The organism is Mesorhizobium sp. M0145 (genome assembly GCF_040322355.1).
In the GTDB taxonomy this organism is placed as follows: domain Bacteria; phylum Pseudomonadota; class Alphaproteobacteria; order Rhizobiales; family Rhizobiaceae; genus Mesorhizobium.
Genome location: NZ_JAMYTK010000013.1, coordinates 1 through 55,740, shown reverse-complemented (window position 1 = coordinate 55,740; position 55,740 = coordinate 1). Strand labels below are relative to the sequence as shown.

Sequence of the window (55,740 nt, the reverse complement as noted above, 5' to 3'; positions counted from 1 at the left end):
TTGATTGCCTGTGCAGGGGCTTTCCGGCGCGTAACCGGAGTTACTGGATACACGCTCTGACCCGTTTGTCGCAGCGTCCTGCGGTTGCCGAGTTCCCACGATATGGCTTTGTTTTGGAGCATGCCGGTCGGATCGTCGGCGTTGTGCTCACCCTTTATGCTCGCTACCAGGGGCCAGAGGGCGACGAAATCCGCTGCAATCTTTCAAGCTGGTCAGTCGATGCAGAATTCCGTCCTTATGGCGCCATGTTGGTTGTGGCGGTTCTCAAGCGGAAGGACGTGACCTACACGAACATTTCGCCGGCACAAGCGACATTGAAAGCCAACCGGGCGCTAGGCTTTCGGCTCTTCTCCAGCGGACAATTTACCTTCTTGCCGGCTTTAAGTTTGACGCAGCGGTCATGTCGCGTAGTCGAAGTGCGTCCCGATCTCCCGGAATTGGCGATGCTGCCCGAGAGTGAGAGGTACATACTCTCGGAACACGCCGCGCTGGGCTGCCTGTCGTTGATCTGCATTTGCGACGGAGCAGCGTTCCCCCTGGTATTGATGCCGCGCCGAATGTTGCACGGTGTTATCCAGTGCCATCAGGTCATCTATTGCCGCTCGCTTGCGGATTTGAGCCGCTGCGCCGGTGCGATGGGGCGCTTTCTCTTGCGAAGCGGAATCCTGGTTTGCTTTGTCGACGCCAAGGAGCCGATTCCAGGTTTGGTGGGATGGTACCGGCCCAACAAGGGGCTGAAATACTTCAAAGGTCCCAGACCACCCGCACCTGGAGATCTGACGTTCACCGAACTTGTGATATTCGGTCCCTGAATCTGCGCTCGCAGACACGCCAAGCCAGGGGCAAAGTGCGCCACGAACGGCGTTTCTGATCGATAAGCGATGATTTTCATGCCGATCAGCGAGGCGGTCCGTGCCACAATCTCGCCCGGTTCCGACCACAATCGGTTAATACGGTGATAAACAATTCCTGCGCACAAAAAGGATTGGGGTAGGGCGTCGCCGGCGTTTCTGGAGTGGGTGCTTTGGCATCGCTGACGTTCATGCTGCGGTGCCTTCGTCGATGCTATAGGGGATAATCAAAATATGCAGACCACGGCGCGCCCGCGTCTTCGTCGCGCTTCCGCTTTCGCGCTGTTTGCCTTGTCGGCAGCCTTTCTTGCAGCATGTGCCGGGCCGCAGCAAAAGGCGATGGTCAACAAGAAACCTCGCTCCAAGGAATATTTTTCCGAAGCCGAATACGGCGTGAAAGCCAGCCCGCGCGTCATGTTCAAGACGTCTCGCGGACGCGACCAGCTCGGCAAGCCCTATCAGGTGCGCGGCAAGTGGTATTATCCGAAGGAAGACAAACGTTACGCCAAGGTTGGCCTCGCATCCTGGTACGGTGAGGCCTTCCACGGCCGGTTGACCGCCAACGGCGAAGTCTACGACATGGCAGATCTGACGGCGGCGCATCCGACCATGCCGCTGCCGAGCTATGCGCGGGTCACCAACATGAAGACCGGCAGCTCGGTGATCGTGCGCGTCAACGACCGCGGACCCTATCATGATGGACGCATCATCGATGTGTCGAAGCGCGCTGCTGAAATGCTCGATTATGCCAACATCGGTACGGCCGAGGTGAAGGTCGAATATGTCGGCCGTGCGCCGCTCGAAGGCAATGACGGGCAGTATCTTGTGGCTTCGTATCGTCCAGGCAACAGGGCGCCGGATCCGTCGGACGGCCTGCCCAGCGGTGTCATGGTCGCGATGAATGGGCCGTCGCCAAGCCTGCCGGTGAGCGCTGCTGCCGTGCCGTTCCCCGGTCAGCTGACGAATTCCGGGCAGGGATCCGATGCAGGGCCTGTCATGGCAGTGCAAGCATCTGCTTTGGGAGACATTGTACTGCCCGATTTCGGCCCGATCGCGCCGGAGCGCCCGGAGATCAACCTGCCGGCGCAATCGCCGTTCACCGTGGCGTCGCTGTCTTACGCGGACGAGCGCGTGCAACGCGCCTCCAACGCGTTTGCCGAGCTGGATGGCGCCGGCATGTCGCCCGCCGAAATTCTTCAATCGTGGAAGCGGCAAGCTCCTCCAACCGGGTCGCCCACGGACTATGTCGCGGCGGGTTCGTTCGAGAATGCCGCCGAAGCGGAGCGTGTGGCGGCCCAGCTTTCCAGCTTCGGCAAGACCGAGATCCAGCGCTCGGAACTTGAAGGCAAGGACTGGTACTCGGTCAACCTCTTTGCCGACGGTCGTGGCAGCCTGGACGAGATGCTGCAGGCAGCGTGGTCGCATGGTGCGCCGGATGCGCTTGCTGTACGCAACTGAGCTCGGGGCTGCCTGGTTTTTTCGCGCGCGATTGATCCGCCAGGCAAAAGCCTGATAGCTTCTGCCAACTTGCAAAAGCGCCGGCTCACTGGTCGAACCTGATGAAATCTTTTCACCCTTTCACCGGGCTTATGGCGCTCGGCCTGCTGCTGCTCTCGCTTGCGCCGGCCTCAGCACAGCTTTTCGAGACCAAGGCCGCGCAGGCCTTCATGATCGATGCCGAAACCGGAACCGTGCTGTTTTCCAAGGACGCCGACAGGTTGATTCCGCCGGCCTCGCTGGCCAAGCTGATGACGATGGAAGTGGTTTTCGACGCCATCAAATCAGGGCGCATGACGCTCGATGATACCTTCGTGGTGAGCGAGAACGCCTGGCGCAAAGGCGGCGCTCCTTCGGGGACATCGACCATGTTCGCCAAGCTCAAGTCGACGATCCGGCTGGAAGACCTGATCCAGGGCGTGACCGTGCAGGCGGCCAATGACGGCTGTATCGTCATTGCTGAAGGGATGGCCGGGTCCGAAGCAAACTTCGCAGCGCAGATGACCGGGCGTGCCCGCCAGATCGGCTTGCAGAAATCGACTTTCGTCAATTCCACCGGTCTGCCGGCCGATGAGCAGCAAACGAGCGTTCGCGAACTTGCGCTTCTGGCGCTGCATATCTGGCGCAACTACCCGGATCTCTACCGCTATTACGGCCAGAAGGATTTTACCTGGAACAAGATTTCCCAGAGGAACCGCAATCCGCTACTGGCCATGGACATAGGCGCCGACGGGCTCGCGGTCGGTGCCAGCGAGCAATCCGGGTTCGGCATTGTCGGCTCGGTCAGCCACAACGGCACAAGGGTGATCGCGGCGATGAGCGGCCTGGCAAACGACCGTGAGCGTGCTGAGGAAGCGCGAAAGCTGCTCGACTGGGGCGTTCGCTCCTTCGAGAAGACTGAAGTATTCGCCAAGGACGAAGTGGTTGGCGAAGCCCAGGTCTTTGGCGGCGCCAAGTCCGGTGTCGCGTTAAAGGCAAAAGGACCGGTGCAGATCTTCCTGCCGATCACCAACCGCGACAAGCTCACCGCCAGGATCGTCTATGACGGACCGGTGGCAGCGCCGGTGGAGGAGGGGCAGCCGGTGGGTACGCTGCGCGTCTGGATCGGCGATACGCTGAGCCAGGAGACGCCGCTGTTTGCCGCCGAGTCGATCGGTGTCGGTTCGCTGCCGCAGCGCGCGCTCGACGCCGCCAAGGAACTGGCCGTCGGCTGGCTGCGTTAGCACCGTCGCGGTGGACCTTTTTTCCCGCCGGGACTATACGGTCCCCGAAGTATGGACAAAGGCTTTGGCGCGCGGATTTTTCATCACTTTTGAAGGCGGCGAAGGAGCAGGCAAGTCGACGCAGATCGAGCGGCTGGCAAAGAAGATGCGCGCCAAGAAATACGATGTGCTGGTGACACGTGAGCCGGGTGGCTCGCCGGGCGCGGAGGCGGTCAGGCATGTCCTGCTTTCAGGCGCAGCCGAGCCGTTCGGCCCCAAGATGGAAGCGCTGCTTTTCGCCGCTGCGCGTTCCGACCATGTCGAACAGGTCATCCGGCCGGCAGTCGAGCGCGGTTCGGTCGTGCTTTGCGATCGTTTCATGGATTCCTCGCGCGTCTACCAGGGCGTGACCGGCGGCCTCGACCCGGCATTCATGGACGCATTGGAGAAGGTCGCCATCAACGGCATGGTGCCGGACATGACACTGATCTTCGACATCGACCCCGCCGAGGGCCTGAGGCGCGCTACCGCCCGGCGGGGCAGCAGTGACGGACCGGACCGCTTCGAGAAAGAAACATTGGCCATCCACCAACGCCGGCGCGAGGCGTTTCTCGCGATCGCCTCAGCTGAACCCGAACGCTGCGTTGTCGTCGATGCCTCAGCCGACCTAGATGCGGTGGAGGATGTCGTTACCGCCGCGGTGTTCGCGGCTCTCGAGAGGATGATGCCGGCACAAAGAAGGCAGGCGGCGCCAGCATGATTTTCGAACGCATCGCGCCCGAACAGCACGATACGCTGGACGGGGTGCCCGAGCCATCCGAGACGCCGCGTCTTGTCGGTCACCTGCAGGCGGCCAACATGCTCGCCACCGCTTACCGCTCGGGAAAGCTGCCGCACGCACTGATCTTTGCCGGACCGGTTGGCATCGGCAAGGCGACGCTGGCCTTTCACCTGGCGCATCATCTGTTGAAGCACCCGGCCTTCGAGCGGGCGCCGGAAAGCCTTGCCGTTCCAGATCCGGCTTCGTCGCTGTTTCGACAGATCGCCACCGGCGCGCATCCTTCGGTGCTGCATCTTACACGCCCGGCGAACGACAAGACCAAGAGCTTCAAGACAGTGGTCACGGTCGACGAAATCCGCAAGGTCAGCCGTTTTCTGTCGCTAACCTCGCACGACGGCAGCTACCGGGTGGTTATCGTCGATCCCGCCGACGACATGAACACCAATGCTGCCAATGCCTTGCTGAAGAATCTTGAAGAGCCACCCGCGCGCACCTTGTTCATCCTCATCGTCCATGCGCCGGGCAGTCTGCTGCCGACGATCCGGTCGCGCTGCCAGATGGTGCGGTTGGCGCCGCTCGATGCCGAGAACTTGATGACGGTTCTGGAAGGCATCGAGCCGCCGCCACCGGAGGATCCTGGGGCGCGCGCGGCGCTGGCGGAGCGGGCAGGGGGCAGCGCGCGCAATGCGATCCTGTTGACGCAGTATGGAGGGCTCGAAATCGCCGCCACCCTCGACGCCCTGGTCATGTCCAAGAAGATAGATGTCGCAGGCGCCTACCGTCTTGCCGAGGCGGTCGCCGGCCGCGACCAGGCAATCCCGTTCGAGATATTCAATCGCCGCGCGCTTGATCTGCTGTCGGCCGGCGCCAGCCAGGCCGCGCTCGCCGGCGATCTCGCGCGGGCCAAAACGCTGTCGGATACTTGGCACGAGGCTTTGAACGCTATATCTGAAACCGAGACCTACAATCTCGACAAAAAGCAGCACGCCCTGACCATGATCGACCGCCTGAATTCTGCAATGCGAATGTGACGGCCGCTGGCGTGGCTTTGAAGCCCCTGAGTATTGATCCCAATCAATCGCAGGAACTTCGAAGCCACCACATTGGCGTCGGATGGCAATTGCCGTTTCGATGCGATATCTCACCGCGACATCTTTCATTCAGACATTCATGACGGCTCATCCATGGCACGCGAAAAATACTACGTCACGACGGCTATTTCCTATCCGAACGGCAAACCGCATATCGGCCATGCCTACGAGTTGATTGCCACCGACGCGCTGGCCCGCTTCCAGCGGCTCGACGGTAAGGACGTGCTCTTTCTCACCGGCACCGACGAGCACGGCATAAAGATGCTGCAGACGGCGAAGAGAGAAGGTATTTCAGCGCGCGAGCTGGCAGACCGCAACTCGGCCGATTTCGAGCGCATGGCCGTCGCGCTCGATGCCTCCAACGACGATTTCATCCGCACCACGGAAAAGCGGCACTACAAGGCCTCGCAGGCGATCTGGAAGGCGATGGCCGCCAATGGCGACGTCTATAAGGGCGGCTATGCCGGCTGGTACTCGGTGCGTGACGAAGCCTATTACGGCGAAGAAGAGACCGAGGTGCGTGCCGACAATGTCCGCTATGGGCCGCAGGGGACGCCGGTCGAATGGGTCGAGGAAGAGAGCTACTTCTTCCGGCTGTCGGCTTATCAGGACAGGCTCCTTGCACTTTACGAAAACCAGCCCGATTTCGTCGGTCCTGCCGAGAGGCGCAATGAGGTGATGAGCTTCGTCAGGTCCGGCCTGAAGGACCTATCGATCTCGCGCACCACGTTCGACTGGGGCATCCCGGTGCCGGGCGACGAGAAGCATGTGATGTATGTCTGGGTCGACGCCTTGACCAACTACATCACCGCCGCCGGCTATCCGGATCCGGCCAATGAGAGATGGTCGTTCTGGCCGGCAAACGCGCACGTCATCGGCAAGGACATCGTCCGCTTCCACGCGGTCTACTGGCCGGCTTTCCTGATGTCGGCTGGCATCGAATTGCCGAAGCGCGTGTTCGCGCATGGTTTTTTGTTCAACCGCGGCGAGAAAATGTCGAAGTCGGTCGGCAACGTCATCGACCCGTTCGCGATGATCGAGCACTACGGCCTCGACCAGGTGCGCTATTTCTTGCTGCGCGAAGTGCCGTTCGGCCAGGACGGCAGCTACAGCCATGATGCGATCGTCAACCGCACCAATGCCGACCTTGCCAATGGCCTCGGCAACCTGGCGCAGCGCTCGCTGAAGATGGTCGCCAAGAACTGCAGCGGCGCGGTGCCAAAGCGCGGCGAACTGACCGAAGCCGACAGCGCCATCCTCGACCAAGCGGTGGGGGCACTCGCCGTCGCGCGAAAGGCGATGGCGGATCAGGGCATCCATTTGGCGCTGGCGGCGATCTTCGGAGTGGTGGCCGAAGCTGACCGCTATTTCGCCTCTCAGCAACCCTGGGCGCTAAGCAAAAGCGATCCAGAGCGTATGAAGACAGTTCTGTGGACGACGATCGAAGTCGTCCGGCGCGTGACGCTGCTCTGCCAGCCCTTTGTTCCGGGGTCGGCTGCTAAGCTGCTCGACCTGCTGGCGGTGCCGGCAGACAACCGTGACTTTGCGCATGTCCACGCCGACTATGCGCTGGTGCCCGGCACGGCATTGCCCGCGCCGGAGGCGGTCTTTCCGCGTTACGAAAAGCAGGACGCGAACGCCTGATGCTGGTCGACAGTCACTGCCACCTCGACTTTCCGGATTTCGCCGAAGAGCGGACGGCCATTGTCGCCCGCGCCCTAGCGGCCGGCATCGGCCGAATGGTGACGATCTCGACGAGGGTGAAGCGATTTAACCAAGTGCTTGAGATTGCAGAGACTTTCGATGAGGTCTATTGCTCGGTCGGCACCCATCCGCATAATGCGGCCGAAGAGCTTGATGTCACTGTCGATGATCTGGTGCGGCTCTCTGCTCATCGCAAAGTGGTGGCGATTGGCGAGGCCGGACTCGACTATTTCTACGATCATGCGCCGCGCGACGCACAGGCGCAGGGCTTTCGCACCCACATCGCCGCGGCGCGCGTGACCGGTCTGCCGCTGGTCATCCATTCGCGCGACGCCGACGACGACATGGCTGATATCCTCGAAGAAGAAACGGGGAAGGGCGCCTTCCCCTTCATCCTGCACTGTTTTTCGTCGGGGCGCCGGCTGGCCGAGATCGGCGTGGCGCTCGGCGGCTACGTCTCGTTTTCCGGCATCCTGACCTTCAAGAACTCCGCCGAGCTGCGCGCCGTCGCCGCCGATGTGCCGCGCGACCGTCTGCTGCTCGAAACCGACGCGCCATACCTTGCGCCAATCCCGTTTCGCGGTAAGCGTAATGAGCCCGCCTATGTCGCGCATACAGCCAAGGTGCTGGCCGAGACGATCGGCTTCAGCGAGGCCGAGATCGCTAATATCACCACGGATAATTTCTTCCGGCTGTTTAGGAAAATGCCGCGCCCGAGCGCGCCGGGCGCCTGACGCATGAGCGACCGGTTACGTCTTACCGTCCTCGGCTGCGGCTCATCGCCGGGCACGCCACGCATCACCGGCGACTGGGGCAATTGCGATCCCGCGGACCCCCGGAACCGGCGCACGCGCACCGCAGCGCTCGTCGAGCGGATCGCGGCGAGTGGCGCCCGGACCACGGTCGTCATCGACACCGGCCCGGATTTCCGCGAGCAGATGCTGCTGGCATCGGTCAAGCGCATCGATGCGGTGGTCTATACACATCCGCATGCCGACCATATCCACGGCATCGACGATTTGCGCGGCTTCGTGCTCGAGCAGCGCCACCGGATCGACATCCATGCGGATCAGGCTACCATGCTGCGCCTACGCGAGGCGTTCCGCTACTGTTTCGAAACACCGAAAGGCAGTTCGTATCCGCCGATCGTCAACGCCCATATCATCGACCACCACAGGCCGGTGGTGATCGCAGGCGAGGGCGGCGCCCTCACCCTCGAACCGCTGCTGCAGCTCCATGGCGACATCACCTCGCTGGGTTTCCGCATCGGCGGGCTGGCCTATTGCCCTGACGTCAGCGACTTTCCGGAGGCGACCGCCAAGCGTTTGCGCGGGCTGGACATGCTGGTCATCGACGCGCTGCAATACACCGTCCATCCGAGCCATCTGTCGCTTGGCCAGGCGCTTGGCTGGATCGAAAGACTGGCGCCGAAGAACGCGGTGCTGACGCATATGCATGTGCCACTCGACTACGCTACGGTAATGGCCGAGACGCCGGCCAACGTCGAGCCTGCTTATGACGGCATGACGATCGAAATCCCTTACGAATCAGCGTGAAAGACTAAGTTTTTACGGCCTGGGTTCCCGAGTTGGATCTCGCGAGGTGCTATCTTCACGTCACATCCAATCGGCCATGCCAGTTCCATAATCTATCTTATGCGACTACGCCTATAGCATCCGTTGGCGGCGAGATCAGGCCGGTCACTCTTAGACATTCGCAACAGCGCTGTGGGGCAACGGGCATGCTAGGGTTGGGAATCATGAACACACTCCCGCTACTTGCAAGTCTTGCCCTCACCCTCGCCTGCGCGCTCACTGGCGCGCGAGCGCAGGACTTTGATCGTGCGCCAGGCGAGAACGACCTGGCTTTCGCCAAACGTGTTGTTGGGTTCGCCGACAATGCTGATCCGCACACCACAGCCGTGAGCTGGAACGGCCTCCAGACACTCTTCGTCGATTACCAGACTACTGAGGAATATCCGGAACGCCCACTCGTCGCGCTACAACGGCTAGCTGACAACAGATATCGCGCAATCCAGGTCACGATCGGTGAACAAGAGGGCGACACACCGGTCATAGCGCTCGGCCTCGCCAACGCCGACCACGACCCGGCAAAGGAACTGATCGTGATACTTTCCTGGGCTCAGATGCACTACGATGTCGAAGGGACGCTCTACGAAGTTCGCATCTTCGATGGCCCCAAGCCAGGCCAGAAGGCGCTGACTCAATTGAAAGCGAGCCGGAAGTTCGATACCACATGCGACTGCCATTGGCGCGACGGCGCAACGAAGCACTTCCGCTTCAAGACGATCGCGGCGGTCAAGGCTGAACTGAAGCGCCTGGGCTATTAGCCGCCGGCGGACGATCGCGGCGGTCAAGGCTGAACTGAAGCGCCTGGGCTATTAGCCGCCGGCGAGGGCTCGCTTCCCGGATGTTGCCCTCGCCACCTCGCCGATGCTGACCCGCAATCGTCACCAGCGCCAGCACAGGCACAGGCTGGGTCGCTCGTCAGAACTCCATATCACCGAAGTCACCGCCATTATCGGAGCTGGAATCGCCTGCCTGATCGGCTTCGTCCGGCTGCGGCGTCGGCTGTTCAGCTGCCTTCGCTTCGCTGCCGCCAAGCACGCCGGCGATCGCGTTGCCGAGCAGCACGCCGCCCGCCACGCCCATCGCGGTCTGCGCGGCGTCGGCAAGAAAACCGCCGCCTGCCCGTTGTGGCGTGTCCTGCGGCCCTTCAGTTGCAACGGAGGCGGTGCGCCCTACCCGCGGAACCGAGCCTGAGCGCCTGCCGCCGCTGCGGCCGAAGAAGCCGCTGAGCGGTCCACCGCCGGCCGGCTGCCGCGCCTGCTCCTCCAGTTCTTCTATGCGCGCCTGAGCTGCGTTCAGGGCCTGCTCCTGCACCACGATCGTCTGGGCCATGTAATATGGCGCCCCAGGCTGCTGGGTGATCTGGTCCTGGATGAAGCGCTCTGCTTCGGCATCGCGCGGTGGCGCCTGGCGCTCGGCGCTTGCCAACTTCTCGAAGAGCTGTCCGATCGCTTGCTGATCGTTTCTGTCCAGGATGTCCAACTCCGGTCTTGGTTCAACGCCGGCTATTCGCGCTCGCCGGTGAAGTTCAACAGCAGTTGGAAGATGTTGATGAAGTTCAGATAGAGCGAGAATGCCCCGAAGACAGCGAGTTTCTGCTGTGATTCCGCGCCGAAGTTTTCCGCATACTGCTCCTTGATCGTCTGGGTATCCCAGGCGGTGAGGCCGATGAAGACGGCGATGCCGATCACAGAGATCGCGAATTGGAGCGCGGTCGAGCCCAGGAAGATATTGACGATGCTGGCGATCACCACGCCGATCAGGCCCATGATCAGGAACGACGAAAACTGCGTCAGGTCGCGTTTGGTCGTGTACCCGTAAAGGCTGGTCGCGCCGAACATGGTGGCGGCGATGAAGAAGGTGCGTGCGATGCTGGTGCCGGTAAAGACCAGGAACACGGAAGCCAGCGACAGGCCCATGACCGCGCAGAATGCCCAGAACATCGCCTGGGCGCCGCCTGCCGACATCGCCTGCATCCGAAACGAGAACAAGAGCACAAAGGCCAGCGGGGCCAGCATCACCACCCATTTCAGCGGTGTGGAGAAGATCGGCACGTAAAGAGCGGGCGTGGAAGCCACCACGAACGCGATCACGCCCGTAACGACGAGGCCAAGGCCCATATAGTTATAGACGCGCAGCATGTGCCGGCGCAGGCCTTCATCGTAGACGGCTCCGGCTCGGGCTCCGGCCCCGATATATCCGAGATTGTTCATGTGGTTCTCCTTCTTGCAGGTCGATCAGTAAAGCGTTTTGGCGAGGGCTTCGGCCGTGCGATCGAGACCGCCGACATCGCTGCGTCCGACGACCGCGTAGGCGACCTCGCCGATCTGGAAATAAGCCGAGGAAACTTCGCCCGAGGGAACGACGGTCGGCTTGACGACGTCGAATGTTCCGGGCCTGATCGCGAACAACGAGACCAGCCCCATCTCTTTCGTCTCGACAGCCATCTCGACGCTCGGTCCGAATTGCGATGGATAGATCTGCACGTCACGGACCGTCCAGTCCGCTGGCAGCGATGGCATCACGATCGCCGTCGCGGCGCGGATTTCGTCGGCATTGTAGCCGGGTGCTTCGGGTTGCGACGACATCGCCTCGCGCACGAGCGTCGTGCGGTGCGCCCGGACCGCGTCCTCCACATAGGCCGGCGGATGGGTCGAAGCGACGACTTCCGTCACCGATATCGGTCCGATGAGCCCGTTCGCAAGCCAGCCGGCAGCGACGAAGACAGCGACTGCCGCAACTCGCTGCAAAGCACCAAGGACGCGGCCGCGCGCCAATCCCCGCTCCAGCCGTCGTGCAGCATCGGCCGTCGCGGGCCGCGCCATGCCTTTCGATCCGGCAAGCGCCACGCGCAATTCGTCACGCATCCGTAAGTCGGACATCACCCGCGCGGCCGCGTCCGGGCGGGCCGAAAGGAACGCCTCGACCTCGATGCGACGAGCCACGTCCAGCTGATCGTCGACATAGGCGTCGAGATCGGCGCCGGTTACGGGATCGCGCAGTTGGTTCATGATCCACCTCCGACGATCTTCAGATGGCCTTTCGCGCGTGCCGGCACCGCGTCCTCCATCTCGCGCAGGGCCGCACGCGCCCTGCCGATGCGCGACATCAGCGTGCCAAGCGGCACGCCACTCACCTCAGCGGCCTGGCTGTAGCTAAGCCCCTCGATGGCGACGAGATGCAACGCCGAACGCTGCTCCTCCGGCAATTCGAAAAACGCTTCGCGCACCTGCGCCAGACGGACCGAATGTTCCTGCGGAGCCTGGACATTCGCCTCGGCGAGATAGCCGGCCTGTTCGATGCGCATTGCTTCGGATTTGCGGGACCGCAGACCGTCGATGAATGCATTATGGACGATCGACAGCAGCCATACGCGAAGATTTCCGCCGGAGCGGAAGCTGCCGCGTCGCTCATAGGCACGCACCAGCGCATCATGCAGCAGATCCTCTGCATCGGCGCTGTCGCGCGTCAGCGAGCGTGCATAGCGGCGCAGCGAACCGAGCTGTCCCAGAATATCGAAGCGTGGCATCGGCCGTTTCATGTCCTGTTTACGGAGCAGGTCGGGATGTTAATCCCGCTCTCCCCGAAATTTTCTTACGGCTCGCCGCGTTCTCGTCCTGGGAGATATCGGGCCCGCTCTCGCCCGCCAGATAGTATTGGCCGCCCTCGAGGCAAACCGGCGCCGAGTTGGCGCATATGAAACTGCTGGCAAAGTACGGCCGGTTTGCGTATCACTCCGCCGCCAACGGAACCTTATCGATGTTCGAAAATCTCCAGCCCGCGCCTGCCGACAAGATCCTGGCCTTGATCGGTCTCTATCGCGCCGACCCGCGTCCCGACAAGGTCGATCTTGGGGTCGGCGTTTATAGGGATCGCGACGGCAAGACGCCGGTGATGCGCGCGGTGCGCGAAGCCGAAAAGCGGCTGCTGCAGGGCCAGGATACCAAGACCTATCTCGGCCTTGCCGGCGATACTGCCTTCAACGCGGCGATGGCCAGGTTGGTGTTCGGCCCAGCCGCCGACATGACGCGCATTCGTGCGGCGCAGGCGCCAGGCGGCTCCGGCGCGCTGCGGCTGGTAGCAGAGCTGCTGAAAAGGACCCGCACCGACGCGATGGTCTGGCTATCGGATCCGACATGGCCGAACCACATGCCGGTGATGCGCGCCGCTGGCCTGCAGACACGCGAATATCCCTATTTCGACGCTGCTTCTGGTGCGGTTCGCTTCGACGACATGCTGAATGCATTGAGAACCGCGAATCCTGGCGACGTCGTATTGTTGCATGGCTGTTGCCATAACCCGACAGGCGCCAATCTAGACATCTCGCAATGGGCTGCCATTGCCGATCTTGTCGTTGAGCGCGGCCTGCTGCCCTTTGTCGACATCGCCTATCAGGGCTTTGGCGAGGGACTTGATGCGGATGCCGCCGGCTTGCGCCTTCTGGCGGCAAAAGTTCCGGAAATGGTCGTTGCCTCGAGCTGCTCGAAGAACTTTGCCGTCTATCGCGACCGAGTCGGTGCAGCGCTGATCATGGCGAAAGGTGGCGCGCAGGCGGATTTGGCGATGGGCCAGATGCTGTCGGCGGCGCGCGCCATGTATTCGATGCCGCCGGACCACGGCGCGGCGGCGGTGCGCATCGTGCTTGAAGACCCCGCATTGCGTGCCGACTGGGAAGCAGAGCTTGAAGAGATGCGGCTGCGCATGCTGCGGCTGCGCGTCCAGTTCGCCGAGGCGCTGCGGCGGCAGTCCAACTCCGACCGTTTCGATTTCGTCGCCAGCCATCGCGGCATGTTTTCCCGGCTTGGCCTGTCGGAAGCGCAAGTCGAGCGGCTGCGCGCCGAGCATGCCATCTACATGGTCGGCGACAGCCGCATCAACGTTGCCGGCCTGCCCGAGGACGGCATGGATGCGCTCGCCAAGGCGATAGTCTCCGTGCTCGACTGATACTTTTTGCTAGTTAGGATCTTTTCCGGAAACCGGCTTCCACTTTCGGATCATGGTCTGGCCGCCCATCTGTGGACAAGGCGCCCTCACCGGCTGAAGCCGTTGGCCGCACAGCCATGTACAGGATAGCGTTTCCCAGATGAAACCCTCGAAAGACATTTCCCGGCTGATCGAGATCATGGCAGCGCTGCGGGCGCCGGAAACCGGTTGCCCGTGGGATATCGAGCAGGACTTTTCGACAATCGCGCCATACACGATCGAGGAAGCCTACGAAGTGGCGGACGCCATTGCGCGCGGCGACCTCGACGATCTGCGGGATGAACTCGGCGATCTCCTGCTGCAAGTGGTCTACCACGCGCAAATGGCCGAGGAGGCCGGCGAATTTTCATTCGGCGATGTGGTCCAGGCCATCACCACAAAAATGATCCGCCGCCACCCCCATGTCTTCGGCGACAACAAGGCGCGCAGCGCCGGCATGGCCAAGGGCATGTGGGAAAAGATCAAGGCAGAGGAAAAGGCGGAGAAGCGCAGTGCGCGCCTCGCCCGTGGGCTCGACCCGGAAGACCATGGCAAGGGCTTTCTCGACAGTGTGCCGGTCGCCCTGCCCGCGCTGCCCCGGGCGCTCAAGCTGCAGGAAAAGGCCGCCCGCGTCGGCTTCGACTGGAGCGAGGCGGCGCCGATCCTCGACAAAATCGAGGAGGAGATCGGCGAACTACGCGAGGCGCTGGCCAAAGGCGACACTGCGCCGATCAAGGACGAGTTCGGCGACATGCTGTTTGCGGTCGTCAATCTCGGCCGGCACCTCAAAATTGATTCCGAAGCGGCACTCAGTGGCACCAACGAAAAATTCCGATCGCGCTTCCACTATGTCGAGCGGACGCTGCAAGCGTCGGGAAACAGCCTCGAAGAGGCGACGCTGGACGAGATGGAAGCGCTCTGGCAGCAGGCAAAAAGCGCGAAGTAAACGCCTCTACCCGTTGTTTTGACGGCGCAATCGGCTTTCGATCTCCTGCCGAGCGCTGTGTGTAGCCTTGAGCGCGACGGTCACGCTGCCATCCTCATTGTCGTCGCGCGAGACGATGTCGCCGTTGCGGTAAAGCCAGTCGACGACGCCGAGTTGGTCGGGCTTAAGTGTGACGGTGAACGTCTCCAGTTCGCCCGACATCATCGTCTCGATGATCGTCTTCAGCGCATCGATGCCCTCGCCGGTTACCGCCGATATGGCGATCGGCGGTGCCTTCTTGCCGTCAGCACCATCGGCAAGCAGCCGCGCCCGGTTGCCCTCGTCGAGCCGGTCGATCTTGTTCCATACTTCGATGACGCGCTTGCTATCGCGGGCGTCGACGCCGAGATCGGCAAGGATGCGCTCGACATCTTCGGCCTGCGCGGCCGTATCGGGATCGGAGATGTCGCGCAGATGAATGACGAGGTCTGCCTCGACCACTTCCTCCAGCGTCGCCCTGAAGGCCGCGACCAGATGCGTTGGCAGGTCGGAAATGAAGCCGACCGTATCGGAAAGGATGATCGGCGTGCCGTGCGGCAGGCGCACGCGGCGCAGCGTCGGGTCGAGCGTGGCAAACAGCATGTCTTCGGCCAGCACCCCTGCTCCGGTCATCCGGTTGAACAGAGTCGACTTGCCGGCATTGGTGTAGCCGACGATCGCCACCACCGGAAATGGCACCTTCTTGCGCTTGGCGCGGTGCAGGTCGCGGGTGCGGCGCACAGTTTCGAGCTCGTGCTTCAGCTTGGTGATCTTGTCCTGCAGCACACGCCGATCCGACTCGATCTGGGTCTCGCCAGGGCCGCCGAGAAAGCCGGCGCCGCCACGCTGGCGCTCGAGGTGGGTCCAGCTCCGCACAAGGCGGCCTTTCTGGTAGTTGAGATGGGCAAGATCGACCTGCAGCGTGCCTTCCTTGGTGCGGGCGCGCTCGCCGAAAATCTCCAGGATCAGCCCGGTGCGGTCGAGCACCTTGGCGTTCAACTCTTTTTCGAGGTTGCGCTGCTGTACCGGGGTCAGCGGATGATCGACAATGACCACTTCCGCGTGGCCCTCTTTGACGATCTCAGCGAACTCCGCCACCTTGCCGCTGCCGAGCAAGGTCGCCGGGCGTGGATCGTTGACGGTCACCACCGCCGTGTGGACCAGGTCGAGGTCGATTGCGCTGGCGAGGCCGACGGCCTCGTCGCGACGAGCCTCGGCGGAACGGCTCAGGCGGGGGCGGTTGGTGTCGTCGTCGCCACGAGGCTGCCGGGTAAGCACCGGCACGATAACCACCGCCCGGGTCGGGCCGTTGGCCTCTGTCCCGGTCTGATGTGCTGGTTTTCCGCGAACGCTGCGGTCCGCGTCTTTCTCACGTGCCAATCAGGCGCCCTGGCTTTCCTCACCATCGAACATCTGAACCGGCTGGCTCGGCATGATCGTGGAAATAGCGTGCTTGTAGACAAGCTGGGAATGGCCGTCGCGACGCAGCAGAACGCAGAAATTGTCGAACGAAGTGACCACGCCGGTCAGCTTCACGCCGTTGATGAGAAAGATGGTGAGTGGATTTTTGCTCTTGCGAACTGAATTCAGGAACAGGTCCTGAAGATTTTGCGATCGTTCCGCCATTGTTCTTGTCTTTCGCCGATCCCCTTCGGTTTGCAGGCCAATGCGCCAAATTAGCCGGCACATGTCAAGCACGCAAACACCATCTTGCCGTCAGTAACGACAAGCAGAACGAGATATATTGATGTTCATTCCATCTGTGCGGTTATCAGGCTGGACTTTTTTCCGCAACGTCAAAAAAGGCCTGCCGTAATGAAACTGTTATCGAGCCCGGGTGGCCGTTGGCGACGGGAGCGCCATCGATCGCCACCACCGGCATGGCAATCGTGGTCGCGGAGCTGATGAAAACCTCGCGCGCGGCCTTGGCTTCGGCCACCGAAAAACCGCGCTCCTCGATCTTCAGGCCGAGCTTGGCGGCCACGTCGAACAGCGTCGTACGGGTGATGCCGCGCAGGATGCCGTGCTCGGCCGGCCGCGTCACCAGCACGCCATCCCCGGTGATGATCCAGGCGTTCGACGATCCACCTTCCTTGACGGTGCCGTCGACATCGACGAACCAGGCCTCCTGAGCGCCGGCTTCCTTGGCTTTCTGCTTGGCCAGCACGTTCGGCAGCAGGCCGACCGACTTGATATCGACCCGATCCCACCGGTTCTCCGGCACCGTGATAACCCGGATCCCGCTCTCGGCCCGCTTCGCGGCAGCTGCAGGATCGGCTTTTTTGGCAGTCACCACCAGCGACGGCTTCGTGTCCGCCGGCGGGAAGAAAAACTCGCGGCTGGCGACGCCGCGTGTCACCTGGACATAGACCAGGCCGTCGACGACATGGTTGCGGCGCACCACCTCGCGCATGACGAGCGGCAGCACGCCGCGCGTGATCGGCCAATCGATCGAGAGTTCGGCAAGTGAGCGGTTCAATCGGGCGAGATGGCGCGGCATGTCGACGATGAAGCCTCGTGCCACCTCGCAGACCTCGTAGACGCCGTCGGCGAATTGATAGCCACGGTCCTCGATATGCACGGAAGCTTCGGCGTGAGCGACGTAGCGCCCGTTCACATACGCAATGCGCGGCATGGCTAATCCCTGAAAGAAGTCCAGCTTTCTTATGCGATTCCAAGACCGCCGTAACCGATAATTGGGTGGGCCACGACTGGTTTGGCTGTCAGACGCCCAGCGACTTCAGCTTGCGGTGCAATGCAGAGCGTTCCATGCCGATAAACTCTGCCGTCTTCGAGATATTGCCGCCAAAACGGTTGATCTGGGCGATCAGATAGTCCTTCTCGAATTGTTCGCGCGCTTCCCGCAGCGGCAGCGCCATTATGTGCTGATCGGATTTGTTTGGAGTGCGCGGCATGACGTCGCCGATCTCGGCAGGCAGGAGATCGGCGGTGATCGGCGCATCGACATCGTCGCCGCGCGCCAGGATCATCAGCCGCTCGACATTGTTGCGCAACTGGCGAACGTTGCCCGGCCAGTTATGCGCCTGCAGCACCGCCAGCGCGTCGTCGCCGATGCGGCGCGGCTTTATGCCGGCCTGGCGAGCGATCTGCTTCATGAAATTGTCGACCAGATAAGGAATGTCCTCGCGACGCTCGGCCAGTCCCGGCACCATGACCGGAACCACGGCCAGGCGATGATAAAGGTCCTCACGGAAACGGCCGTCGGCGATCATGGCTTCCAGGTTCTGCGAGGTCGACGAGACGATGCGCACGTCGACCTTGACCCGCTTGGTGCCCCCTACCCGCTCGAACTGCTGTTCGACCAACACGCGCAGGATCTTGTTTTGCGTCTCGCGCGGCATGTCGGCCACTTCATCGATGTAGAGAATGCCGCGATGGGCTTCCTCCAGCGCGCCGACCTTGCGTTCGACGCCGTTCGATTCGGTGCCGAACAGCTCGATCTCCATACGCTCTGGGGTGATGTTGGCGGCGCTCAGCGTCACAAACGGTGCACTCTTGCGCGCCGACAGTGCGTGGATGGCGCGCGCCGCCAGTTCCTTGCCCGAGCCGGAGGGGCCGATAATCATGACGCGGCTGTTGGTCGGCGCGACGCGCTCGATGGTCTGGCGCAATTGGCTCATTGCCGATGACATGCCGATGAGGTCGAAAGTCTCGCCGCTGCGCAGCTTGAGATCCGAAACCTCGCGTCTCAATTTGGAGGTTTCGAGCGCCCGTTCGGCAATGAGGATCAGCCTGTCGGCCTTGAATGGCTTTTCGATGAAATCATAGGCGCCGCGGCGAATGGCCGAGACTGCCGTTTCGATATTGCCATGGCCCGAGATCATCACCACCGGCAGGTTCGGGTGCATCGTCTTGATCTCGTCCAGCAAGGCCAGGCCATCGAGCCGCGAGCCCTGCAGCCAGATGTCGAGGAAGACCAGCCTGGGTGCCCGGTCGGCGACCGCCGCCAGCGCGCTGTCGGCATCAAACGCCGTGCGTGTTTCGTGACCTTCGTCGCTCAGGATACCGGCGACGAGTTCGCGGATGTCTTCCTCGTCATCGACGATGAGAATATCAGACGCCATTTCCGACCTTTTCAGTTTCTTTTTCGTGTTCCGTCTTGCCCTCGCCGCGTATCGGAACGGTGGCGGCAACCGGCAGGATGATGCTGATCATTGCACCCCGCCCATCGTGGAAGTCCGCTGGTGCATCGTGCAATTCGAGTCGCCCGCCATGGTCCTCCACGATCTTCTTGACGATAGCGAGGCCAAGCCCGGTGCCTTTCTCGCGTGTCGTCATGTAAGGCTCGAGCAAGCGCTGCCGGTTTTCGCGCGGCAAGCCCCTGCCGTTGTCGATGACGTCGATTCGAATCGCGCCATTCTGACGCCCGGCTTGAATCCGGATTATGCCGTGCGGACGATCCTCTGCATCAAGTCCGTCGATGGCTTCGGCAGCATTCTTGATGACGTTGCCGAACGCCTGCGCCATCAGCCGGCTGTCGAACGTGCCTTTGAGTGGCTCATTGCCGAAGACGCGCTCGAAGGTGATGTCGGCGCGGCTCACTTCGACCAGGAACGAGGCCTCGCGCAACGAATCGCGCAGATCGATGGCCTTCATTTCCGGTTTCGGCATGCGGGCGAACGCCGAGAACTCGTCGACCATGCGGCCGATGTCCTCCACTTGCCGGATGATGGTGTCGGTGCATTGATCGAAAACCTCACGGTCCTCGGTGATGACCTTGCCATAACGGCGCTTGATGCGCTCGGCCGAAAGCTGGATCGGCGTCAACGGGTTCTTGATCTCGTGGGCGATGCGCCGCGCCACGTCGGCCCATGCAGAGGAACGCTGTGCCTGGACCAGATCGGTAATGTCGTCGACTGTCACGACGTAGGATTTATCCTCCGAACCGTCGTCGCCGGCTTCAATCGTGATCTGCACGTTGAAGGTCCGTTCGGTGCCGGCACGATAGAAGGTGACCTGTTCGCGATAGACCGGCTTGCCCGATTTGCGGCCGATCTCGAAGACGCGGCCGACATGCGGCAGCACGGCGGAAAGGTTCTGCCCAAGCGCTGCCGTGGCGGATATGGCCAGCATCGTTTCGGCCGAACGGTTGACGATGGTGACGATGCCATATGGATCGACGCCGATGACCCCGGCGGTGACGCCGGCAAGCACCGCCTCCGAAAAGCGCCGCCGCTCGTCGATCAAATCCTTGGCCGACAGGATCTCGTTGCGCTGCGATTTCAGCTCCATCAGCATCTTGTTGAAGGTGTCGCCGAGCGAGGCGACGTCACCGTCGGAGGGGCGGACAGGCACGGCTACGTCGAGATTGCCGGTAGCGACCTCATCGGCCGCGCCGATGAGCTGACGAATCGGCCGCACCAGGCGGTCGGCCACCGCAATGCCGGTCCAGATGGCGGACAGGATGATGATCAGCGTCAGCGACAGATAGGGAAGCGCGAAAGCCACTTGCGAGGTGCGGCGATTGTCTTCGAGACCGCGATATTCGGCGGTGTTGGATTTGACGATCTGCCGCGCCTTGATCACCTCGGGATCGACGAGGCGGATGGTGTAGAGATAGAGGCCGTCGATCTCGCGCAGCTTGACGATGGCACCCATGATGTTGCGGGTGCGCGGTTCTATCAGCACCGGCTTGCCGTCGGCAGCGCTTGCCACGGCGCCCTCAGGCGGCTCCGGCATGGCAAAGTCCGCGTCGGTCTTGGCGCTCATAACGAAGGAACCATCGGGCTTGATGAGTGCTGCGTGCGCCAGCGAGCGTCCCACCGCCTCCTTGTTCATGAGGTCGAGAAAACCGGTACGATCGAGGCCGTAAAGCGTGCGCGAAGCGTCGAGGTCGTAAGCCATCGACAACGTCGTGCCCTGAAGATTTCGTGCGTTTTCCTGCACATAGGCGTCAGCGATCGACAACGACGAATTGACGATCGTTTTGGTGCGGATCTCGAACCAGCGGTCGAGGCCGATGTCGAGCGTGATCGACGCGATGATCGCCACCATGATCGCGGGGATGGCGGCGACCAGCGCAAACATCGCCACTATGCGCACATGCAGGCGCGACGCAGCCTTGCCATGCCGTCGTGCCATCAGGATGCGATGCACCTCGCGGCCGACCAGCAAGATCAGAAACAGGACGAACGCCGCATTAAGCGCAATCAGCGCCAGCGTCGTCCTCGCGTCGGGCGTGATCGGCGTCGCGCCGACCAGAATGGCGAAGGAGATCGCCGCCGTCACCAGCGCACCGGCAACGGCGATCACGCCCGGCAGCGCAAGCAGCCGGCGACCGTCTCGCGCGCCCGTATTGCTGAAAAGCGATTTGCTCAGTGTCGGTGCGTGCAGGGCCATGTCGCCGTCTAGAGCCAGTGATTGCGTCGGATGTATGCAACGCATTGTGGCGATTATGCAACAAGTGTGGCCGAGACGGAAATCTTTCGGCAATCGATCCCCTGGAAAGCGCTCGTAAAGGGATTCGTCTAGACCTGCCTGGACGATTTGTAGACGTTGACGCCGAGTTCGCGAATCTTTTTGCGCAGCGTGTTGCGGTTGAGCCCCAGCAATTCCGCAGCCTTGATCTGGTTACCGCGCGTTGCGGTCATCGAGGCGAGGACCAGCGGGTATTCGACCTCGGAGAGGATTCGCTGATAGAGCCCGGCCGGGGGCAAGTCGCCGGCAAACGAGGCAAAATAGCGTTGCAGGAAATGCTCCACCGCCTGGCCGATGGAAAGGTCATCGGGAATGAGGTTGCCGCCACCTGGAACGACAGGCCTTTCGCCGGTCTTCAACTCCGCCTCGATGATCTCGGCAGAAATCTCGTCCTGCGAATACAGTGCAGCCAGCCTGCGGATGAGGTTTTCGAGTTCGCGCACGTTGCCCGGCCATGGGTAGCGCTTCATCAGCTCGATGCCGCCGGTGGAAATGCGCTTGGTCTGCAGGCCTTCACTGGCGCCGAGCTTGAAGAAGTGCCGGACGAGGTCCGGAATGTCCTCCGATCGCTCGCGCAGCGCCGGCAGCCTGAGCGGCACAACGTTCAAGCGGTAGAACAGGTCCTCGCGGAAAAGCCCCTGATTGATCAGCGTGCGCAGGTCCTTGTTGGTGGCAGCGACGATGCGCACGTCAGTCTTGATCGGCGTGCGGCCGCCGACCGTGGTGTATTCGCCCTGCTGCAGCACACGCAGCAGCCGCGTCTGCGCTTCCATCGGCATGTCGCCGATCTCGTCGAGGAACAGCGTGCCGCCTTCGGCCTGCTCGAAACGGCCAGTGGAGCGGTTCTGTGCGCCGGTAAAGGCGCCCTTCTCGTGCCCGAATAGTTCCGATTCGATCAGGTCGCGTGGGATCGCCGCCATGTTGATGGCGACGAAGGGGCCACCACGACGACGGCCATATTCATGCAGCGCGCGCGCCACCAGTTCCTTGCCGGTACCCGATTCGCCCGAGATCATCACCGTCAGGTCGGTCTGCATCATGCGCGCCAGCATGCGGTAGATGTCCTGCATGGCCGCCGAGCGGCCGACCAGCGGCATGGTTTCAGGCGGCTCGTCGGCACGCGTATCGATCTTGGGCCGCCGCGGCTCGGAAAGCGCGCGGTTGACGATGTTGAGCAGCTCCGTCAGGTCGAACGGTTTCGGCAGATATTCATAGGCTCCGGTTTCGGAGGCCCGGATCGCAGTCATGAACGTGTTCTGCGCACTCATGACGATGACCGGCAGTTCCGGTCGCGCCTTCTTGATGCGCGGCAGCATGTCGAAGGCGTTCTCGTCAGGCATGACAACGTCGGTGATAACCAGATCGCCCTCGCCCGCCGCAACCCAGCGCCACAGCGTCGAAGCATTGGAGGTGACACGCACGTCGTGGCCGACGCGCGAAAGCGCCTGGTTGAGGACTGTGCGGATGGCCGCATCGTCGTCAGCGACGAGAATATTGCCGCGAACGGTCATTTGCGGTCTCCTTCACCGTCGTCGTCGGTGCCAAACTGAGTTTCTTTCCACGCCGGCATCAGAATACGGAAGGTGGTGCCGCGCGGCGTCGATTCGCATTCAATGATGCCGCCATGCTCGCCGACGATCTTTGCGACCAGCGCCAGACCGAGACCGGAGCCGTTCGGCTTGGTGGTGATGAAAGGATCGAACAGGATCGGCAGGATATCCTCGGAGACACCCGAACCGTTGTCGCGCACGCAGAATTCCAATGGCAGCGACACGCGGTCCTGCGTTCCGGGCACGGAAACACGGATGCCCGGGCGGAAGGCGGTCGACAGCATGATCTCGCCCTGCGGATCGCTGCCGATCGCCTCGGCGGCATTTTTTACCAGATTGAGGAACACTTGGATGAGCTGGTCGCGATTGGCAAAGACCGGAGGCAATGATGGATCATAATCCTCTAATATCTTGATCCTCTTGGCAAAACCGTTCTTGGCGATTGCTTTGACATGGTCGAGCACGACATGGATGTTGACGGGGTAGCGGTCGATCGGCCGCTCGTCCGAAAACACCTCCATGCGGTCGACCAGCGAGACAATGCGGTCGGTCTCGTCGGTGATCAGCCTGGTCAGTGCGCGATCCTCGTCGGACGCCGACAGTTCAAGCAGCTGCGCGGCACCACGAATGCCGGACAGCGGGTTCTTGATCTCATGGGCAAGCATCGCGGCAAGGCCGGTGACCGAGCGCGCCGCACCGCGATGCGTCATCTGCCGGTCGATCTTGTCGGCCATTGAGCGTTCCTGGAACATTACCACGACGGAGCCTGGAAATTCCGTCACAGGCGCGACGTAGAGATCGACCACCTTCTCGATGCCGAGCCGCGGCGACGACACGTCCACCCGGTATTCGTTGACTGGCGCCCGGCGCTCGCGCACCTGGTCGACAAGCGTCAGCAGCGGGCTGCCGAAAGGAATGAGCTTGTGCAGCGTGTTGCGCGCGAGCATCGTGGCGCTCGAACGGAAAAAATCCTCGGCATCGGCATTGGCGAAGGTGATGAAGCCTTGCGGATCGACCATGATCACCGGCCGACGAATGGTGTTGAGCACAATATGCGCGGCGTCCGCCATATCCGTGCTCTGTGTGACGGTGGCGTTCATGCCGCACTCCGCAGGTTCGCCGCTTCGGGAGCGGTTGAAAACATGTCGCGCAGCAACGCAATGACGCGCCCAGGCTCGAAAGACGTGAGTATGGCCTTGCGCCGGTCGTCGCTTGTGGCGGCGTGGCGGTCGAGATACCAGCCGAGATGCTTGCGCGCCTGGCGCAATCCGCTTTCCACGCCATAGAGCGTCAGCATGTCTTCGTAATGGGCAATGACGTAATCGGTCAGCGCTTGCGGGCTTTCCGGCATGCCGGATACTGGCTCGGCCAGCGCGGCCGCTACAATGCTGCCGGCGGTCCACGGCGCGCCATAGTGCGCACGGCCGATCATCACCGCGTCGGCGCCGGATTGGTCAAGGATCGACGCAGCCTCTGCCGGCGAGCCGACATCGCCATTGGCAACCACAGGGATCGAGACGGCCTGCTTGACGCGTGCGATGGCACGCCAGTCGGCCGTGCCCTGATAGAACTGGCAACGTGTGCGGCCATGCACCGTCACCATCATCACCCCGGCCTGCTCGGCGCGTCGCGCCAGCATCGGCGCGTTGAGCGCGCCTTCGTCCCAGCCGAGCCGCATTTTGACCGTGACCGGCACGTCGACCGCGGCGACTACCGCTTCGATCAGCGACAGCGCGTGGTCGAGGTCTCGCATCAGTGCCGAACCGGCATAGCCGCCCGTCACCTTTTTGGCCGGACAGCCCATGTTGATGTCGATGATGTCGGCGCCTTCGCCGACCGCGATTCGCGCGCCCTCGGCCATGTGCATCGCCTCGCGGCCGGCAAGCTGGACCATGTGGACAGGCAGCCCGGAATGACGGATGCGCAGGCCCGAGCCAGCCCTGCCCTTTGCAAGCTCACCGCTCGCCACCATTTCCGACACGACCAGCCCGGCGCCATGGGCATGGGCGCGCTGCCGGAACGGCTCGTCGGTGATGCCCGACATCGGCGCGAGAAACACGCGGTTGCGGATTCTCACGCCACCCACATCCAGCGGCGAAGCCAATTTGGTCACATCAGGCATGCACAAAAACCAAGCACCTTCGGTTGCTGCACATTCTCTAGCCAGAACGACGGCAATGTGCAACGCGCAATGTCGTGACATTAAGGCGCATTTGGGAAAAAAAGGATCGCCGGATAGCATCAATCCTAGGTCTTCCGAAAGCGATACCACTTTTCGGGATCATGCGCTAAGCGTCTCGGCATGAGAGATGTGAGCGAAAAGCAAGCTGCGGACGACAAGGTCGCGGTGGTCATCGTTGCCGCCGGCCGCGGCGCGCGCGCCGGACAGGCCAATGGGCCGAAGCAGTACCAGCAGATTGGCGGCGGCGCCGTTATCGCACGCACGCTCGACGCCTTTCTGACGCATCCGAAGATTGGACCTGTCGTCGTTGCTATCCATGCCGACGACGGCGCGCTTTTTCGCCGTGCGGCGGGTGCGAACGCCGACCGTGTCGTCGCGGTGACCGGCGGTACGTCACGGCAGGAGTCCGTCCGGCTTGGACTGCTGGCGTTAAGAAGCCATGCGCCGGGCCGGGTGCTGATCCATGATGCGGCTCGGCCGTTTGTCGACGCGGAACTGATAGACCGCACGATCGCCGCCATTGGCGAGCGCCAGGGAGCACTGCCTGCCTTGCCCGTTGCCGATACGCTCAAGCGCGAAACGGCCGAAGGCATGATCGGCGAAACCGTGTCCAGGGCCGGGCTTCATGCCGCACAGACACCGCAAGGCTTTCCGTTCTGGCCGATCCTGGCTGCGCACGAAAAGGCTCATCATCTGGGCAAAGCGGATTTCACGGACGATGCGGCAATCGCCGAATGGGCGCATATTCCGGTGAAGATCGTTCCCGGCTCGCCGGACAATGTCAAACTGACCTGGGCAAGGGATATTGCGATGGCGGATCAGCGGCTTTCCGGGGGGGCACGTTTTCCGGACATCCGAACCGGCAATGGCTATGACGTCCATGCCTTCGAGCCCGGCGACCATGTCACCCTGTGCGGTGTAGCTATTCCGCACGGCAAGAAATTGTCCGGCCATTCGGATGCCGATGTCGGTCTCCACGCCTTGACCGACGCCCTGCTGGCCACCTGCGGCGCCGGTGACATCGGCACGCATTTCCCGCCCTCCGACCCGCAGTGGAAAGGGGCCGCTTCACGCATCTTCGTCGAACACGCGGTGAAGCTGGTGCGCGAGGGCGGCGGGCGCATTGCCAACGCCGACATCACCCTGATCTGCGAGGCGCCGCGCGTCGGCCCACATCGCGAGGCCATGACCGAAGCGCTTTCGGCAATGCTGCGAATTTCGCGCGATCGCATCTCGATCAAGGCGACAACCAATGAGAAGCTCGGCTTCGTCGGCCGTGAGGAAGGCATAGCGGCCATCGCGACTGCCAGCGTTGTGTTTCCAGGGGATGTCCCTGAATGAGCAATAGCGGTCTCGCAGATGTCCTGCTTAAGGCCTGCCAGCAGCGCGGCATGATGCTGGCGACGGCGGAGAGCTGCACCGGCGGCATGATCATCGCCGCGCTGACCGACATCGCCGGCTCTTCCGCGGTGGTCGATCGCGGCTTCATCACCTATTCCAACCGGGCCAAGACCGAGATGCTCGGCGTCTCGGCCGCTACGCTCGAGGCGCACGGCGCGGTCTCGCGCGAGACTGCGGTGGAGATGGCGGCCGGAGCCTTGACGCATTCGCCGGCCGGGCTCGCCCTGGCGGTGACCGGCATCGCCGGTCCGGACGGCGGCTCTGCGGAAAAACCTGTCGGCCTGGTCTGGTTCGGCGTTGCCGTGGCTGGCCGGCCGGTAGTCAGCGAATGCCAGCTGTTCGCCGACAAGGGCCGTGATTTCATCCGCCGGGAGACGGTCCGACATGCGCTTGAACTGGGTCTACGCGCGCTCGCCGCGGATCAGGCTGCCGATGGCGCGCCGTAGATGATTTCGGCACGTTTCTCGAACGCCTCGGAGAACATGCGGAAGGCGCGGTCGAACATGGTTCCCATGAGCGCACCCAGAATGCGGCTCTTGAACTCATAGTCGATAAAGAAACAGACGTTGCAACCGCCGCCGTCCGCCGGGTCGAAGCGCCAGACATTGCTGAGATATTTGAACGGGCCGTCGATGTATTTGACGTCGATGGCGTTCTCGTCAGGCTTCAGCAGCACCTGCGTGGTGAAAGTCTCGCGGATCGCCTTGTAGCCGATGCTCATGTCCGCGATGAGCAGGGTGCGTCCGTTGCGTTCCTTGCGCGAACGAACCGTAAGTGCCTCGCAAAGCGGCAGGAATTGCGGATAGGATTCGATATCGGCAACCAGAGCGAACATCTGTTCCGGCGTATGCGCAACGCGGCTATGGGCTTCGAATTGTGGCATGAAACCAGTGTGTTAGGCGGACTTCCTGAGAAACGCTTCGCGCGCCGCGCGCAACCTAGCAAAGTCGTCCCCGGCATGGTGCGACGAGCGCGTCAGCGGGCTCGACGCTACCAGCAGGAAGCCCTTGGTCCTGCCGATCGTCTCAAAGGACTTGAATTCCTCCGGCGTGACGAAGCGGATCACCGGATGGTGCTTCTTCGACGGCTGCAGATATTGGCCGATGGTCATGAAGTCGACATTGGCCGAACGCAAATCGTCCATCAGCTGCAGGATTTCGTTCCGCTCCTCGCCAAGGCCGACCATGATACCGGACTTGGTGAAGATCGAGGGATCGAGTTCCTTGACCCGCTGCAAGAGCCTGATCGAGTGGAAATAGCGCGCACCCGGCCGAACAGTCAGATAGTTCGACGGAACGGTCTCGAGATTATGGTTGAAAACGTCCGGCTTGGCCGCCACGACGATCTCCAGTGCACCGTCCTTGCGCAGGAAATCGGGCGTCAGGATTTCGATTGTCGTCGACGGGGTTGCTGCCCTGATCGCACGGATGACATCGGCAAAATGCTGGGCCCCGCCATCGGCGAGATCGTCGCGATCGACGGAGGTGATGACGACATGGCTCAAGCCCATTTGCTTGACCGCATGCGCGACACGCGCCGGCTCGTCGGGATCGAGTGCGGTCGGGATGCCGGTGGCGACATTGCAAAAGGCGCAGGCCCGCGTGCAGATGTCGCCCATGATCATGAAGGTGGCGTGCTTCTTCTCCCAGCACTCGCCGATATTGGGGCAGCCCGCCTCTTCGCAAACCGTCACCAGTTTGTGAGACTTCACGATTTCGCGCGTCTCGGCATAGCCTTTCGACATCGGCGCCTTGACGCGGATCCAGTCAGGCTTGCGCAGTACGTCCTGATCCGGCTTGTGCGCCTTTTCGGGATGCCGCAGGCGCGGCGCATTGGCAATCGTGTCGAGGACGGTGACCATGTGAAACCCGGCTCATTGGCAAGCGCTTGTCCAGCGCTCGCTCTACCCACGTCATCTAGGACTTTTCGGCGAAAAGAAAAAGGCCGCGATCACGCATGCCGCGGTGGCCTTTTTCGCATAGCAAGTGCCGACAGAGGTTAGCGGCGTACCAGTCGTCCGACCGCAATCAGAATGCAGGCACCGATGAAGCCGGTGATCAGATAGGCGATCCAGCCGACGCCGAAGATGCCGATGTTCAGGGCCTGCAAGATGGCATTCAACACGATTGCGCCGACAATGCCGAGAACGATGTTCATGAGGATGCCGGTATTGCTCTTCATGACCATCTCGGCGAGCCATCCCGCCAGGCCGCCGATGATGATGGCTGCAACCCAGCCCACGCCGTTCATTTCCATATGCCCTCTCCTTGTATGATGGATGATGCCTGCGAAACGAATTGCTCTGCCGTCGAGTTCCTTTGTGTCTTCCGTGTGAGACTCGCCCAACTAATTTATCATGCATTCAGTGCGCGGCCATAGGCGTCGAGTACACTCTCCTTCATCATCTCCGACAGCGTCGGGTGCGGGAAGATCGTGTGCATCAGCTCTTCCTCGGTGGTCTCCAGATTCATCGCCACGACGAAGCCCTGGATCAGTTCGGTTACTTCTGCGCCGACCATGTGGGCACCCAGCAACTGGCCGGTCTTCTTGTCGAAAATGGTCTTGACGAAGCCTTGGTCCTCGCCGAGCGCAATCGCCTTGCCGTTTGCGGCGAACTGGAAGCGGCCGACGCGGATGTCCTTGCCATCGGCGTTCGCTTTGGCTTCCGTCAGTCCGACCGAGGCGACTTGCGGATTGCAATAGGTGCAGCCCGGGATCTTCAGCTTGTCAATGGCATGCACGCCGGGGAAATTGGCGATCTTTTCCACGCACACCACGCCCTCATGCTCGGCCTTGTGGGCGAGCATCGGCGGTCCGGCGACATCGCCGATGGCATAGATGCCGGGCACGTTGGTCTTGCCGTAGCCGTCGACGACGACGCAGCCGCGTTCGGTCTTCACGCCGAGCGCCTCGAGGCCGAGATTCTCGATGTTGCCCTGTACGCCGACGGCCGAGATCATGCGGTCGGCGGTGATCTTCTCGACCTTGCCGTCCTTCATCTCGACATGCGCGGTGACCGAGTTAGTGCCCTTCTCGACCTTGGTCACCTTGGCTTCTAAGATGATCTTCATGCCCTGCTTCTCGAACTGCTTCTGCGCGAATTTCGAGACCTCGGCGTCCTCGACCGGCATCACAGCCGGCAGCAGTTCGACCACCGTCACCTCGGCGCCCATGGTGCGGTAGAACGAGGCGAACTCGATGCCGATGGCGCCCGAGCCCATCACCAGCAGCGATTTCGGCATCTCTTTCGGCACCATCGCCTCGAAATAGGTCCAGATCAACTTGCCGTCAGGCTCGATGCCGGGCAGCGCGCGCGGCCTGGCGCCGGTCGCCAGGATGATGTGCTTGGCGCTATAGGTGCCCTCGCCCTTGACGCCCTTGGGCGCCGGCGGCTGCGGCTCCATCGGCTTCTTCGACGATTTCGACACGACGATCTCGCCAGGTTTGGTCAGCTTGGCTTCGCCCCAGATGACGTCGACCTTGTTCTTCTTCATCAGGAAGCCGACGCCGCCGTTGAGCCGCAGCGAGACCTTTCGCGAGCGATCGACGACGGCGGCTGTGTCGACGCCGACCTTGCCATCGATCTTCAGGCCGTAGTCCTTCAGATGATCCGAATAGTGCATGATCTCGGCGGAGCGCAGCAGCGCTTTGGTCGGAATGCAGCCCCAGTTGAGGCAGATGCCGCCCAAGTGCTCGCGCTCGACGATCGCCGTCTTGAAGCCAAGCTGGGCCGAACGCACTGCAGTGACATAGCCGCCGGGGCCGGAGCCGATGATGATGACGTCGTAGTTCTCAGCCACGGCTTTCTCCTTCACAATTCCAACATGAGGCGCACGAGCGGCGCCAGCGCTTGCCCGACGTTCCGCGTGTTTTCCGCGTCCAGGTGGACGCCGTCGAGCGGCGTGGTTTTGGCCACCGTGCCGGCATCGAAGAAGCCGCAGCCGGCCTCGTCGGCAAGGGCGGAATATTGCGGCGCCAGCCGCTTTGACGCGTCATCGCCGCCGGCGAACATTTCCTTGAACTCGGCGTTTTCCGTGCGGCTGACTACGGGCGGCGCGACGATCAGGATCTGCGGCGCCGGCCAATCGAACGGGTAATCATGACCGCGCACGATATCGATCAGGCGTTGCATACCTTGTTTGGCCGCGACCGGATTACCGTGAATCCACGGCTTCATATCGTTGGCGCCGAGCATGATGACGATCAAGTCGATCGGCGCATGCGTCGTCAGGATTGTTGGCAACAGCCTTGCGCCATTGCGGTCCGCTCCGGCCAAGTGATCGTCAAAGGCGGTGGTTCGGCCATTCAGGCCTTCGGCGATGACCTCGACGCCGCTGCCCAATGCCGCCTGCAGCACGCTCGGCCAGCGATCTTCCAGCGGATGCCGGCCGAGGTTTGCCGCGTCATAGCCCCAGGTAAGCGAATCGCCGTAGCAGAGGACCGTCTTCATGTGCCTGCCCCGCCGAAACCTGGTTGCGAGCGCGCCAATCGCCAGCGCACGAAAAGCCACTGGACCAGCACCGTAGCGATGCCTGGCAGGACGAGACCGGCGACGATAGGAAGATCGCCCGACCACTCGCGCTTGCCCGGCGGCTGGGAGAAAGTCCAGCCGATCAGGGAAACTCCAACGAGCACAAAAGATGCTACCCCTATGGTCGCGGTCAGTTTTGTTGCCCGTCGTGGGTCCGACATGAATTGTGCGATGAAGAATGCGAGCGTCGCGAAGATGGTGACGAGAGCCGAGATCATGAATACAAGGATGTACTCCACGTCGGCCTTGGTGGCGACGGCGAGCCACTGCACCACCAATCCGCCGGCCAAACCGGAAAGAAAGAAGGCAAAAAGGCTGGTGAAGAATTTCCGCACCGCCCTGTTTCCCTTCTCTTAAACCAGCATGCCCATTGGATTTTCGATCATACGCTTGAAGGCGACGAGCAGCTCGGCGCCGAGCGCACCGTCGACGGCGCGGTGATCGGTCGACAGCGTCACCGACATGATTGTGGCGATCTTGATCTCGCCGTTCTTGACCACTGCGCGTTGCTCGCCGGCGCCGACCGCAAGGATCGTCGCATGCGGCGGGTTGATGACGGCAGAAAAATCCTTGATGCCGAACATGCCGAGATTGGACACCGCCGTGGTGCCGCCCTGATATTCTTCCGGCTTCAGCTTGCGGCTGCGGGCGCGGCCGGCAAGATCCTTCATCTCGTTGGAGATGACGGACATCGTCTTTTCGTCAGCACGCCGGATGATCGGGGTGATCAGGCCGCCGGGGATCGATACGGCAACGCCGACATCGGCGTGCTTGTGTTTGATCATGGCGTTTTCTGTCCACGACGCATTGGCATCCGGAACCGCCATCAGCGCCATGGCAAGAGCCTTGATGACCATGTCGTTGACCGACAGCTTGTAGGCCGGCGTTTCGCCCTTCTCGGTCTTCTTCACCGGCGCGGCCGCATTGATCTGCGTGCGCAGGGCCAGAAGTGCGTCGAGCTCGCAGTCGAGCGTCAGATAGAAATGCGGGATGGTGGTCTTGGCTTCGACCAGCCGCCTCGCAATGGTCTTGCGCATATTGTCGTGCGGGATCAGCTCGTAGGAGCCTTCGGCAAACAGTTTGAGCACCTGCTCGTCCGACATCGCCTTGGGTGCTGCGGCCGCAGGTGCCGGAGCGCCGGCGGGCGCCGCTTTTGCTGCTGGTGCCGCCTTGGCGCCGCCACTGGAAATTGCGGCATCGACATCGGCCTTTACTACGCGGCCGCGGGGGCCGGAGCCTGTCAGCGCCGCGACATCGACGCCGGCTTCCCTGGCAATGCGCCGGGCCAGCGGCGAGGCGAAGATGCGCTCACCGCTTGCGTGGCCGTTGGCGACCGGCACCGCTTCCGCCTTAGGCGCAGGTGCGGCAGGCTCCTGCTTCGACGCTTCGGGCTTTGATGTTTCAGCTTTGGGGGCTTCCGCTTTCGGAGCCTCAGCCTTGGCCGGCGCAGCGCCATCACCGCTTTTGGCGGCAGAAGCAGCATCCTCGCCCTCGGCAGCCAGCACCGCGATCAGCGCATTGACCTTGACGCCTTCTGTGCCGGCCGGAACCACCAGCTTGGCGACCGTGCCCTCGTCGACGGCTTCGACTTCCATCGTCGCCTTGTCGGTCTCGATCTCGGCAATCACGTCGCCGGGCGAAACTTTATCGCCTTCCTTGACCAGCCACTTGGAAAGATTGCCCTCTTCCATTGTGGGCGACAGCGCCGGCATGGTGATGTTGATCGGCATTTTGTCCTCCCGCCCTGCTCAGCGATACGTGACGGCTTTGACCGCCTCGACGACCTCGCCGACATTGGGCAGCGCCAGCTTTTCGAGGTTCGCCGCATAGGGCATCGGCACGTCCTTGCCGGCAATTGTAATGACCGGTGCATCGAGGAAATCGAAGGCGCGCTGCGAGACCTGATTGGCGATATGGTCGCCGACCGAGTTCTGCGGAAAGCCTTCCTCGACCACCACGAGGCGATTGGTCTTTTTGACCGAGGCGACGATGGTGTCGAAGTCGAGCGGGCGGATGGTGCGCAAGTCGATGATCTCGGCATCGATGCCCATGCCGCGCAACTCCGCCTCCGCCTTGAGCGCGTAGGTCATGCCGATGCCGAACGAGACGATGGTCACGTCCTTGCCGGATTTGTGAATGCGCGCCTTGCCGATCGGCAGCACGAAATCGTCCATCTTCGGCACGTCGAAGGAGTGGCCGTAGAGGATTTCGTTCTCGAGGAAGATGACCGGGTTCGGGTCGCGGATCGCCGCCTTGAGCAGACCCTTGGCGTCGGCGGCGGTATAAGGCATCACCACCTTCAATCCAGGAATATGGCTGTACCAGGCGGCATAGCACTGCGAATGCTGCGCGGCGACGCGGGCAGCAGCGCCGTTCGGGCCGCGAAAGACGATCGGGGCGCCCATCTGGCCGCCGGACATGTAGAGCGTCTTGGCGGCTGAATTGATGATCTGGTCGATCGCCTGCATGGCGAAGTTGAAGGTCATGAATTCGACGATCGGCTTCAGGCCGGCCATCGCCGCGCCAACACCAACGCCGGCAAAGCCGTGCTCGGTGATCGGCGTGTCGACCACGCGTCTCGGACCGAATTCCTGCAACAGGCCCTGTGTGATCTTGTAGGCGCCCTGGTACTCGGCGACTTCCTCGCCCATGACGAAGACGTCGCCGTCGCGGCGCATTTCCTCCGCCATTGCGTCGCGCAAGGCTTCACGCACTGTGGTCGAGACCATTTCGGTGCCGGCCGGGATGTCCGGATCGGCGGCAATTTCCAACCTGGGCGCAGCGGCAACAGGTGCTGCCGCTTCGCTCTTGGCCGCAGCAGCCGCGGGGGCCGGAGCGGCAGCGGGCGCTGCTGCTTGCGCCTCAACAGCCTCCTCGCCGATACCTTCGCCTGCCTCGTCGATGTCTTCGCCATCGACGGCCAGCACAGCGATCAGCGTGTTGACCTTGACACCTTCGGTGCCGGCAGGAACCACGATCTTGGCAAGCGTGCCGTCGTCCACGGCTTCGACTTCCATCGTTGCCTTGTCGGTCTCAATCTCGGCAATGGCGTCACCCGCCGCGACCTTGTCGCCCTCTTTCTTCAACCACTTGGAAACATTACCCTCTTCCATGGTCGGCGAGAGGGCGGGCATGAGAATTTCGATCGGCATGTCCTTGCCCTCTCGTTAAAGTACGATGTCGGTCCAGAGCTCGGACGGATCCGGCTCCGCGTCGTTCTGGGCAAATTCTGCGGCGTCGGCGACAACGTCGCGGACTTCCTTGTCGATGGCCTTGAGCTCGTCCTCGCTTGCCCATTTCTTGTCGAGCAGCCGCGCTTTGACCTGCTCGATCGGGTCACGTTCGGAGCGCATTTTCTGCACTTCTTCCTTGGAGCGGTATTTTGCCGGATCCGACATCGAATGGCCGCGGTAACGATAGGTCTGCATTTCGAGAATGAGCGGCCCGTTGCCGGCGCGGCACCATTCGGCGGCGAGGTCGCCGGCTGCCTTTACAGCGCGCACATCCATGCCGTCGACCTGGATGCCTGGAATCTTGAAGGACGCGCCGCGGTGCGAGAAATCCGTCTCGGCCGACGAGCGCGAGACCGAGGTGCCCATGGCGTAGCGGTTGTTCTCGATGATGTAGATCACCGGAAGCTTCCACAGCGAGGCCATGTTGAAGCTTTCGTAGACCTGGCCCTGGTTCGCCGCGCCATCGCCGAAATAGGTCAGCGTCACATTGTTGTTGCCGCGATAGCGGTTGGCGAAGGCAATGCCGGTGCCGAGCGACACTTGCGCGCCGACGATGCCGTGGCCGCCGTAAAAATGCTTCTCCTTGGAGAACATGTGCATGGAGCCGCCCTTGCCTCTCGACAGGCCGCTACGGCGCCCGGTCAGTTCGGCCATGACGCCGCGCGGTGACAACTCCATGGCCAGCATATGACCATGGTCGCGATAGGCGGTGATCATCTGGTCGCCGTCGATCAGCGCCATCTTCATGCCGGTAACGACCGCTTCCTGGCCGATGTAGAGGTGGCAGAAACCGCCGATGAAGCCCATTCCGTAAAGCTGGCCGGCCTTTTCCTCGAAGCGGCGGATGAGCAGCATGTGCCGGTAGGCGGCAAGCTCCTGGTCTTTGGTGAATTCAACAGGCTTCGGGGTGGAAAGGCCCGGCATCTTGCCGTCTGATTTGGATTTGGCAGGCGCTTTTCTGGTGGCGGTGGCCATGCATCACTCCCTGTTGGCGTCTCTTGGCGGACAGCGAGGGAGATCAGTTCTCCCACCGATTTGAGGCAGGCTAACATGCAGGGAAGGCTTTCGCCATGCCGAAAACGCATGGCTGTCATGCATCTAAGCAATTAAAATCATTGCAAATATCGCTGATTAACTGAGATCAGGTTATCTTGCGACCGGCAGCATGATGGTGATCTCGTCGGCGTGGGACAGATTAAGCGCCTTGCGCGCCTGCTCGTCCAGCATGTCCTTCTCCAGCGTGCCCTCATGCATCAGCTGAACGCGGCGCTCGAGATCGATCCGGCGCGCCCTGACGGCATCGAGCCTGCCCTGCAATTCGGCAGTCTCAGCTTCGAGCTGATACTTGGAATAGATGCCGAACTCGCCATGATAGGCATGGAAACCGAAATAAGTCAGGAACACCACGCAGAGCGAGGGGATGATCAGCCGGCCGGTGTTTCTTTGCTTGTGCTGGCGTGTCCACATGGTCCGAATCCTCTACGCCGCCTTTGTCGCCCGATTGTGCTTAATGGACGGTTACAGCCTGTTGGATTCAGAGCCTGGAAGCAAAAAAGGGCGGGAATGTCCCCGCCCTCGTCGCCACGGATTTTCTCTCGAAATCAGCTTTTCACGATCGACTTGCCGGCATATCGCGCCTGCTTGCCGAGCTCCTCCTCAATGCGGATAAGCTGGTTGTACTTGGCCATGCGATCCGAGCGCGACAGCGAGCCCGTCTTGATCTGCCCGCAATTGGTGGCAACGGCGAGGTCGGCGATGGTCGAATCCTCGGTCTCGCCCGAGCGGTGCGACATCACCGCGGTATAGCCGGCCTTGTGCGCGGTCTCGACGGCGTCGAGCGTTTCGGTAAGCGAGCCGATCTGGTTGACCTTGACCAGGATCGAATTGGCGACACCCATGCGGATGCCGTCGCGCAGCCGCGCCGTGTTGGTGACGAACAGATCGTCGCCAACCAGCTGCGTTTGCTTGCCGATGAGATCAGTCAGTATTTTCCAACCGTCCCAGTCATCCTCGGCCAGGCCGTCCTCAATGGTGATGATCGGGTAGTCGGCAGCGAGTTTGGCTAGATATTTGGCCTGCGCCTTCGGGTCGCGGGTTTTCCTCTCGCCTTCATAGACGTAGTTGCCATCCTTGAAGAATTCGGTCGCCGCGCAGTCGAGGCCTAGCGCAACCTCCTCGCCGGCCTTGAAGCCAGCCTGCTCGATCGATTCCATGATGAAGTCGAGCGCGGCCGGCGCGCTCTTCAGGTTGGGGGCAAAGCCGCCCTCGTCGCCGACATTGGTGTTATGGCCGGCGTCCTTCAGCTTCTTTCGCAGCGTATGAAAGATCTCCGAGCCCCAGCGCACGCCGTCGCGCAGCGTCGGCGCGCCGATCGGCAGGATCATGAATTCCTGGAAATCGATCGGGTTGTCGGCATGCGCGCCGCCATTGATGATGTTCATCATAGGCACCGGCAGCACATGGGCCTTGGTGCCGCCGACATAACGATAGAGCGGCAGGTCGGCCGCTTCGGCCGCGGCCTTGGCCACAGCCAGCGACACGCCGAGGATGGCATTGGCGCCGAGCCGGCTCTTGTTGGGCGTACCATCGAGCTCGATCATGGTCTGGTCGATATGGATCTGATTCTCTGCCTCCATGCCGCCGATCGCCTCGAACAGCTCGCCGTTCACCGCCTCGACCGCCGTGAGCACGCCCTTGCCGAGATAGCGGGGGCCGCCATCGCGCAGTTCGACCGCCTCATGCGCGCCGGTCGAGGCGCCGGACGGCACCGCGGCGCGACCCATCGAGCCGTCTTCGAGCACGACGTCGACCTCGACGGTCGGATTTCCGCGGCTGTCCAGGATTTCACGCCCGACAATGTCGATGATGGCCGTCATTGCGATGTCCCCGATTGATCGATTGAAGCGTCGCGCACCTCTTAGCCAAAGCGCCGCAAAACGCAATCGGGGCACTTGCAAATATTGCCCGTGCGCTACGGGATTCACGAAGCACGAAGCGCTGTCATCATTTGTCATACGCGGCATGCCGGTTTCTGGTTTATGGCTGTTGTCGCGCGGGGCGAAACAGGAGGAGTTTCGCCATGTCCCAGTTGAGCGGTATTGTGAGTTTGTTCCTGATCGCGGCTGCGTTCCTGACGTCGTGCGACAATCAGCAACCCCCGCAGGGATCGTCGCCTTTGCCGGCCCTGCAGATTGCGCAGTAGCATCCCGCCACATCGAAGGCCCCCGATTTCCCGGGGGCCTTTTTGATTCCAGGAGACTTAGTCAGTGCCAGTAAGGTCAGTGCCAGTAAGGCTCGACCTTGTAGTAGTTGTATGAGGCGTCACGCGCGGCCTCGCCGTCGGCGCCGGTCAGCTCGTTGATCGAATAGGAAGGAGCGGCCATCAGCTGGTCTTTGGTGAACGGCACGACATAGCCGCCCTTGTTCTCATCATAGTCAAGGCTCGCCCACGGAATGGCGTGGTATTTCTCGCCGATGCCGAGAAATCCGCCAAAACCGATCACGGCAAACATGATTCCGTTCGACAGTTTGTCGAGCATGACATCCTCGATGTCGCCGATATGAGTGCCTTCCGTATTGTAGACCGATGTGCCGATAACCCGCGAAGCGGCGATGGCTTCGGTGTGTCCCGTCTGGGTCGTCATGGTGTGCTCCTCGTCGTCGTTGACATTAGATTTTGACAATGAGGGCCGCGGGCTAAGGTTCCAGGCGGGTTCGAAATTCTTCAAAGTTTTCTTGGCGACGCTGGTGTGGCGCAACTGCTGGTTCAACCCACGCTTTTGGCAATGCGATCGAACGCCATCAGCCGTTCAAGCAATGCGGGAAGATCCTTTAGCGGCACCATGTTGGGACCGTCGGAAGGCGCGTTGTCGGGGTCCTGGTGCGTCTCGATGAAGACGCCGGCGACGCCAACCGCGACGGCCGCGCGCGCCAGCGTCTCGACAAAGCGCCGGTCGCCTCCGGACGAACCGCCCTGCCCACCCGGCTGCTGCACGGAATGGGTGGCATCGAAAATCACCGGCGCGCCGATCTCGGCCATGATCGGCAGCGCCCGCATGTCGGACACCAGGGTGTTGTAACCAAAGGATGCGCCGCGCTCGGTGACCAAGACATTGGCGTTGCCGGAGCCGATGATTTTGGCGACGACGTTCTTCATGTCCCACGGCGCGAGGAATTGCCCCTTCTTCACATTCACCACCTTGCCGGTTCTTGCCGCAGCGATCAGCAAATCGGTCTGGCGGCTGAGGAAGGCAGGAATCTGCAGGATATCGGCATGCGGAGCGACGATCGCGCATTGTTCCTCAGTGTGGACGTCAGTCAGGATCGGCAGCGAAAAATTGTTGCGCAAGTCGTCGAAGATCGGCATTGCCGCTTCAAGTCCCGCACCGCGCGTGCCGCCAAGCGATGTGCGATTGGCCTTGTCGTAGCTGGTCTTGTAGACGAGCCCGATTCCGAGCCGTTCCGTCAATTCCTTCAGTGCACCGGCCATGTCGAACGCGTGCTGCCGCGATTCCAGCTGGCATGGACCGGCGATCAGCGACAGGGGCGCGCTGTTGCCGAAAATGACCTTGCCGATCGCAACGGAAGAATTTGGCATCAGAGGATTGAGATTGTTCATGCGATCTCCCGGAAAATGAAGGCTGCGCCCTGCCCTGGCGCCGGCGGCACGATGATATCACCGCCGCGCATGTGGTGTTCGACGGAATTGGCTGCAAGCAGCTTGGCGACGGTGTCGCCGTGCCTAACCGAAAAGACGATCCCAGCAAAGCGGAGTTCAGATGGCGCGCCGGCAGGAATGCCGAAGCGTGCCGAATAGGCTGCAGGATCCAGAACGGTCACGACGGCATTCGGCAGCTCATAGACAGTGCCGCCGCCCTGCGCCTTGATCCCAGCCGCGATCGAAATCACATTGCGTTGTTCGAAGGGTTCGCCACTGGCTGCCACGATTTCGACAATGCCGGTTGCGCCATTAGCGTGGGCCTGCAACGCAGTGCGGTCGACGTTCGGCGCATTGATCCGCTCGCAGGCGAAGAGAAAAGCGTCCGTTGCCTTGCCTGTAGCCGCGAAGGCCAGTTTGAACGATGCGGTGTCGCTCTTTCCCGTCGCATCGGTGAAGGCGCGCGAAAAGCTTAGCGCGTCTCCCGCCGACAGACCGGCTTCCATGTAGCGCGCGTGGTCCGCGGCGGCGCTTTCGGTGCCCAGCGCCACGGCAGAAAATCCTTCATCGCCGTTTTCTTCGCGATACGTGCGATCACGCACGACAAAGACATTGCGGTTCGCGATCGCCGTTGCCGCGGCCTGCCGGTCAGCGACCGCGAGCGGTTCGAGATAGGTGCCGTCGGTGAGGAAGACACAGCAGTTTTCGGTTCCGAAAGGGTGGATACCTGTCGGCGCAACGGTAAAGCCGAGCAAGGTCAAGCGCGCCCGCGCAACATCGAGGCTCGCGGTCGGCAGCACCAGGTGATCGAGCGGATGAGGGCTTGCGGGGGTGTTCTCTGTCATGTCCCGCGCGATGTGCCTCATTCCTGAAAATGGTTCAAGGGCTTGGCCGACGCCTCAGCGGAAAGACCACATCAGCGCGTAGGGGACGGCGGCTCGTCAACTTGCCACGATATCGGCCGAATAACGCAATTCGCGCAGAGGTTTGACCCGGCTGGTGGTCTCTGCATAGAGCGGATGCGCCTTGTAGGCGGCGAGCGCTGCCTCGTCCTCGAACTCGGCATAGACGACCACATCGATTTCATCCGAGAGCGGGTCGACCTTGGTGTTGAGCATCACCTCGAAATGGCGCGAGTGGGGTATCTTGCCGAGCGCCAGCAGACCCGTACGCACTGCCTCGACGTCCACTTTACGCCGTGCGCTGAAGAAAACGATATGCCGGATCAACCCAGCCTCCTGGACCGTTGGACCGGCGTTCTTTTGTGTCAGCGGGAGCGTGCCGTCAATCGGCAGGATGTCGCGTCGGCGAACCGTGGCGAAAAAGAGAAACTACACCATGCTGGTTACATAGTGCACGACGCGGGTCACCTCCCTGATGGTCCTGTCGAGGTAGCGGCCTTGGTTGTAAATGCCGTCCCAGATCAGGAAAAAGGTGACGGTCGTGATGATGATGACATAACGCATGGCTAAAACTAGCGCATATGGATGCTTGCAACCATAGTGATTCCGGCCCTGCTGGGACCCTCCCCGAATTTTAACGGCCTTTGGTCTGTCCGCTGCGATGCTTGCTGGCCAGAATGGCGCTACCGCTGCAGGGCGCCTTGGAAAGATAACCCCGCTCGGCTTCGACGACCGCTTCCCGCCTCGATCGACCAACTGCCACACGATTATTCCGGTGGGATTTCGACGGACGCGCTGGATCTGGTCATGCCGCCGTCAAGCGGCGTTTCGCACCACCTGCTTGAAGAGGCCCCCTGTCTCAAACGGATTGGCCGTATCGGGACAGTATCTTAACGCTGAGACAGTTTCGAGCCGACGCTCAAATCCTTGCCTCAAAGCGTGATGCGGTACTTGGAAAACCCCGCTTCGCCCTCGCCCGCCGGCTCGATCGTCAGCGACTTCACTTGCGCAATAAACTCTCTCGCCTTGGCGCCGGTCTCGAACACGACGCTGGTTCCCGGTAGTGGCGCAAACGACCAGTTGGCATCCGCCGACAGGTTGATGGTGCCTTCGCTGACGATATAGCGCACGATCACGTCGCGGTTGGTGTCGGGCGCTTCGTAGATGATCTTCGAGGCATTGATCTCCGGGAAATTGCCGCCGCCGCCGGCTCGGTAGTTGTTGGTGGCGACGACGAATTTCCGCTTGGGACCAATTGGTTTGGCGTCGAACATCAAGTCAATGATGCGGGTCGAGCCAGCATTCACCAGCCCGCCCTTCGAATCATATTTCGGTGGCTGCGACAGGTCGATCCGGTAGGTGACGCCGTCGATCACGTCGAAATTATAAGACGGGAAGTCGGTGTTGATGAGCGCCTGGTCGGCTTTGCCCGGTTCGATCCGGTTGAAGATGCCGGCCGACATTTCCAGCCATTCCTTCACCTCTGCCCCGGTGATTTCGACGGCGCGCACCGTGTTTGGATAGAGGTAGAGGTCGGCGACGTTCTTGATGGCGATATCGCCCACCGGTACGTCGGTGTAATAGTCGGCGCCGTTGCGCCCGCCCGCCTTGAACGGTGCCGCCGCCGACAACAGCGGCATATCCTTCCACTCTGTGTTCTTCAGGATGTCCTTCAAGTACCAGGTCTGCGCCTGGCTGACGATCTGCACCGATGGATCGTCGGCGACCAGCGCAAAATAGGAATAGAGCGGCGCCGAGGTTTTGCCGACCGGCCGGCGCACATAGGCAAGCGTCGCCTCGTGGTCCTGTTTGAGCGCGTCGACGATGCGCTGGTCGTCCGCGACGGTCGGCTTGTTCGTCTTGTCGACCCGCTCAAAGATCGGCCTGGCCTCAGAGGTCGTCGAAACGATTTTCCACGTCGATCCGTCGCGCTCCAGCAACAGATCGATCAGCCCCATGTGCGAGCCCCAGAAGCCGGCCATGACGGCGGGCTTGCCTTGCAACGTGCCTTTCGCCGTATCGACGGCGTCCAGCGACTGAAAGTCCTTCTTGCCGGGGAAGACCAGATGCTGGTGGCCGGTGAACACCGCATCGATACCTTCGACACCGGCAACGAAGAAGGAGGCATTCTCCATCATGTCGCTTTGCTTCACATCGATGCCGGAATGGGAGAGCGCAATGACGATGTCGGCGCCTTCTTCCTTCATTTGCGGCACCCACGCCTTGGCCGCCTCGACGATGTCGCGCGTCTTGACGCTGCCCTCGAGATTTTTCAGGTCCCAGACCATGATCTGCGGCGGCACGAAGCCGATGATGCCGATCCTGATCGGTTGCTCGGCGCCCGACCCGTCTTTGATGTTCCTGTCGAGGATGACGTAAGGCTTGAGATAAAGCTTGTCGTCGCGCGGGTTCGCGGCGAGCTCCGTGCCGCGGATCAGGTTCGCGCAGACAAACGGGAAATTGGCACCGGCCAGCACCTTGTCCATGAACGACAGGCCATAGTTGAACTCGTGGTTGCCGAGCGTCGAGCATTCGTAGCCGAGCAGGTTCATGCCCTTCATGACCGGATGCAGATCGCCATCCTTCATCCCCCTCTCGTAGGCGATGTAGTCGCCCATCGGGTTGCCTTGCAGAAGGTCGCCATTATCGATCAGCATCGCGTTGGTTGCTTCCTTGCGCACGGCTTCAATCAACGATGCCGTTCGCGACAGCCCCATCGTGTCGTTAGCTTTGTCGGCGTAGTAGTCGTAAGGCAGCACATTCACGTGGATGTCGGTCGTCTCCATAATCCTCAGATGCGCCTGATTGGCTTGAGCCCGGGCGGAGAACGGGTGCAGCATGATCAGCGCTCCGCTGGCGGCAACGCCGGCGAGGAAATCGCGGCGTGAGACGAGGTGGCGCAATTGGGACATTCGTTTTCTCTTCCTTCCACGACGTGACAAGTCCTGCCCGAAGCAAAGCTTCGCGCCGAAATCCAGCCGAGTCCAGAAGCCGATCCCATCAAGAGGAGGTGACGCGCCGATGAATGTCCGGCAGCGAACAATCAGCCCTTATCGTCGTCGCCCTGGGTGATCAGCCGCGCGCTGCGCTGACCGGTGAAGTAGATCCATAGCCAACTCAGGGAAACCGCAAGCCGGTTACGAAAGCCGATCAGGAAGTAAATATGCGCCAAGCCCCATAGCCACCAGGCAAGCCGGCCGGTAAGCTTGATCCAGCCGAAATCGATGGCCGCCGCGCGCTTGCCTATCGTCGCCAAATCGCCGTCATGCCTGTAGCTGAAAGGACGCGGTGTCGCGTCACCGGCAAGCCTTGCCTTGATCGCCGTGGCGACGTGCCGTCCCTGCTGCTTGGCGGCGGGCGCGACGCCCGGCACCAGCCGGCCATCCGGCCGCAGGACGTGCGCTGCGTCACCGATGACGAAAATCTCCGGGTTTCCCGGCGCACTCAGGTCGGGCTCGACAAGCACTCTGCCCGCGCGGTCCGCTGCCGCGCCGAGCCATTCGGCGGCCGGCGAAGCGGCGACGCCCGCCGCCCACAGGATTGTCCTGGCCGGCAAATGTGTGTCGCCGAAGACGACACCCTCGGCATCGCAGCGCGTAACCGCGCGGCCGAGTTCGACGGTCACGCCGAGCCGTTCGAGCGCCTTCATTGCATAATCAGAGAGTTCCGGCGCGAAATTGGCAAGAACGCGGTCGCCGGCCTCAATCAGCACCACACGCGTCTGCCGCGTGTCGATGTTGCGGAACTCGCCGCGCAGCGTGTCGTGCGCCAGTTCGGCAATGGTGCCGGCCAATTCCACGCCGGTCGGCCCGCCGCCGACGATCGCCAGCGTCAGCAATGCCTGGCGCTGGGCGGGATCGGTTTCCCGCTCGGCCTGCTCGAAAGCCAAAAGAATACGCCGTCGAATGGTCGTGGCGTCCTCCAGCGTCTTCAGGCCCGGGGCGAATGGCTCCCATTCGTCATGGCCGAAATAGGCGTGCCGCGCGCCGGTGGCCAGCACCAGCGTGTCGTAAGCGACCGTGCCGCCGTCCTGCAGCAGCACCCGCTTGCCGGTGCGGTCGATGCCAGTCACAGCGGCAAGCAGCGTCGTCACGTCCTTGCGCCTGCGCAGGAGATGGCGGATCGGCCAAGCCACTTCGGAGGTGGCCAGGGCCGTCGTCGCCACCTGGTAGAGCAGCGGCTGAAAGAGGTGATGATTGCGCCTATCGATCATGGTGATGCGCACCGGCGCGCCGGCAAGTGCGCGGGTCAATTCGAGGCCGCCGAAACCGGCGCCTACGACGACGACGTGATGGTTGGCTATGTTCATCTCACTCATCCCTCTCGCCAAGGCTGATGTAAGTATCCTTGTGCAGTGCAGCAATGCCTGCGCTGCAACTGCCTGGGACTCGTCTCTTGATGTCGTGAATACGCATGCTGCAGACTCATTCCCGGATATAGCTTACGTCCCGGATACGACTTGGTCGGAACAGTATATTGCAGGTGAAGCATGGCTAGGAATGAAGATGAAGACCCAGCGCAGTACGCCTCGCCGCCTTGTTTTATGCACGAGCTTGATCCGGAGTTCCAAGCGCCGCTATCCGACTGGACCGACGTAAGGCGCTGGCGCAAGGCCGAGCGCGAGCGGTTGATCGTATCCCGCCTTGCCGTTTCGGCCGACACGCGCGCAGCTATGTCGCAGCGCATTGCCGAAGGGCTCGACGCGGTGATCGGCGACATCGCCGGCCGCATGGTCAGCCTCTACTGGCCGTTTCGCGGCGAGCCGGACCTGCGCCCGTGGATGGAAACCGTTAACGCGCGGGGCGGGCGCACGGCGTTGCCCGTCGTCGTCGAGAAAGACCGGCCGCTTGTCTTTCGCGCCTATACCCACGGAGACCGGCTGGAGAAGGGCGTCTGGAATATCCCGATACCGGCCGAGGGTGATCCGGTGTTGCCCGACATCGTCATTTCGCCGATCGTCGGCATCGATCCCGGGCAGTTTCGCCTGGGTTATGGCGGCGGCTTCTTCGATCGCACGCTTGCCGCGATGCCCTTCAAACCGCTGGTCATCGGCGTCGGCTACGAACTGCAGCGCATCGTCACCATCTACCCGCAGCCGCACGACATTCGGATGGACCGTGTGGTGACCGAGGCAGTCAACACCTAGGCGAGTTCGGGGCCTAGGCGAGTTCAGGCTTCATTCCCACGGCCGTGCGATCGACGATTTCGCGCAAGGCAAAAGACGAATTGATCTTCGTCACATGCGGCATTGCCGACAGCCACTCCTTGTGGATGCGTTCGTAGTCGACGAGATCCTTTGCCGCGATGCGCAGGATGTAGTCATATTCGCCCGACATCAAATGGCAGGACAGGACGTTCGGGCAGCGCTTTATCGCTGCCTCGAAATCCGACAACGTCTTCTCGAATTGCCCGGACAGCGATATATGCACGATCGCCGTCATCTGGTGCCCAAGTGCAGCGTTGGACAGCCGTGCGTGATAGCCGCGGATGGTTCCGGATTTCTCCAGATTGTCCAGCCGCCGCGAACAGGCCGACTGCGACAGGCCAACCTTCTCGGCGAGCGCTGCGTTGGGTATCCGCCCGTCTTTCTGCAGCGTCTCGAGAATGGCGATATCAATCCTGTCGAGCGGCATTTTTGCGGGTTCCTGCGATAATTCTAATGTTTTGCGCAACGATTATCGAACAGTGGCCTCTCTGGCAAGCGCATTCGCAAACACTTACCGAACGATTCGTGGTTCACTATCTCTAGACAGGGAACGAGCCCCAAAGGGCCGGATCAGGAGAAAAAGATGCGCGTCGGTTGCCCCCGGGAAATCAAGAACCATGAATACCGCGTCGGCCTGACACCGGGTTCGGTCCGTGAATATGTCGCGCATGGCCATGAAGTGCTGATCGAGACCGGCGCCGGCGCCGGCATCGGCGCCGATGACAACGCGTATCGCGCCGCCGGCGCCACGATTGCCAAAACGGCCGCCGACGTTTTTGCCAAGTCTGACATGATCGTGAAGGTCAAGGAGCCGCAGCCCAACGAATGGGTTCAGCTCCGCGACGGCCAGATCCTCTATACCTATCTGCATCTTGCCCCGGATCCGGAGCAGACCAAGGGCCTGCTGGCCTCCGGCGTGACCGCGATAGCCTACGAGACGGTCACCGACGAGCGCGGCGGTCTGCCGCTGCTAGCACCGATGTCGGAAGTCGCCGGCCGCCTGTCGATCCAGGCGGGCGCAACGGCGCTGCAAAAGGCCAATGGTGGCCGCGGCGTGCTACTTGGCGGCGTGCCCGGCGTGCTCCCCGGCAAGGTCACTGTGCTCGGCGGCGGCGTCGTCGGCCTGCATGCTGCACGGATGGCCGCCGGCCTTGGCGCCGACGTCACCATCATTGACCGCTCGATCCCGCGCCTGCGTCAGCTCGACGACATCTTTGGCGGCCGCGTCCACACCCGCTACTCGACCGTCGAGGCGCTGGAGGAAGAATGTTTTTCGGCTGACATCGTCGTCGGCGCCGTGCTGATCCCGGGGGCAGCAGCGCCCAAGCTGGTGACGCGCGAAATGCTGTCGGGCATGAAGAAAGGCGCCGTGCTGGTCGACGTCGCCATCGACCAGGGCGGCTGCTTCGAGACCTCGCACGCCACCACCCATGCCGAGCCGACCTATGAGGTCGATGGCGTCATCCACTATTGCGTCGCCAACATGCCGGGTGCGGTGCCGGTCACCTCGGCCCACGCGCTCAATAATGCGACGCTGCATTATGGCCTGCAGCTCGCCGACAAGGGCCTCAAGGCGCTGGTAGACGACCACCATCTGCGCAACGGGCTGAACGTCCACAAGGGCAAGATCACGAATCGCGCAGTGGCCGAAGCGCTCGGTTACGACCTGGTCGAGCCGAAGGCCGTTCTCGCCGCCTGAGCTGTCCGAATCTGCCTCTCCAGTGCCCGTCGGATTCGTCCGACGGGTTTTTTCTTATGTCGAAAAACTGAAAAGTGTCGGGCGCGCGGAATAACCGGACAACAAAAAAGCGGAGCCAAAGCCCCGCTTCCTCGGTTGTCGAAAATTCCCGCCGGTTCATCCGCGGTCGGCAAATCGATCGACAGTGTGTTTCTACCGCTTGTATGCGACGGGAGTACGACAGCCCCAAGCCGGTGCAGCCTGTCCGGTTACGCGCGGTCGATCCGGCACTGATAGCAATTGTTGCGCGCCGAGCGGATGTGGACGTAAGCGATGTCGTCGCGTTCGAACAACGTCTCTGCCCGTGCGGCAATTGCGTCGGTCGGAATGACGCCGCCGCTGCCGTAAACGATGCGGTCGTCCTTGCCATAACCACGCACAATGTAATCGCTGCTTTCGAGCATTTCGGGAAGCATTTTCCCCTCGGCGGCGCGTTCGCATTCTTTCGCATGCAGAAAGATCGGCCCCGTTTCGGCATAAGGCTGCAGCTCCGGAAAAGGCCGATAGGCCAAAACAAGATAGGCTTCTCCCACAGCAATATTTTTCAAGCAATGACGGCAAGGCACGCCGTCGCCATCCGAAATTTGCCGCTCTGGCTTCAAGCCATAAGCATCCGGCCCGCCGCGCTGAAGTGCCCGGACAGCATTGGTTGGCAAGGCTTTGAATTTTAGCGTCATGGCAAAATCTCCGGTGTCGTCGACCGGAAATTATGCTCGCAAGACAGAGCTTCCCACCCGATTCCTGCCGAAATGGATCAATCCATCAGCGCGTCGAGACCACGAACCAGACCTTTGATCTGCTGTACCCGTCTGATGGCGAGCAGCGTGCCCGCCACGTAAGGCGCCGCGGACGAGCCGGCGTCGTGGCGTATGGTCAGCCGCTCGTCTGGCAGACCGAACAGCGCCTCGCAGGACAGGATGTAGGACGGCAGGCGAAGCGCGTGCACTTGCACCCCCTCGCCTGCGCCGACCGCACCACCGCGTGTGGCCGGCACGCCGGAGACCTCGGAGACCGGCTTTGCCGTTGAGGCCTTGCGGATGTCGGCCAGCGCTTCAGCAAGCTCTCGTGCGGTTCCGGAGGGCGCGTCGGGCTTCTTTGCACTAGCATAATCGATGACCTCGACATCCGGCACGTATTTTGCCGCCATAAGTGCAAACCGCTTCATCAGCGTGGCGGTGATGGAAAAGTTGCCAGCGGCAACAACGCCGACGCCATTGGCCCGCGCCGCGGCGTCGATCTCGGCATAGTCGGCAGCTCCCAGTCCCGACGTGCCGATCACCGTGTGCCGTCCGTTGTCGATGGCGAGCAGCACATGGTCTTTCACGACATGCGGCTTGGTGAAGTCGACCAGCACGTCCGACGGCGCCTCCAGCGCCTCGGCCAGCGAGGCCGAAACGGCAATACCATTAGCCGGCATACCAACCAGCAGACCGGAATCCTGCCCCGCGCCGCTGCGTGATACAGCCCCGGCCAGCGCCATGTCGCCTTGCGCCCCGATCGCCGGAACCAGCGCTTTGCCGACCCAGCCGGTCGCGCCGGCCATTACCACGCGTATTGCCATCGTGCGATCCTCCATCACCCATCGATTTTTAGACGATAGCGATATGGAAAGAGCCAAGCTCATTCAAGTCGGGCTCGCCTTTGAGTGTTGATCCAGAGACTCTGGGACATTGCAAAGACAAGCTGAAGCTCGGATGAACGGGCCTGAAAATCAGGGCCGCATGACGCTGGCCGCGCGCTCGGCAAAAGACATCGGATGTACGACCTCCTTTTTTTGCGCCACTGGCGTAAAGCCGAGTTTTTGATACAGCGGCAGTGCTGCTGGGTGATCGAGGGTGCAGGTCTGCACCGTCACCCGCTTTGGCCCGTGCGACCAGGCTGCGGCGATTGCCGCACCGAGGAACCAGCGGCCGATGCCTTGCCCGGTCGCGTGCTCCATCATTCCGAAATAAGCGAGTTCCACTTCCTCCGGCAAATGCGGCTTGAGGTCGAAGAAGCCGGCCGGCGCACCATCCAGATAAAGCACCCTGATGTCGCGGTCCTCGCGGTGGATGCCCGCCGCAAGCTCCTCGTCGCTCAGCCTCAAAACATTGACCCAGTGCCATTTGCGGCCGACCCGATCCATCAAATAGCGGTAGAAATGCAGGGGAATGTCTTTGGTCTTGAGCAGCGCGATCTGGCGGTTGTACGGCAGCGGCGGCGAATAGGCAGGCGGCACATGCATTTCGAGAAACGTCACGGTGACATCGATGTCTTCCAGCGATCCGTCTTCCATCACCGTCAGTCCTTGCCCGTCACGACAGGCGTGTCGGAAAGCCCGCCCCATTCGGTCCATGAACCGTCATAAAGTCTGTTGTCGGCATGGCCAAGCGTCTCCAAAGCTAGCGTGACGGCTGCCGCGGTGACGCCCGACCCGCAGGAGGTGACGACCGGCTTCGACAGGTCGATGCCGGCTCCTTCGATCACTTTGCGCAGCCTGTCCTTCGGCAACAATTCGCCGTTTTCCGAAAGCGCCGAAAACGGCACGTTGTGCGCGCCCGGCATATGGCCGGAGCGGATGCCGGGGCGCGGCTCCGGCTCGGTGCCGGCAAAACGGCCAGGCGAGCGCGCGTCGGCGATCTGGCTCTCCCCCGTCTCGACGATCCGGCGCATGTCGGCAAGGCTGGCGACGCGGGCGGCATCGAAGTTGGCATAAAACACGCAAGGCGCGATCTTCGTCGGCTCCGCAGTCACCGGCCGTCCGGCGGCTTTCCAACGATCGAAGCCGCCGTCGAGTATATAGACCTGGAACACGCCCATGACGCGAAACAACCACCAGGCGCGCGGTGCAGAAAAGAACCCTGGCCCGTCATAGACAACAATCGTGTCATCGGCCGAAATACCCATCGCGCCGACATATTGCGCGAAATGCTGCGGCGACGGCAGCGTGTGCGGCAGAGCCGCGTCGGGGTCCGAAACCGCATCCTGGTCGAGGAAGCGGGCGCCTGGAATATGCGCTACGTCGTACTCGGCGCGCGCGTCACGCTTTTGCGCCGGCAGATACCAGGACGCGTCGACAATCGTCAGGCCGGGTTCGCCGAGCCGCTTCTGTAACCAATCGGCATCGATGGTGAAAGGACTGTCGTCGGCCATCTTTTCTCTCCTGTCCCGTCCGTCGCAGTCCTATATCAGGCTGGCGGCATAGGACCAAAGCGAATGCGGAAGCGCCGGTTCTCGCGGCCCTTCTTCTCGATCTTGCCGATATGGATCTCGCCGATTTCGCTGGTGCTCTTTACATGGGTGCCGCCGCAAGGCTGGCTGTCGATCGAAGCGTTCTCGCCGATGCAGACCAATCGGATCCTTCCCGTGCCGGCCGGGGGCCGCACATTCTTGGATTTCACCAAGCCCGGATTGGATGCCAGTTCCTCGTCGGAAATGAGCCGGGTGAAGATCGGGTGGTCGGCTCGCACCAGCTCCATCAGTCTGGCCGTCACGTCTTCCTTGGTAAAGCCGGCGTCCGGGATGTCGAAATCGATACGGCTGTCGTCCTCGGAAACCGCGGCGCCGGTGATCGGGAACGGACAGACGACGGTAAGCAGGTGGCAGGCAGAATGCATGCGCATCAGCAACTGCCGCCGCGGCCAGTCGATGGCGAGCCTCATGCGCTCGCCCACCTTTGGAACTGCCTGCTCCGGCGCCGGCACATGGATGATCTCGTCCTTGGTTTCGCCGGTGATCGTAGCGGCAATCGCTATGCCGGTGCCGTCGGCGCGTTCGAGGCTGCCGGTGTCGCCCGGCTGCCCGCCCGATGTGGCGTAAAACACCGTCCGGTCCAGAATGATGCCGCCGCGATTATTGACTGCGACGACGGTGGCGTCGGCCGTCCCCAGATAGGCGTCGTCACGAAACAGCGCTTCGGTCTTGTGCGCCATCACGCAACCCTTTCGAACGGTACCGAAATCGTGCTCTGTTGCTCCATCCACCCCGGCACCGGCAGCTTCTTTTCGCGCAGGAATTCAGGATTGAACAGCTTCGACTGGTAGCGCGTGCCGTAGTCGCAAAGCATGGTCACGATGGTGTGGCCGGGGCCTAGCTCGCGCGCCAGGCGAATGGCGCCGGCAATGTTGATGCCCGTCGAACCGCCAACGCAAAGCCCCTCCTCCTGGATCAGGTCGAATACGATCGGCAGCGCGTCCTCGTCGGGGATCTGGAAGGCAAAATCGGGTGTAAAGCCTTGGAGGTTGGCGGTGATCCGCCCCTGCCCGATGCCTTCGGTGATCGAACTGCCCTCGGATTTCAGCTCGCCGCTGGTGTAGAAGGAATAGAGCGCTGCCCCCAGCGGATCGGCCAGCGCGATCTTGACCTGGTTGTTTTTGGCCTTCAGCCCGAAACCGACGCCTGCCAGAGTGCCGCCGGAACCGACCGCCGACACGAAACCATCCACCTTGCCGTCGGTCTGGTTCCAGATTTCTTCGGCCGTGGTGCGGATATGGCCGTCACGGTTGGCGACATTGTCGAACTGGTTGGCCCAGATCGCGCCGTTCGGCTCGCTCTTCGCCATCTGCTCGGCCAGTCGGCCCGACAGCTTCACGTAATTGTTCGGGTTCTTGTAAGGCACGGCGGGCACTTCGATCAGCTCGGCGCCGAGCAGTTTGATTGTATCCTTCTTCTCCTGGCTCTGGGTGTCGGGAATGACGATCACCGTGCGGTAGCCGAGCGCCTTGGCAACCAGTGTCAATCCGATGCCGGTATTTCCGGCCGTCCCCTCGACGATGACGCCGCCGGGCCGCAGCAGCCTGCGCTGCTCCGCATCGCGGATGATAAACAGGCCGGCGCGGTCCTTTACCGACTGCCCGGGATTCATGAATTCGGCCTTGCCCAGGATCTCGCAGCCGGTTGCTTCCGAGGCCTTGTTGAGGCGGATCAGGGGCGTGTTGCCGATCACGTCGATCACAGAACGGGGCATGGAGATTCCTTTGTGGGTGCGGCGAAACCCTAGAAACCCGAAGCTTCGGTTTCAAGGCAAGAATTTGCCTGGTCCAGTCGCATTTCGCACACTGCAATTCCTACAGCCAGGAGCGCCCGACCGGTATTCATTTCAACCATGTACCGAAAAGCACTCTTTTCATTCGATTTCTTCACCGGTAGAGCACAGGCTAAGAAGAGCCGGCGGGGCGCAACATGACACTCTATCGGGCCAATCCGAAGCATGGCGTCGCCTGGATTACGGGCGGCAGCAGCGGTATCGGCCGTTCGCTGGCCAAGGATCTTGCCGCTCGGGGCTATGTCGTCGCGGTGACTGCGCCAGATGACCATCCGATCGATACGCTCATCGTCGAAACGGCGCAGATGGCGGGCCGTGTCGCAGCCTATCCTTGCGACGTGACCGACGAAAAACGCATGGCAAAGACGGTTGCAGCGATCGAGAAAGATCTCGGTCCGATCGTGTTGGCAGTGTTCAACGCTGGAAGCTATATCGCAACGCCGGGCGAGGATCTTGTGGCGCGCAATTTCCGTCGGTCTTTCGAAGTCAATTATTTTGGCATCATCAATGGCCTGCTGCCGGTCATCGAACGCATGCGCGTGCGCTCGCGCGGCCATGTCGTGCTGATCGGTTCGGTTACCGCCTATTTCGGCTGGCCCACCACCGCCGCCTATGGTGGCACCAAGGCGGCAGTCAATATCCTGGCCGAGTCGCTGAAATACGATTTCGACAAGATGAACGTCCGCATCCAGGTGATTAATCCGGGCTTTGTCGACACGCGGCTGACCGAAAAGAACTTCCTGCCGATGCCGGGCTTGATGCCGGTCAATCTGGCCTCGCGCCGCATCGCGCAAGGCATCGAATACGGCGGCTTCGAAGTCACTTTCCCACGCCGCCTGAGTTGGACGCTGAAGTTGCTCAGGATGCTGCCGAGGCCGTTCTGCCGATGGGTGATCAGCACGGTCACCCGCTGGAATGCGCGGCCACTGAATTTCGACCGCAAGCCGCCAGTCGAGTAGGATCGGTGATGGGCGAGCGATCGTGTTTGCGGGTCGCTGGGGCGCCGCACATGAATTGGTGCCGGTCGACGATACCGGCGACCCGGACAACCACGTCATTGCCGGCGACGCGCTGTCGCCATCGACCACGGCTTTCCTCGCGTAGCGGACCGTCGTGTGGATCGAGGCGGTGGTAAGGTGAACCAAAGGTCCCCAAGCAAGAGGGCGACCGAAGCATCGCTCCGGTCGCCCTCTTCAATCGTGTGTGACCAAGCCAGGCTTGGCCGACCGCAACACGGTCAGATTATGCGGCCCGCGCTGTTGGCCGTTTGCCGCCGAAGCGGCGCTTGTTATTGCCCTTGAAGGGCTTGGCGCCTTCCGGCTTGCGCTCGCCCGCAAAGGCCGGCTTGTCGCCGAACCGCTTCTTGCCGAAGCCGTTGTTTGCGCCGCCGGGCCGCCTGCCGTCGCGACGGCCATTGTGGTCGTTGCGATCATTGGCCGGTTCGAAGCTGCGCTCGTTCTTCTCGGCGGGATTGCGCTGCGGATCGGGGCTGCCGAGATGGTCGGCAACGATCGGCAGCTTGGTGCGGATGATGCGCTCGACCTGACGCAGCTTGCTGTTTTCAGACGGGTCGCAGAGTGTGATGGCGATGCCGTCCATGCCGTTGCGGCCGGTGCGGCCGATGCGGTGGACATAGCTCTCCGCCTCGTCCGGCAGGTCGAAATTCACCACATGGCTGATGCCGGGCACGTCGATGCCGCGTGCAGCAATGTCGGTCGCCACGAGAATGCGCACCGAACCCTCACGGAAATCGTTGAGTGCCTTCTGGCGGGCGTTCTGCGACTTGTTGCCGTGGATGACGGCGGCCTTGAAGCCGTCGCGCTCGAGATCCTTGGTCACCCTGTCGGCGCCATGCTTGGTGCGCGAGAAGATGATGACGGACTTCATCGCCTCATCGGCAAGCATGTTGGCCAGCACCTGGCGCTTCTGCTTGGTGCGGGCAAAGACGACACCCTGCACGATCTCGGCTGCCGCGGTGCTGTGAGGAGCGACTTCGACGCGGATCGGGTTCTTCAGCAGGCCTTTCGCCAGTTCGGCGATCTCGGCCGGCATAGTCGCCGAGAACAGCACCGTCTGACGGTCCGGCGCCGTCGCCTTGGCGATTCGCTTCACGTCGTTGATGAAGCCCATGTCGAGCATGCGGTCGCCTTCGTCGAGCACCAGCCATTTGGTGTCGGCAAGCATCAGGTCGCCTTCACGCACAAGGTCGGTCAGCCGACCGGGCGTTGCGATCAGGATGTCGACGCCGGGCGCAACCTTCTTCACCTGGCTGAAGCGCGAGACGCCGCCCAGCACGAGCGCGGTCGATACATGCGCGCCCTTGGCGAGCAGCTTGATCATCTCCTCGATCTGCACCGCGAGTTCACGTGTCGGCGCCAGGATCAGCGCGCGGGCCGACTTCGGCCGGCGCTTGGTGCCAAGTGCGATGATCTTCGACAGGATCGGCAGCGCGAACGCCGCCGTCTTGCCCGAGCCGGTCTGGGCGATGCCGAAAATGTCGCGGCCTTCGAGCTGCGGCGGGATCGCCTGGGCCTGGATCGGCTTCGGATCGGTAAAGCCGGCGGCATTGGTAGCCTTGAGCAGTGCGCCGGTAATTCCAAGTGCGGCGAAACCGTTCAGTTCCCCAGTGTCCTTACCGGTCAAAGTGTTTTCATTAGTCAAAATATTCTTCTTTCATGCGGCTCCTGGCCGCAAATATCAATGGCGGCAGGGCGCAACCTGCCGTCGAAAACTGTCATGAAACGACAAGGCGGGCGGACGTCATCGTCCGCACGGCTGCGCTGTCGTGCCCGCAGGCTTCATGCCACGGGGCTTTTTCGCCACCTTGCCGACCTGTCGGGAAGAGGGAAAACAGACGCAACCAGTCTCATTCGTCGAGAAGGCCGGATTATCCCGGCCCAAGCGCCTATGCCGCCGCATATGGCCCAGTTCGCATCGAAATGCAAGGGGCCCGATGCTGCAGCGCAGCAAAAGCCATGAGGAAGCGGCGCTTGCGCTCTCTCGCGGGCATGATTACCACAATGCAGCTTTCCGTTTCGGGGACCGGTCATGAAGGACGTGCTGAAGGAACTCGAGCGCCGCCGCGAGATCGCCCGCATGGGCGGCGGCCAGGCCCGCATCGACGCCCAGCACAAGAAGGGCAAGCTGACCGCCCGCGAACGCATAGACGTCTTTCTCGACGAGGGCTCGTTCGAGGAGTTCGACATGTATGTCGAGCACCGCTCGACCGATTTCGGCATGGAGAAAACCAAGATCGCCGGCGACGGCGTCGTTACCGGCTGGGGCACCGTCAACGGTCGCCCGGTCTATCTTTTCGCCAAGGATTTCACCGTGTTCGGCGGCTCGCTGTCCGAGGCCCATGCCGAAAAGGTGGTCAAGGTCCAGGAGATGGCGCTGCGCAATCGCGCGCCGATCATCGGCCTTTACGACGCCGGCGGCGCCCGCATCCAGGAAGGCGTGGCGGCGCTCGGCGGCTATGCCGAGATCTTCCAGCGCAATGTACTGGCCTCTGGCGTCATCCCGCAGATTTCACTGATCATGGGCCCCTGCGCCGGCGGCGATGTCTATTCGCCGGCGATGACTGACTTCATCTTCATGGTTCGCGAAACGTCCTACATGTTCGTCACCGGGCCGGATGTGGTGAAGACCGTCACCAACGAGACGGTCACCGCCGAAAGCCTCGGCGGCGCTTCTATCCACACGACGAAGTCCTCGATCGCCGACGGAGCCTACGACAATGACGTCGAGGCGCTGCTGCAGATGCGCCGGCTGGTCGATCTGCTGCCCGCTTCCAACACGGCGGAAATTCCCGAGATCGAATGCTACCAGTCGGTCACCGATCACGATCTGTCGCTCGACAGGCTGATCCCCGACAATGCCAACAAACCCTACGACATCAAAGAGTTGATCCTTAAAGTTGCCGACGAGGGTGACTTCTTCGAGATCCAGCAGAATTTTGCGAAAAACATCGTCACCGGCTTCGGCCGTATCGAGGGCCGCACCGTCGGCTTCGTCGCCAACCAGCCGATGGTGCTGGCCGGCGTGCTCGATTCGGATGCCAGCCGCAAGGCGGCTCGTTTCGTGCGATTCTGCGACTGCTTCTCGATCCCGATCGTCACCTTCGTCGACGTGGCCGGGATAATTACCCGCCCCCCGCAGGAATATTGTGCGTTGTTAAAACACAGCGCCAAGAGTATGTTATACAAATACCCACCCACCGTGGCAAAAATAACCCGCAA

General features: G+C 61.9%; 56 protein-coding genes and 1 pseudogene (1 of these 57 only partly in view). 19 read left to right on the top strand and 38 right to left on the bottom strand.

Going from position 1 to position 55,740, the window contains the following annotated elements:
• The 9 genes from NKJ28_RS19260 to NKJ28_RS19220 form a co-directional block, all read left to right on the top strand.
• Positions 1-812, top strand: partial view of a GNAT family N-acetyltransferase gene (locus NKJ28_RS19260; protein WP_352593883.1) — the 3' portion only. 73 nt of this gene lie to the left of the window's left edge; 812 of the gene's 885 nt are visible here — the last part of the coding sequence; the start codon falls outside the window, past its left edge; it ends in the stop codon at positions 810-812.
• 273 nt (positions 813-1,085) lie between these two features.
• Positions 1,086-2,309, top strand: a complete 1,224-nt coding sequence (locus tag NKJ28_RS19255) for a septal ring lytic transglycosylase RlpA family protein (RefSeq protein WP_352593882.1) — start codon at positions 1,086-1,088, stop codon at positions 2,307-2,309.
• Positions 2,310-2,440: 131 nt separating this feature from the next.
• Positions 2,441-3,571, top strand: coding sequence for a D-alanyl-D-alanine carboxypeptidase family protein (locus NKJ28_RS19250; RefSeq protein WP_352593887.1), 1,131 nt, complete (start codon positions 2,441-2,443; stop codon positions 3,569-3,571).
• A gap of 64 nt (positions 3,572-3,635) precedes the next feature.
• Positions 3,636-4,310: a dTMP kinase gene (tmk, locus tag NKJ28_RS19245; RefSeq protein WP_352448921.1), complete on the top strand. Its 675-nt coding sequence runs from the start codon at positions 3,636-3,638 to the stop codon at positions 4,308-4,310.
• The gene (locus NKJ28_RS19240) at positions 4,307-5,362 is read left to right on the top strand and encodes a DNA polymerase III subunit delta' (RefSeq protein ID WP_352636704.1); all 1,056 of its coding nucleotides are present in this window, start codon (positions 4,307-4,309) and stop codon (positions 5,360-5,362) included. The genes tmk and NKJ28_RS19240 overlap by 4 nt, the downstream gene beginning before the upstream one ends.
• 153 nt (positions 5,363-5,515) lie before the next feature.
• Positions 5,516-7,066, top strand: a complete 1,551-nt coding sequence (metG, locus tag NKJ28_RS19235; RefSeq protein WP_023675060.1) for a methionine--tRNA ligase — start codon at positions 5,516-5,518, stop codon at positions 7,064-7,066.
• On the top strand, positions 7,066-7,860 hold the full coding sequence (locus NKJ28_RS19230) for a TatD family hydrolase (protein ID WP_352593880.1): 795 nt from the start codon (positions 7,066-7,068) through the stop codon (positions 7,858-7,860). The genes metG and NKJ28_RS19230 overlap by 1 nt, the downstream gene beginning before the upstream one ends.
• A 3-nt stretch (positions 7,861-7,863) precedes the next feature.
• Positions 7,864-8,682 carry an MBL fold metallo-hydrolase gene (locus NKJ28_RS19225; protein ID WP_352636703.1) on the top strand — a complete coding sequence of 273 codons (819 nt, stop codon included), beginning with the start codon at positions 7,864-7,866 and terminating at the stop codon, positions 8,680-8,682.
• A 203-nt stretch (positions 8,683-8,885) separates the two neighbouring features.
• Entirely contained in the window at positions 8,886-9,476 is a 591-nt protein-coding gene (locus tag NKJ28_RS19220) for a hypothetical protein (RefSeq protein ID WP_352636702.1), read from the top strand.
• 157 nt (positions 9,477-9,633) lie between these two features.
• Here the strand turns inward: NKJ28_RS19220 and NKJ28_RS19215 are convergent, their stop codons facing one another.
• From NKJ28_RS19215 to NKJ28_RS19200, 4 genes are read right to left on the bottom strand one after another with little or no spacing between them, the layout of a single operon-like run.
• On the bottom strand, positions 9,634-10,197 hold the full coding sequence (locus tag NKJ28_RS19215; RefSeq protein ID WP_245274627.1) for a DUF2076 domain-containing protein: 564 nt from the start codon (positions 10,195-10,197) through the stop codon (positions 9,634-9,636).
• A gap of 23 nt (positions 10,198-10,220) precedes the next feature.
• The gene (locus NKJ28_RS19210; protein WP_023675065.1) at positions 10,221-10,928 is read right to left on the bottom strand and encodes a Bax inhibitor-1/YccA family protein; all 708 of its coding nucleotides are present in this window, start codon (positions 10,926-10,928) and stop codon (positions 10,221-10,223) included.
• 24 nt (positions 10,929-10,952) lie between these two features.
• Positions 10,953-11,726 carry an anti-sigma factor family protein gene (locus NKJ28_RS19205; RefSeq protein ID WP_023675066.1) on the bottom strand — a complete coding sequence of 258 codons (774 nt, stop codon included), beginning with the start codon at positions 11,724-11,726 and terminating at the stop codon, positions 10,953-10,955.
• Positions 11,723-12,256 (bottom strand): sigma-70 family RNA polymerase sigma factor, encoded by a 534-nt coding sequence (locus NKJ28_RS19200; protein ID WP_023675067.1) that lies wholly within the window; start codon positions 12,254-12,256, stop codon positions 11,723-11,725. Before NKJ28_RS19200 ends, NKJ28_RS19205 begins: the two co-directional genes overlap by 4 nt.
• A 218-nt stretch (positions 12,257-12,474) precedes the next feature.
• Between NKJ28_RS19200 and NKJ28_RS19195 the strand changes: the two genes are divergently transcribed.
• Both NKJ28_RS19195 and mazG read left to right on the top strand, forming a co-directional pair.
• Positions 12,475-13,659, top strand: coding sequence for an amino acid aminotransferase (locus NKJ28_RS19195; protein WP_023675068.1), 1,185 nt, complete (start codon positions 12,475-12,477; stop codon positions 13,657-13,659).
• A 139-nt stretch (positions 13,660-13,798) separates the two neighbouring features.
• Positions 13,799-14,623 (top strand): nucleoside triphosphate pyrophosphohydrolase, encoded by an 825-nt coding sequence (gene mazG / locus NKJ28_RS19190; RefSeq protein ID WP_023675069.1) that lies wholly within the window; start codon positions 13,799-13,801, stop codon positions 14,621-14,623.
• Between the two features lie 6 nt (positions 14,624-14,629).
• Here mazG and hflX read toward each other — a convergent pair whose 3' ends face one another.
• The 8 genes from hflX to dusB all read right to left on the bottom strand — a co-directional run bounded on the left by hflX (position 14,630) and on the right by dusB (position 24,751).
• Positions 14,630-16,021, bottom strand: coding sequence for a GTPase HflX (gene hflX / locus NKJ28_RS19185; protein WP_023675070.1), 1,392 nt, complete (start codon positions 16,019-16,021; stop codon positions 14,630-14,632).
• Positions 16,022-16,267 (bottom strand): RNA chaperone Hfq, encoded by a 246-nt coding sequence (gene hfq, locus NKJ28_RS19180; RefSeq protein WP_006202172.1) that lies wholly within the window; start codon positions 16,265-16,267, stop codon positions 16,022-16,024.
• A 145-nt stretch (positions 16,268-16,412) separates the two neighbouring features.
• A complete protein-coding gene (locus NKJ28_RS19175) occupies positions 16,413-17,276 on the bottom strand; it encodes a D-amino-acid transaminase (protein ID WP_023675071.1) in 864 nt (287 codons plus the stop codon).
• Positions 17,277-17,364: 88 nt separating this feature from the next.
• Positions 17,365-18,726, bottom strand: a complete 1,362-nt coding sequence (gene ntrX, locus NKJ28_RS19170) for a nitrogen assimilation response regulator NtrX (RefSeq protein WP_023675072.1) — start codon at positions 18,724-18,726, stop codon at positions 17,365-17,367.
• Positions 18,716-21,001, bottom strand: a complete 2,286-nt coding sequence (locus NKJ28_RS19165) for a sensor histidine kinase NtrY-like (RefSeq protein ID WP_023675073.1) — start codon at positions 20,999-21,001, stop codon at positions 18,716-18,718. Before NKJ28_RS19165 ends, ntrX begins: the two co-directional genes overlap by 11 nt.
• 128 nt (positions 21,002-21,129) lie before the next feature.
• Positions 21,130-22,590 carry a nitrogen regulation protein NR(I) gene (gene ntrC / locus NKJ28_RS19160; RefSeq protein WP_023675074.1) on the bottom strand — a complete coding sequence of 487 codons (1,461 nt, stop codon included), beginning with the start codon at positions 22,588-22,590 and terminating at the stop codon, positions 21,130-21,132.
• Positions 22,587-23,729: a two-component system sensor histidine kinase NtrB gene (locus tag NKJ28_RS19155; protein ID WP_023675075.1), complete on the bottom strand. Its 1,143-nt coding sequence runs from the start codon at positions 23,727-23,729 to the stop codon at positions 22,587-22,589. Before NKJ28_RS19155 ends, ntrC begins: the two co-directional genes overlap by 4 nt.
• Entirely contained in the window at positions 23,726-24,751 is a 1,026-nt protein-coding gene (gene dusB, locus NKJ28_RS19150) for a tRNA dihydrouridine synthase DusB (protein WP_352636700.1), read from the bottom strand. Before dusB ends, NKJ28_RS19155 begins: the two co-directional genes overlap by 4 nt.
• A 180-nt stretch (positions 24,752-24,931) precedes the next feature.
• Between dusB and NKJ28_RS19145 the strand changes: the two genes are divergently transcribed.
• Entirely contained in the window at positions 24,932-26,152 is a 1,221-nt protein-coding gene (locus tag NKJ28_RS19145; protein WP_352636699.1) for a bifunctional 2-C-methyl-D-erythritol 4-phosphate cytidylyltransferase/2-C-methyl-D-erythritol 2,4-cyclodiphosphate synthase, read from the top strand.
• Positions 26,149-26,658, top strand: a complete 510-nt coding sequence (locus NKJ28_RS19140; RefSeq protein WP_352593871.1) for a CinA family protein — start codon at positions 26,149-26,151, stop codon at positions 26,656-26,658. The genes NKJ28_RS19145 and NKJ28_RS19140 overlap by 4 nt, the downstream gene beginning before the upstream one ends.
• Here NKJ28_RS19140 and NKJ28_RS19135 read toward each other — a convergent pair.
• The 11 genes from NKJ28_RS19135 to eno all read right to left on the bottom strand — a co-directional run bounded on the left by NKJ28_RS19135 (position 26,634) and on the right by eno (position 36,852).
• Positions 26,634-27,095 (bottom strand): type II toxin-antitoxin system RatA family toxin, encoded by a 462-nt coding sequence (locus tag NKJ28_RS19135; RefSeq protein ID WP_023675079.1) that lies wholly within the window; start codon positions 27,093-27,095, stop codon positions 26,634-26,636. The genes NKJ28_RS19140 and NKJ28_RS19135 overlap by 25 nt on opposite strands.
• 12 nt (positions 27,096-27,107) lie before the next feature.
• Positions 27,108-28,073, bottom strand: coding sequence for a lipoyl synthase (gene lipA / locus NKJ28_RS19130; RefSeq protein WP_023675080.1), 966 nt, complete (start codon positions 28,071-28,073; stop codon positions 27,108-27,110).
• 137 nt (positions 28,074-28,210) lie between these two features.
• Positions 28,211-28,468 carry a GlsB/YeaQ/YmgE family stress response membrane protein gene (locus NKJ28_RS19125; RefSeq protein WP_023675081.1) on the bottom strand — a complete coding sequence of 86 codons (258 nt, stop codon included), beginning with the start codon at positions 28,466-28,468 and terminating at the stop codon, positions 28,211-28,213.
• A 98-nt stretch (positions 28,469-28,566) separates the two neighbouring features.
• Positions 28,567-30,012, bottom strand: coding sequence for a dihydrolipoyl dehydrogenase (gene lpdA / locus NKJ28_RS19120; RefSeq protein WP_023675082.1), 1,446 nt, complete (start codon positions 30,010-30,012; stop codon positions 28,567-28,569).
• A gap of 11 nt (positions 30,013-30,023) precedes the next feature.
• Positions 30,024-30,662, bottom strand: a complete 639-nt coding sequence (locus tag NKJ28_RS19115) for an SGNH/GDSL hydrolase family protein (protein ID WP_023675083.1) — start codon at positions 30,660-30,662, stop codon at positions 30,024-30,026.
• Positions 30,659-31,078 carry a hypothetical protein gene (locus NKJ28_RS19110; protein WP_023675084.1) on the bottom strand — a complete coding sequence of 140 codons (420 nt, stop codon included), beginning with the start codon at positions 31,076-31,078 and terminating at the stop codon, positions 30,659-30,661. Before NKJ28_RS19110 ends, NKJ28_RS19115 begins: the two co-directional genes overlap by 4 nt.
• 18 nt (positions 31,079-31,096) lie before the next feature.
• On the bottom strand, positions 31,097-32,473 hold the full coding sequence (locus NKJ28_RS19105) for a pyruvate dehydrogenase complex dihydrolipoamide acetyltransferase (RefSeq protein WP_023675085.1): 1,377 nt from the start codon (positions 32,471-32,473) through the stop codon (positions 31,097-31,099).
• Positions 32,474-32,491: 18 nt separating this feature from the next.
• Positions 32,492-33,895, bottom strand: coding sequence for a pyruvate dehydrogenase complex E1 component subunit beta (locus NKJ28_RS19100; protein WP_023675086.1), 1,404 nt, complete (start codon positions 33,893-33,895; stop codon positions 32,492-32,494).
• Positions 33,896-33,910: 15 nt separating this feature from the next.
• On the bottom strand, positions 33,911-34,900 hold the full coding sequence (gene pdhA / locus NKJ28_RS19095) for a pyruvate dehydrogenase (acetyl-transferring) E1 component subunit alpha (RefSeq protein ID WP_245274631.1): 990 nt from the start codon (positions 34,898-34,900) through the stop codon (positions 33,911-33,913).
• Positions 34,901-35,122: 222 nt separating this feature from the next.
• A complete protein-coding gene (locus tag NKJ28_RS19090) occupies positions 35,123-35,443 on the bottom strand; it encodes an FtsB family cell division protein (RefSeq protein WP_023675088.1) in 321 nt (106 codons plus the stop codon).
• Positions 35,444-35,577: 134 nt separating this feature from the next.
• Positions 35,578-36,852 (bottom strand): phosphopyruvate hydratase, encoded by a 1,275-nt coding sequence (gene eno, locus NKJ28_RS19085; RefSeq protein WP_352636698.1) that lies wholly within the window; start codon positions 36,850-36,852, stop codon positions 35,578-35,580.
• A 203-nt stretch (positions 36,853-37,055) separates the two neighbouring features.
• Here eno and NKJ28_RS19080 point away from each other — a divergent pair, with 203 nt between their 5' ends.
• Complete coding sequence (locus NKJ28_RS19080) at positions 37,056-37,178, top strand: hypothetical protein (RefSeq protein ID WP_084642452.1); 123 nt, start codon at positions 37,056-37,058, stop codon at positions 37,176-37,178.
• A 76-nt stretch (positions 37,179-37,254) separates the two neighbouring features.
• Here the strand turns inward: NKJ28_RS19080 and NKJ28_RS19075 are convergent, their stop codons facing one another.
• The 7 genes from NKJ28_RS19075 to NKJ28_RS19045 form a co-directional block, all read right to left on the bottom strand.
• Positions 37,255-37,620: a PRC-barrel domain-containing protein gene (locus tag NKJ28_RS19075; protein WP_023675091.1), complete on the bottom strand. Its 366-nt coding sequence runs from the start codon at positions 37,618-37,620 to the stop codon at positions 37,255-37,257.
• A 122-nt stretch (positions 37,621-37,742) separates the two neighbouring features.
• The gene (kdsA, locus tag NKJ28_RS19070; protein ID WP_031211318.1) at positions 37,743-38,594 is read right to left on the bottom strand and encodes a 3-deoxy-8-phosphooctulonate synthase; all 852 of its coding nucleotides are present in this window, start codon (positions 38,592-38,594) and stop codon (positions 37,743-37,745) included.
• On the bottom strand, positions 38,591-39,478 hold the full coding sequence (locus NKJ28_RS19065) for a VOC family protein (protein ID WP_352636697.1): 888 nt from the start codon (positions 39,476-39,478) through the stop codon (positions 38,591-38,593). Before NKJ28_RS19065 ends, kdsA begins: the two co-directional genes overlap by 4 nt.
• 96 nt (positions 39,479-39,574) lie before the next feature.
• Positions 39,575-39,862, bottom strand: coding sequence for a Dabb family protein (locus tag NKJ28_RS19060; RefSeq protein ID WP_352577846.1), 288 nt, complete (start codon positions 39,860-39,862; stop codon positions 39,575-39,577).
• Between the two features lie 102 nt (positions 39,863-39,964).
• Positions 39,965-40,099: a hypothetical protein gene (locus NKJ28_RS19055; protein ID WP_023675095.1), complete on the bottom strand. Its 135-nt coding sequence runs from the start codon at positions 40,097-40,099 to the stop codon at positions 39,965-39,967.
• 368 nt (positions 40,100-40,467) lie between these two features.
• Entirely contained in the window at positions 40,468-42,447 is a 1,980-nt protein-coding gene (locus NKJ28_RS19050) for a bifunctional 2',3'-cyclic-nucleotide 2'-phosphodiesterase/3'-nucleotidase (RefSeq protein WP_352636696.1), read from the bottom strand.
• 131 nt (positions 42,448-42,578) lie between these two features.
• Complete coding sequence (locus NKJ28_RS19045; protein ID WP_352636695.1) at positions 42,579-43,844, bottom strand: NAD(P)/FAD-dependent oxidoreductase; 1,266 nt, start codon at positions 43,842-43,844, stop codon at positions 42,579-42,581.
• Positions 43,845-44,024: 180 nt separating this feature from the next.
• Here NKJ28_RS19045 and NKJ28_RS19040 point away from each other — a divergent pair, with 180 nt between their 5' ends.
• Positions 44,025-44,681 (top strand): 5-formyltetrahydrofolate cyclo-ligase, encoded by a 657-nt coding sequence (locus NKJ28_RS19040; RefSeq protein WP_352636694.1) that lies wholly within the window; start codon positions 44,025-44,027, stop codon positions 44,679-44,681.
• A 13-nt stretch (positions 44,682-44,694) separates the two neighbouring features.
• On the opposite strand, the gene NKJ28_RS19035 is transcribed toward NKJ28_RS19040, so the two are convergent.
• Positions 44,695-45,168: an Lrp/AsnC family transcriptional regulator gene (locus NKJ28_RS19035; protein WP_023675099.1), complete on the bottom strand. Its 474-nt coding sequence runs from the start codon at positions 45,166-45,168 to the stop codon at positions 44,695-44,697.
• Between the two features lie 156 nt (positions 45,169-45,324).
• On the opposite strand from NKJ28_RS19035, the gene ald reads away from it, so the two are divergent.
• Positions 45,325-46,440, top strand: a complete 1,116-nt coding sequence (gene ald, locus NKJ28_RS19030; RefSeq protein WP_023675100.1) for an alanine dehydrogenase — start codon at positions 45,325-45,327, stop codon at positions 46,438-46,440.
• A 248-nt stretch (positions 46,441-46,688) separates the two neighbouring features.
• Here the strand turns inward: ald and NKJ28_RS19025 are convergent, their stop codons facing one another.
• The 6 genes from NKJ28_RS19025 to NKJ28_RS19000 all read right to left on the bottom strand — a co-directional run bounded on the left by NKJ28_RS19025 (position 46,689) and on the right by NKJ28_RS19000 (position 51,424).
• A complete protein-coding gene (locus NKJ28_RS19025; RefSeq protein WP_352457506.1) occupies positions 46,689-47,156 on the bottom strand; it encodes a DUF1203 domain-containing protein in 468 nt (155 codons plus the stop codon).
• A 77-nt stretch (positions 47,157-47,233) separates the two neighbouring features.
• On the bottom strand, positions 47,234-48,040 hold the full coding sequence (gene dapB, locus NKJ28_RS19020; protein ID WP_352448952.1) for a 4-hydroxy-tetrahydrodipicolinate reductase: 807 nt from the start codon (positions 48,038-48,040) through the stop codon (positions 47,234-47,236).
• 150 nt (positions 48,041-48,190) lie between these two features.
• The gene (locus NKJ28_RS19015) at positions 48,191-48,754 is read right to left on the bottom strand and encodes a GNAT family N-acetyltransferase (RefSeq protein ID WP_352448953.1); all 564 of its coding nucleotides are present in this window, start codon (positions 48,752-48,754) and stop codon (positions 48,191-48,193) included.
• Positions 48,755-48,759: 5 nt separating this feature from the next.
• Complete coding sequence (gene sseA, locus NKJ28_RS19010) at positions 48,760-49,611, bottom strand: 3-mercaptopyruvate sulfurtransferase (protein ID WP_023675104.1); 852 nt, start codon at positions 49,609-49,611, stop codon at positions 48,760-48,762.
• Positions 49,612-49,646: 35 nt separating this feature from the next.
• Positions 49,647-50,390 (bottom strand): alanyl-tRNA editing protein, encoded by a 744-nt coding sequence (locus NKJ28_RS19005; protein WP_352568588.1) that lies wholly within the window; start codon positions 50,388-50,390, stop codon positions 49,647-49,649.
• Positions 50,390-51,424, bottom strand: a complete 1,035-nt coding sequence (locus NKJ28_RS19000; protein WP_352457507.1) for a cysteine synthase A — start codon at positions 51,422-51,424, stop codon at positions 50,390-50,392. Before NKJ28_RS19000 ends, NKJ28_RS19005 begins: the two co-directional genes overlap by 1 nt.
• 215 nt (positions 51,425-51,639) lie before the next feature.
• Between NKJ28_RS19000 and NKJ28_RS18995 the strand changes: the two genes are divergently transcribed.
• Positions 51,640-52,461, top strand: a complete 822-nt coding sequence (locus tag NKJ28_RS18995) for an SDR family oxidoreductase (protein WP_352457508.1) — start codon at positions 51,640-51,642, stop codon at positions 52,459-52,461.
• 28 nt (positions 52,462-52,489) lie between these two features.
• Positions 52,490-52,606, top strand: a pseudogene (locus NKJ28_RS18990) (alpha/beta hydrolase); the annotation flags it as partial.
• A gap of 138 nt (positions 52,607-52,744) precedes the next feature.
• Here NKJ28_RS18990 and NKJ28_RS18985 read toward each other — a convergent pair.
• Complete coding sequence (locus NKJ28_RS18985) at positions 52,745-54,163, bottom strand: DEAD/DEAH box helicase (RefSeq protein ID WP_352636693.1); 1,419 nt, start codon at positions 54,161-54,163, stop codon at positions 52,745-52,747.
• 387 nt (positions 54,164-54,550) lie between these two features.
• Here NKJ28_RS18985 and NKJ28_RS18980 point away from each other — a divergent pair.
• The coding region (locus NKJ28_RS18980; RefSeq protein WP_352636692.1) for an acyl-CoA carboxylase subunit beta at positions 54,551-55,740 on the top strand (1,190 nt) is incomplete at its 3' end.

Excerpts from the sequence above, each read along its gene's own strand:
- NKJ28_RS19255 (WP_352593882.1), top strand. The coding sequence starts at position 1,086 with ATGCAGACCACGGCGCGCCCGCGTCTTCGTCGCGCTTCCGCTTTCGCG.
- NKJ28_RS19250 (WP_352593887.1), top strand. The coding sequence starts at position 2,441 with ATGGCGCTCGGCCTGCTGCTGCTCTCGCTTGCGCCGGCCTCAGCACAG.
- NKJ28_RS19240 (WP_352636704.1), top strand. The coding sequence starts at position 4,307 with ATGATTTTCGAACGCATCGCGCCCGAACAGCACGATACGCTGGACGGG.
- metG (WP_023675060.1), top strand. The coding sequence starts at position 5,516 with ATGGCACGCGAAAAATACTACGTCACGACGGCTATTTCCTATCCGAAC.
- NKJ28_RS19230 (WP_352593880.1), top strand. The coding sequence starts at position 7,066 with ATGCTGGTCGACAGTCACTGCCACCTCGACTTTCCGGATTTCGCCGAA.
- NKJ28_RS19225 (WP_352636703.1), top strand. The coding sequence starts at position 7,864 with ATGAGCGACCGGTTACGTCTTACCGTCCTCGGCTGCGGCTCATCGCCG.
- NKJ28_RS19220 (WP_352636702.1), top strand. The coding sequence starts at position 8,886 with ATGAACACACTCCCGCTACTTGCAAGTCTTGCCCTCACCCTCGCCTGC.
- NKJ28_RS19210 (WP_023675065.1), bottom strand. The coding sequence starts at position 10,928 with ATGAACAATCTCGGATATATCGGGGCCGGAGCCCGAGCCGGAGCCGTC.
- NKJ28_RS19205 (WP_023675066.1), bottom strand. The coding sequence starts at position 11,726 with ATGAACCAACTGCGCGATCCCGTAACCGGCGCCGATCTCGACGCCTAT.
- NKJ28_RS19200 (WP_023675067.1), bottom strand. The coding sequence starts at position 12,256 with ATGAAACGGCCGATGCCACGCTTCGATATTCTGGGACAGCTCGGTTCG.
- NKJ28_RS19195 (WP_023675068.1), top strand. The coding sequence starts at position 12,475 with ATGTTCGAAAATCTCCAGCCCGCGCCTGCCGACAAGATCCTGGCCTTG.
- mazG (WP_023675069.1), top strand. The coding sequence starts at position 13,799 with ATGAAACCCTCGAAAGACATTTCCCGGCTGATCGAGATCATGGCAGCG.
- hfq (WP_006202172.1), bottom strand. The coding sequence starts at position 16,267 with ATGGCGGAACGATCGCAAAATCTTCAGGACCTGTTCCTGAATTCAGTT.
- NKJ28_RS19175 (WP_023675071.1), bottom strand. The coding sequence starts at position 17,276 with ATGCCGCGCATTGCGTATGTGAACGGGCGCTACGTCGCTCACGCCGAA.
- ntrX (WP_023675072.1), bottom strand. The coding sequence starts at position 18,726 with ATGGCGTCTGATATTCTCATCGTCGATGACGAGGAAGACATCCGCGAA.
- NKJ28_RS19165 (WP_023675073.1), bottom strand. The coding sequence starts at position 21,001 with ATGGCCCTGCACGCACCGACACTGAGCAAATCGCTTTTCAGCAATACG.
- ntrC (WP_023675074.1), bottom strand. The coding sequence starts at position 22,590 with ATGACCGTTCGCGGCAATATTCTCGTCGCTGACGACGATGCGGCCATC.
- NKJ28_RS19155 (WP_023675075.1), bottom strand. The coding sequence starts at position 23,729 with ATGAACGCCACCGTCACACAGAGCACGGATATGGCGGACGCCGCGCAT.
- dusB (WP_352636700.1), bottom strand. The coding sequence starts at position 24,751 with ATGCCTGATGTGACCAAATTGGCTTCGCCGCTGGATGTGGGTGGCGTG.
- NKJ28_RS19145 (WP_352636699.1), top strand. The coding sequence starts at position 24,932 with ATGAGAGATGTGAGCGAAAAGCAAGCTGCGGACGACAAGGTCGCGGTG.
- NKJ28_RS19140 (WP_352593871.1), top strand. The coding sequence starts at position 26,149 with ATGAGCAATAGCGGTCTCGCAGATGTCCTGCTTAAGGCCTGCCAGCAG.
- NKJ28_RS19135 (WP_023675079.1), bottom strand. The coding sequence starts at position 27,095 with ATGCCACAATTCGAAGCCCATAGCCGCGTTGCGCATACGCCGGAACAG.
- lipA (WP_023675080.1), bottom strand. The coding sequence starts at position 28,073 with ATGGTCACCGTCCTCGACACGATTGCCAATGCGCCGCGCCTGCGGCAT.
- NKJ28_RS19125 (WP_023675081.1), bottom strand. The coding sequence starts at position 28,468 with ATGGAAATGAACGGCGTGGGCTGGGTTGCAGCCATCATCATCGGCGGC.
- NKJ28_RS19115 (WP_023675083.1), bottom strand. The coding sequence starts at position 30,662 with ATGAAGACGGTCCTCTGCTACGGCGATTCGCTTACCTGGGGCTATGAC.
- NKJ28_RS19105 (WP_023675085.1), bottom strand. The coding sequence starts at position 32,473 with ATGCCGATCAACATCACCATGCCGGCGCTGTCGCCCACAATGGAAGAG.
- NKJ28_RS19100 (WP_023675086.1), bottom strand. The coding sequence starts at position 33,895 with ATGCCGATCGAAATTCTCATGCCCGCCCTCTCGCCGACCATGGAAGAG.
- pdhA (WP_245274631.1), bottom strand. The coding sequence starts at position 34,900 with ATGCCGGGCCTTTCCACCCCGAAGCCTGTTGAATTCACCAAAGACCAG.
- NKJ28_RS19090 (WP_023675088.1), bottom strand. The coding sequence starts at position 35,443 with ATGTGGACACGCCAGCACAAGCAAAGAAACACCGGCCGGCTGATCATC.
- eno (WP_352636698.1), bottom strand. The coding sequence starts at position 36,852 with ATGACGGCCATCATCGACATTGTCGGGCGTGAAATCCTGGACAGCCGC.
- NKJ28_RS19080 (WP_084642452.1), top strand. The coding sequence starts at position 37,056 with ATGTCCCAGTTGAGCGGTATTGTGAGTTTGTTCCTGATCGCGGCTGCG.
- NKJ28_RS19075 (WP_023675091.1), bottom strand. The coding sequence starts at position 37,620 with ATGACGACCCAGACGGGACACACCGAAGCCATCGCCGCTTCGCGGGTT.
- kdsA (WP_031211318.1), bottom strand. The coding sequence starts at position 38,594 with ATGAACAATCTCAATCCTCTGATGCCAAATTCTTCCGTTGCGATCGGC.
- NKJ28_RS19065 (WP_352636697.1), bottom strand. The coding sequence starts at position 39,478 with ATGACAGAGAACACCCCCGCAAGCCCTCATCCGCTCGATCACCTGGTG.
- NKJ28_RS19055 (WP_023675095.1), bottom strand. The coding sequence starts at position 40,099 with ATGCGTTATGTCATCATCATCACGACCGTCACCTTTTTCCTGATCTGG.
- NKJ28_RS19050 (WP_352636696.1), bottom strand. The coding sequence starts at position 42,447 with ATGTCCCAATTGCGCCACCTCGTCTCACGCCGCGATTTCCTCGCCGGC.
- NKJ28_RS19045 (WP_352636695.1), bottom strand. The coding sequence starts at position 43,844 with ATGAACATAGCCAACCATCACGTCGTCGTCGTAGGCGCCGGTTTCGGC.
- NKJ28_RS19040 (WP_352636694.1), top strand. The coding sequence starts at position 44,025 with ATGGCTAGGAATGAAGATGAAGACCCAGCGCAGTACGCCTCGCCGCCT.
- NKJ28_RS19035 (WP_023675099.1), bottom strand. The coding sequence starts at position 45,168 with ATGCCGCTCGACAGGATTGATATCGCCATTCTCGAGACGCTGCAGAAA.
- ald (WP_023675100.1), top strand. The coding sequence starts at position 45,325 with ATGCGCGTCGGTTGCCCCCGGGAAATCAAGAACCATGAATACCGCGTC.
- NKJ28_RS19025 (WP_352457506.1), bottom strand. The coding sequence starts at position 47,156 with ATGACGCTAAAATTCAAAGCCTTGCCAACCAATGCTGTCCGGGCACTT.
- dapB (WP_352448952.1), bottom strand. The coding sequence starts at position 48,040 with ATGGCAATACGCGTGGTAATGGCCGGCGCGACCGGCTGGGTCGGCAAA.
- NKJ28_RS19015 (WP_352448953.1), bottom strand. The coding sequence starts at position 48,754 with ATGGAAGACGGATCGCTGGAAGACATCGATGTCACCGTGACGTTTCTC.
- sseA (WP_023675104.1), bottom strand. The coding sequence starts at position 49,611 with ATGGCCGACGACAGTCCTTTCACCATCGATGCCGATTGGTTACAGAAG.
- NKJ28_RS19005 (WP_352568588.1), bottom strand. The coding sequence starts at position 50,390 with ATGGCGCACAAGACCGAAGCGCTGTTTCGTGACGACGCCTATCTGGGG.
- NKJ28_RS19000 (WP_352457507.1), bottom strand. The coding sequence starts at position 51,424 with ATGCCCCGTTCTGTGATCGACGTGATCGGCAACACGCCCCTGATCCGC.
- NKJ28_RS18995 (WP_352457508.1), top strand. The coding sequence starts at position 51,640 with ATGACACTCTATCGGGCCAATCCGAAGCATGGCGTCGCCTGGATTACG.